The 55,819-nt window shown below is 70.8% G+C and carries 56 protein-coding genes and 1 riboswitch (2 of these 57 running past the window's edge); of the genes, 24 read left to right on the forward strand and 32 right to left on the reverse strand.

Annotated features, from left to right (window positions below):
• The 5 genes from thiO to OHU35_RS11445 form a co-directional block, all read left to right on the forward strand.
• On the forward strand, positions 1–154 hold the end of the coding sequence (thiO, locus tag OHU35_RS11425; protein WP_405505261.1) for a glycine oxidase ThiO. 1,016 nt of this gene lie to the left of the window's left edge; the window shows 154 of its 1,170 coding nt (coding positions 1,017–1,170); the start codon falls outside the window, past its left edge; it ends in the stop codon at positions 152–154.
• Positions 151–351: a sulfur carrier protein ThiS gene (gene thiS, locus OHU35_RS11430; protein ID WP_359895457.1), complete on the forward strand. Its 201-nt coding sequence runs from the start codon at positions 151–153 to the stop codon at positions 349–351. The genes thiO and thiS overlap by 4 nt, the downstream gene beginning before the upstream one ends.
• A 2-nt stretch (positions 352–353) precedes the next feature.
• Positions 354–1,151: a thiazole synthase gene (locus OHU35_RS11435; protein ID WP_189729130.1), complete on the forward strand. Its 798-nt coding sequence runs from the start codon at positions 354–356 to the stop codon at positions 1,149–1,151.
• A gap of 136 nt (positions 1,152–1,287) precedes the next feature.
• Positions 1,288–3,222: a Stk1 family PASTA domain-containing Ser/Thr kinase gene (gene pknB, locus OHU35_RS11440; protein ID WP_189729132.1), complete on the forward strand. Its 1,935-nt coding sequence runs from the start codon at positions 1,288–1,290 to the stop codon at positions 3,220–3,222.
• Between the two features lie 59 nt (positions 3,223–3,281).
• Positions 3,282–4,160: a deoxyribonuclease IV gene (locus OHU35_RS11445; RefSeq protein WP_189729134.1), complete on the forward strand. Its 879-nt coding sequence runs from the start codon at positions 3,282–3,284 to the stop codon at positions 4,158–4,160.
• A gap of 10 nt (positions 4,161–4,170) precedes the next feature.
• On the opposite strand, the gene OHU35_RS11450 is transcribed toward OHU35_RS11445, so the two are convergent.
• Positions 4,171–4,821 carry a sulfite oxidase-like oxidoreductase gene (locus OHU35_RS11450; protein ID WP_189729136.1) on the reverse strand — a complete coding sequence of 217 codons (651 nt, stop codon included), beginning with the start codon at positions 4,819–4,821 and terminating at the stop codon, positions 4,171–4,173.
• A gap of 175 nt (positions 4,822–4,996) precedes the next feature.
• Here OHU35_RS11450 and bfr point away from each other — a divergent pair, with 175 nt between their 5' ends.
• Entirely contained in the window at positions 4,997–5,473 is a 477-nt protein-coding gene (bfr, locus tag OHU35_RS11455) for a bacterioferritin (RefSeq protein ID WP_184596489.1), read from the forward strand.
• An 11-nt stretch (positions 5,474–5,484) separates the two neighbouring features.
• Here the strand turns inward: bfr and OHU35_RS11460 are convergent, their stop codons facing one another.
• Both OHU35_RS11460 and OHU35_RS11465 read right to left on the reverse strand, forming a co-directional pair.
• On the reverse strand, positions 5,485–5,718 hold the full coding sequence (locus OHU35_RS11460; protein ID WP_189729137.1) for a bacterioferritin-associated ferredoxin: 234 nt from the start codon (positions 5,716–5,718) through the stop codon (positions 5,485–5,487).
• A 148-nt stretch (positions 5,719–5,866) separates the two neighbouring features.
• On the reverse strand, positions 5,867–7,219 hold the full coding sequence (locus OHU35_RS11465) for a class II 3-deoxy-7-phosphoheptulonate synthase (RefSeq protein WP_184596483.1): 1,353 nt from the start codon (positions 7,217–7,219) through the stop codon (positions 5,867–5,869).
• 96 nt (positions 7,220–7,315) lie between these two features.
• Here OHU35_RS11465 and OHU35_RS11470 point away from each other — a divergent pair, with 96 nt between their 5' ends.
• Both OHU35_RS11470 and OHU35_RS11475 read left to right on the forward strand, forming a co-directional pair.
• On the forward strand, positions 7,316–7,372 hold the full coding sequence (locus OHU35_RS11470) for a trp operon leader peptide (RefSeq protein ID WP_082319877.1): 57 nt from the start codon (positions 7,316–7,318) through the stop codon (positions 7,370–7,372).
• 114 nt (positions 7,373–7,486) lie between these two features.
• Positions 7,487–9,343 carry an anthranilate synthase family protein gene (locus tag OHU35_RS11475; RefSeq protein WP_405505262.1) on the forward strand — a complete coding sequence of 619 codons (1,857 nt, stop codon included), beginning with the start codon at positions 7,487–7,489 and terminating at the stop codon, positions 9,341–9,343.
• Between the two features lie 39 nt (positions 9,344–9,382).
• Here OHU35_RS11475 and OHU35_RS11480 read toward each other — a convergent pair whose 3' ends face one another.
• From OHU35_RS11480 to OHU35_RS11495, 4 genes are read right to left on the reverse strand one after another with little or no spacing between them, the layout of a single operon-like run.
• On the reverse strand, positions 9,383–10,411 hold the full coding sequence (locus OHU35_RS11480; RefSeq protein ID WP_189729141.1) for a 6-phosphofructokinase: 1,029 nt from the start codon (positions 10,409–10,411) through the stop codon (positions 9,383–9,385).
• A 53-nt stretch (positions 10,412–10,464) separates the two neighbouring features.
• Positions 10,465–11,154 carry a response regulator transcription factor gene (locus OHU35_RS11485; RefSeq protein ID WP_189729143.1) on the reverse strand — a complete coding sequence of 230 codons (690 nt, stop codon included), beginning with the start codon at positions 11,152–11,154 and terminating at the stop codon, positions 10,465–10,467.
• Positions 11,151–12,377, reverse strand: coding sequence for a MacS family sensor histidine kinase (gene macS / locus OHU35_RS11490; RefSeq protein ID WP_189729145.1), 1,227 nt, complete (start codon positions 12,375–12,377; stop codon positions 11,151–11,153). The genes OHU35_RS11485 and macS overlap by 4 nt, the downstream gene beginning before the upstream one ends.
• A gap of 28 nt (positions 12,378–12,405) precedes the next feature.
• Positions 12,406–13,227, reverse strand: coding sequence for a lysophospholipid acyltransferase family protein (locus tag OHU35_RS11495; RefSeq protein ID WP_405505263.1), 822 nt, complete (start codon positions 13,225–13,227; stop codon positions 12,406–12,408).
• A 202-nt stretch (positions 13,228–13,429) separates the two neighbouring features.
• On the opposite strand from OHU35_RS11495, the gene OHU35_RS11500 reads away from it, so the two are divergent.
• On the forward strand, positions 13,430–14,227 hold the full coding sequence (locus tag OHU35_RS11500) for a carboxylesterase (RefSeq protein WP_189729149.1): 798 nt from the start codon (positions 13,430–13,432) through the stop codon (positions 14,225–14,227).
• Complete coding sequence (locus tag OHU35_RS11505; RefSeq protein ID WP_359895461.1) at positions 14,220–14,843, forward strand: hypothetical protein; 624 nt, start codon at positions 14,220–14,222, stop codon at positions 14,841–14,843. Before OHU35_RS11500 ends, OHU35_RS11505 begins: the two co-directional genes overlap by 8 nt.
• On the opposite strand, the gene OHU35_RS11510 is transcribed toward OHU35_RS11505, so the two are convergent.
• The 6 genes from OHU35_RS11510 to OHU35_RS11535 all read right to left on the reverse strand — a co-directional run bounded on the left by OHU35_RS11510 (position 14,840) and on the right by OHU35_RS11535 (position 19,865).
• Positions 14,840–15,586 (reverse strand): endonuclease/exonuclease/phosphatase family protein, encoded by a 747-nt coding sequence (locus OHU35_RS11510; protein WP_189729153.1) that lies wholly within the window; start codon positions 15,584–15,586, stop codon positions 14,840–14,842. The genes OHU35_RS11505 and OHU35_RS11510 overlap by 4 nt on opposite strands.
• Before the next feature lie 136 nt (positions 15,587–15,722).
• Positions 15,723–16,676 (reverse strand): ROK family glucokinase, encoded by a 954-nt coding sequence (locus tag OHU35_RS11515; protein WP_215121994.1) that lies wholly within the window; start codon positions 16,674–16,676, stop codon positions 15,723–15,725.
• Positions 16,677–16,747: 71 nt separating this feature from the next.
• A complete protein-coding gene (locus tag OHU35_RS11520; protein ID WP_405505264.1) occupies positions 16,748–17,248 on the reverse strand; it encodes a DUF5304 domain-containing protein in 501 nt (166 codons plus the stop codon).
• Positions 17,249–17,305: 57 nt separating this feature from the next.
• Positions 17,306–18,475: an ArsA family ATPase gene (locus OHU35_RS11525; RefSeq protein WP_189729157.1), complete on the reverse strand. Its 1,170-nt coding sequence runs from the start codon at positions 18,473–18,475 to the stop codon at positions 17,306–17,308.
• Between the two features lie 85 nt (positions 18,476–18,560).
• A complete protein-coding gene (locus OHU35_RS11530) occupies positions 18,561–18,998 on the reverse strand; it encodes an SRPBCC family protein (RefSeq protein ID WP_189729159.1) in 438 nt (145 codons plus the stop codon).
• A gap of 111 nt (positions 18,999–19,109) precedes the next feature.
• The gene (locus OHU35_RS11535; protein WP_189729217.1) at positions 19,110–19,865 is read right to left on the reverse strand and encodes a metallophosphoesterase; all 756 of its coding nucleotides are present in this window, start codon (positions 19,863–19,865) and stop codon (positions 19,110–19,112) included.
• 339 nt (positions 19,866–20,204) lie between these two features.
• Between OHU35_RS11535 and OHU35_RS11540 the strand changes: the two genes are divergently transcribed.
• Positions 20,205–22,001, forward strand: coding sequence for a long-chain fatty acid--CoA ligase (locus OHU35_RS11540; protein ID WP_189729161.1), 1,797 nt, complete (start codon positions 20,205–20,207; stop codon positions 21,999–22,001).
• A 13-nt stretch (positions 22,002–22,014) separates the two neighbouring features.
• Here the strand turns inward: OHU35_RS11540 and OHU35_RS11545 are convergent, their stop codons facing one another.
• Complete coding sequence (locus OHU35_RS11545) at positions 22,015–23,601, reverse strand: GMC oxidoreductase (RefSeq protein WP_405505265.1); 1,587 nt, start codon at positions 23,599–23,601, stop codon at positions 22,015–22,017.
• Between the two features lie 169 nt (positions 23,602–23,770).
• On the reverse strand, positions 23,771–24,913 hold the full coding sequence (locus tag OHU35_RS11550; protein WP_189729165.1) for a glycosyltransferase family 4 protein: 1,143 nt from the start codon (positions 24,911–24,913) through the stop codon (positions 23,771–23,773).
• 119 nt (positions 24,914–25,032) lie between these two features.
• Between OHU35_RS11550 and OHU35_RS11555 the strand changes: the two genes are divergently transcribed.
• Positions 25,033–26,268, forward strand: coding sequence for a glycosyltransferase 87 family protein (locus tag OHU35_RS11555; protein WP_405505266.1), 1,236 nt, complete (start codon positions 25,033–25,035; stop codon positions 26,266–26,268).
• Here OHU35_RS11555 and OHU35_RS11560 read toward each other — a convergent pair.
• Positions 26,229–27,551, reverse strand: a complete 1,323-nt coding sequence (locus OHU35_RS11560; protein ID WP_405509207.1) for an MATE family efflux transporter — start codon at positions 27,549–27,551, stop codon at positions 26,229–26,231. The genes OHU35_RS11555 and OHU35_RS11560 overlap by 40 nt on opposite strands.
• 137 nt (positions 27,552–27,688) lie before the next feature.
• Between OHU35_RS11560 and OHU35_RS11565 the strand changes: the two genes are divergently transcribed.
• Positions 27,689–28,219, forward strand: a complete 531-nt coding sequence (locus OHU35_RS11565) for a PadR family transcriptional regulator (protein WP_189729169.1) — start codon at positions 27,689–27,691, stop codon at positions 28,217–28,219.
• Here the strand turns inward: OHU35_RS11565 and OHU35_RS11570 are convergent.
• From OHU35_RS11570 to OHU35_RS11590, 5 genes are all read right to left on the reverse strand, one after another.
• Entirely contained in the window at positions 28,207–29,391 is a 1,185-nt protein-coding gene (locus OHU35_RS11570) for a hypothetical protein (RefSeq protein WP_189729171.1), read from the reverse strand. The genes OHU35_RS11565 and OHU35_RS11570 overlap by 13 nt on opposite strands.
• A gap of 33 nt (positions 29,392–29,424) precedes the next feature.
• A complete protein-coding gene (locus OHU35_RS11575) occupies positions 29,425–30,438 on the reverse strand; it encodes an NlpC/P60 family protein (RefSeq protein WP_359895465.1) in 1,014 nt (337 codons plus the stop codon).
• A gap of 202 nt (positions 30,439–30,640) precedes the next feature.
• Complete coding sequence (locus tag OHU35_RS11580; RefSeq protein ID WP_189729175.1) at positions 30,641–31,681, reverse strand: C40 family peptidase; 1,041 nt, start codon at positions 31,679–31,681, stop codon at positions 30,641–30,643.
• Between the two features lie 248 nt (positions 31,682–31,929).
• Positions 31,930–33,279 (reverse strand): NYN domain-containing protein, encoded by a 1,350-nt coding sequence (locus OHU35_RS11585; protein ID WP_189729177.1) that lies wholly within the window; start codon positions 33,277–33,279, stop codon positions 31,930–31,932.
• A 37-nt stretch (positions 33,280–33,316) separates the two neighbouring features.
• A complete protein-coding gene (locus tag OHU35_RS11590; RefSeq protein WP_184596435.1) occupies positions 33,317–33,556 on the reverse strand; it encodes a hypothetical protein in 240 nt (79 codons plus the stop codon).
• Between the two features lie 159 nt (positions 33,557–33,715).
• Between OHU35_RS11590 and OHU35_RS11595 the strand changes: the two genes are divergently transcribed.
• The 7 genes from OHU35_RS11595 (at position 33,716) to OHU35_RS11625 (ending at position 40,028) form a co-directional block, all read left to right on the forward strand.
• Positions 33,716–34,468 carry a rhomboid family intramembrane serine protease gene (locus OHU35_RS11595; protein WP_189729179.1) on the forward strand — a complete coding sequence of 251 codons (753 nt, stop codon included), beginning with the start codon at positions 33,716–33,718 and terminating at the stop codon, positions 34,466–34,468.
• Positions 34,465–34,746: an Lrp/AsnC family transcriptional regulator gene (locus tag OHU35_RS11600; protein ID WP_097216160.1), complete on the forward strand. Its 282-nt coding sequence runs from the start codon at positions 34,465–34,467 to the stop codon at positions 34,744–34,746. Before OHU35_RS11595 ends, OHU35_RS11600 begins: the two co-directional genes overlap by 4 nt.
• A 103-nt stretch (positions 34,747–34,849) precedes the next feature.
• The gene (locus OHU35_RS11605; RefSeq protein WP_189729181.1) at positions 34,850–35,176 is read left to right on the forward strand and encodes a small secreted hydrophilic protein; all 327 of its coding nucleotides are present in this window, start codon (positions 34,850–34,852) and stop codon (positions 35,174–35,176) included.
• Entirely contained in the window at positions 35,106–36,617 is a 1,512-nt protein-coding gene (locus OHU35_RS11610) for an ATP-binding protein (protein WP_189729183.1), read from the forward strand. Before OHU35_RS11605 ends, OHU35_RS11610 begins: the two co-directional genes overlap by 71 nt.
• Complete coding sequence (locus OHU35_RS11615; protein ID WP_062926395.1) at positions 36,614–37,273, forward strand: response regulator transcription factor; 660 nt, start codon at positions 36,614–36,616, stop codon at positions 37,271–37,273. The genes OHU35_RS11610 and OHU35_RS11615 overlap by 4 nt, the downstream gene beginning before the upstream one ends.
• A 136-nt stretch (positions 37,274–37,409) precedes the next feature.
• Positions 37,410–38,825 carry an SLC13 family permease gene (locus tag OHU35_RS11620; protein ID WP_189729185.1) on the forward strand — a complete coding sequence of 472 codons (1,416 nt, stop codon included), beginning with the start codon at positions 37,410–37,412 and terminating at the stop codon, positions 38,823–38,825.
• Positions 38,826–38,834: 9 nt separating this feature from the next.
• Positions 38,835–40,028 (forward strand): glycerate kinase, encoded by a 1,194-nt coding sequence (locus tag OHU35_RS11625; RefSeq protein WP_189729187.1) that lies wholly within the window; start codon positions 38,835–38,837, stop codon positions 40,026–40,028.
• Here the strand turns inward: OHU35_RS11625 and OHU35_RS11630 are convergent.
• The 6 genes from OHU35_RS11630 to OHU35_RS11655 form a co-directional block, all read right to left on the reverse strand.
• Positions 39,983–41,350: an aminotransferase class V-fold PLP-dependent enzyme gene (locus OHU35_RS11630; protein ID WP_189729189.1), complete on the reverse strand. Its 1,368-nt coding sequence runs from the start codon at positions 41,348–41,350 to the stop codon at positions 39,983–39,985. The two genes, OHU35_RS11625 and OHU35_RS11630, sit on opposite strands and share 46 nt — an antisense overlap.
• Before the next feature lie 134 nt (positions 41,351–41,484).
• A riboswitch (SAM riboswitch) is annotated at positions 41,485–41,601 on the reverse strand.
• A gap of 74 nt (positions 41,602–41,675) precedes the next feature.
• On the reverse strand, positions 41,676–42,740 hold the full coding sequence (gene trpD, locus OHU35_RS11635) for an anthranilate phosphoribosyltransferase (protein ID WP_189729191.1): 1,065 nt from the start codon (positions 42,738–42,740) through the stop codon (positions 41,676–41,678).
• Positions 42,741–42,865: 125 nt separating this feature from the next.
• Positions 42,866–44,488, reverse strand: a complete 1,623-nt coding sequence (locus OHU35_RS11640; protein ID WP_189729193.1) for a cytochrome bc complex cytochrome b subunit — start codon at positions 44,486–44,488, stop codon at positions 42,866–42,868.
• A complete protein-coding gene (locus OHU35_RS11645) occupies positions 44,485–45,555 on the reverse strand; it encodes a ubiquinol-cytochrome c reductase iron-sulfur subunit (RefSeq protein ID WP_189729195.1) in 1,071 nt (356 codons plus the stop codon). The genes OHU35_RS11640 and OHU35_RS11645 overlap by 4 nt, the downstream gene beginning before the upstream one ends.
• Positions 45,552–46,364, reverse strand: coding sequence for a c-type cytochrome (locus tag OHU35_RS11650; protein WP_184596416.1), 813 nt, complete (start codon positions 46,362–46,364; stop codon positions 45,552–45,554). Before OHU35_RS11650 ends, OHU35_RS11645 begins: the two co-directional genes overlap by 4 nt.
• A gap of 81 nt (positions 46,365–46,445) precedes the next feature.
• Positions 46,446–47,066 (reverse strand): heme-copper oxidase subunit III, encoded by a 621-nt coding sequence (locus tag OHU35_RS11655; RefSeq protein WP_184596414.1) that lies wholly within the window; start codon positions 47,064–47,066, stop codon positions 46,446–46,448.
• Between the two features lie 145 nt (positions 47,067–47,211).
• Between OHU35_RS11655 and OHU35_RS11660 the strand changes: the two genes are divergently transcribed.
• Positions 47,212–47,613 (forward strand): response regulator transcription factor, encoded by a 402-nt coding sequence (locus OHU35_RS11660; protein WP_189729197.1) that lies wholly within the window; start codon positions 47,212–47,214, stop codon positions 47,611–47,613.
• Between the two features lie 93 nt (positions 47,614–47,706).
• Here OHU35_RS11660 and OHU35_RS11665 read toward each other — a convergent pair whose 3' ends face one another.
• The 4 genes from OHU35_RS11665 to coxB all read right to left on the reverse strand — a co-directional run bounded on the left by OHU35_RS11665 (position 47,707) and on the right by coxB (position 52,192).
• Positions 47,707–48,966, reverse strand: a complete 1,260-nt coding sequence (locus tag OHU35_RS11665; protein ID WP_189729199.1) for an Ig-like domain-containing protein — start codon at positions 48,964–48,966, stop codon at positions 47,707–47,709.
• Positions 48,967–49,098: 132 nt separating this feature from the next.
• Positions 49,099–49,497 carry a cytochrome c oxidase subunit 4 gene (locus tag OHU35_RS11670; RefSeq protein WP_189729201.1) on the reverse strand — a complete coding sequence of 133 codons (399 nt, stop codon included), beginning with the start codon at positions 49,495–49,497 and terminating at the stop codon, positions 49,099–49,101.
• Positions 49,494–51,230 (reverse strand): cytochrome c oxidase subunit I, encoded by a 1,737-nt coding sequence (ctaD, locus tag OHU35_RS11675; RefSeq protein WP_359895470.1) that lies wholly within the window; start codon positions 51,228–51,230, stop codon positions 49,494–49,496. Before ctaD ends, OHU35_RS11670 begins: the two co-directional genes overlap by 4 nt.
• On the reverse strand, positions 51,227–52,192 hold the full coding sequence (coxB, locus tag OHU35_RS11680) for a cytochrome c oxidase subunit II (protein WP_189724600.1): 966 nt from the start codon (positions 52,190–52,192) through the stop codon (positions 51,227–51,229). Before coxB ends, ctaD begins: the two co-directional genes overlap by 4 nt.
• 266 nt (positions 52,193–52,458) lie before the next feature.
• Here coxB and OHU35_RS11685 point away from each other — a divergent pair, with 266 nt between their 5' ends.
• Complete coding sequence (locus OHU35_RS11685) at positions 52,459–53,838, forward strand: cysteine desulfurase/sulfurtransferase TusA family protein (RefSeq protein ID WP_189724601.1); 1,380 nt, start codon at positions 52,459–52,461, stop codon at positions 53,836–53,838.
• Positions 53,839–53,909: 71 nt separating this feature from the next.
• On the opposite strand, the gene OHU35_RS11690 is transcribed toward OHU35_RS11685, so the two are convergent.
• Complete coding sequence (locus OHU35_RS11690) at positions 53,910–54,884, reverse strand: carbohydrate kinase family protein (RefSeq protein ID WP_189724602.1); 975 nt, start codon at positions 54,882–54,884, stop codon at positions 53,910–53,912.
• Between the two features lie 132 nt (positions 54,885–55,016).
• On the opposite strand from OHU35_RS11690, the gene OHU35_RS11695 reads away from it, so the two are divergent.
• A complete protein-coding gene (locus OHU35_RS11695; protein ID WP_189724603.1) occupies positions 55,017–55,226 on the forward strand; it encodes a hypothetical protein in 210 nt (69 codons plus the stop codon).
• Positions 55,227–55,371: 145 nt separating this feature from the next.
• Positions 55,372–55,819, forward strand: partial view of a hypothetical protein gene (locus OHU35_RS11700; RefSeq protein WP_233878785.1) — the start only. It continues 1,532 nt past the right edge of the window; the window shows 448 of its 1,980 coding nt (coding positions 1–448); it begins with the start codon at positions 55,372–55,374; its stop codon lies beyond the right edge, outside the window.

Below are 55,819 nucleotides of genomic sequence, written 5' to 3' on the forward strand. Positions count from 1 at the left end.
CACCGGGCACTACCGCAACGGTGTCCTGCTCACGCCGGTGACCGGCGACGCCATGGCGCACGTCCTGGCGACGGGCGAACTCCCCGAGGAGGCCCGCCCCTTCACCCCGAAGCGCTTCAGCACCGTCACCGCACTCACGGAGCAGCCCGTATGAACATCTCCGTCAACGGGGAGCCCCGGGACATCCGGCCCGGCACGGCTCTCGACACCGTCGTGAGGTCGCTCACCACCTCGCCCTCCGGGGTGGCCGCGGCCCTCAACGAAACCGTCGTCCCGCGCGCGCAGTGGCCGTCCACGTCCCTCTCCGACGGGGACCGCGTGGAAGTCCTCACCGCCGTCCAAGGAGGCTGACCATGGCCGACGATCCTTTTGTCCTCGGTGGTACGTCCTTCACGTCCCGCCTGATCATGGGTACGGGCGGGGCGCCCAGCCTCGACGTGCTGGAGCGCTCACTGATCGCGTCCGGGACGGAGCTGACGACGGTCGCGATGCGCCGCGTGAACCCCTCGGTGCACGGTTCGGTGCTGTCCGTCCTGGACCGGCTCGGCATCCGGGTGCTGCCCAACACGGCGGGCTGTTTCACGGCCGGCGAGGCCGTCCTCACGGCCCGTCTCGCCCGCGAGGCCCTCGGCACCGACCTGGTCAAGCTGGAGGTCATCGCCGACGAGCGCACACTGCTGCCGGATCCGATCGAGACGCTGGAGGCGGCCGAGACGCTGGTCGACGACGGGTTCACGGTGCTGCCGTACACCAATGACGACCCCGTGCTGGCGCGCAAGCTGGAGGACGCCGGCTGCGCGGCGATCATGCCGCTCGGCTCGCCCATCGGTTCCGGGCTGGGCATCCGCAACCCGCACAACTTCCAGCTGATCGTCGAGCACGCGCGCGTGCCGGTGATCCTGGACGCCGGCGCCGGTACGGCGTCCGACGCGGCGCTGGCGATGGAGCTGGGCTGCGCGGGTGTGATGCTCGCCTCGGCGGTGACACGGGCGCAGGAGCCGGTGCTGATGGCTTCCGCCATGAGGAACGGGGTGGAAGCTGGGCGGTTGGCGTATCGAGCCGGGCGTATTCCTCGGCGGCACTTCGCGCAGGCGTCTTCGCCGGGTGAGGGGATGGCTGTGCTCGATCCGGAGCGGCCCGCTTTTCAGTGAGCCGGCGTGTGTGCCGGGGCCGGGTGCGTCCGCAGCCCGGCGCAGCGGGGGGACACACGTCACAGGTCGGCTGCAGTCCCGCCCCGAAAACAGCCGAGGCGGCGGGCTGTCGGTCGTGGCTCGTACACTCGCCTGCGTGGACACGACCCTTCAGGACCCCTTGGTCGGGCAGGTGCTCGACGGCCGATACCGCATCGACGCGCGGATCGCCGTCGGCGGGATGGCCACGGTCTACCGGGCCGTGGACACCCGGCTCGACCGGGTCCTCGCGCTCAAGGTGATGCACCCCTCGCTCGCGGTCGACGCCTCGTTCGTCGACCGGTTCATCCGCGAGGCGAAGTCCGTCGCCCGACTGGCCCATCCGAACGTGGTGCAGGTCTTCGACCAGGGCACCGACGGCAGTTACGTCTATCTCGCCATGGAGTACGTCGCGGGCTGCACCCTGCGGGACGTGCTGCGCGAGCGCGGGGCCCTGCAGCCGCGCGCCGCCCTGGACATCCTGGAGCCGGTGCTGGCCGCGCTGGGCGCCGCCCACCGCGCCGGCTTCGTGCACCGGGACATGAAGCCCGAGAACGTCCTGATAGGGGACGACGGCCGGGTGAAGGTCGCCGACTTCGGACTCGTCCGTGCCGTGGACACGGTGACGAACACCACAGGGACCGTGCTCGGCACGGTCGCGTACCTCGCGCCCGAGCAGATAGAGAACGGCACCGCGGACCCCCGCGTCGACGTGTACGCGTGCGGCGTGATGCTGTACGAGATGCTGACCGGCGACAAGCCGCACGACGGGGACTCCCCGGCCGTGATCCTGTACAAGCACCTGCACGAGGACGTCCCGCCGCCGTCGGCCGCCGTGCCCGGTCTGGCCTACGAGCTGGACGAGATGGTGGCCTCGGCGACCGCCCGCACCCCTGACATCCGCCCGTACGACGCGGTGGCGCTGCTCGCGGTGGTCCGCGACGGGCGGGCCGGGCTGAGTGCGGAACAGCTGGACGTGGTGCCGCCGCAGGCGCTCACCGCCGAGCACGACGGCGCCGACGACCGTACGAGCGTGATCCCGCGCGCGCTGGCCTCGCTGCGCCCGCTGCCGGTCAACGAGGACGACGAGACCTCCGAGGCGGCGCTCAACCGCACCAGCCGTTTCCAGTCCCCGCCGCCCCCGCCGTCCCGGCGCCGCTCGGGGTCCCGGCGCGGCCCGCTGGCGATCGTCGTCGCCGTGCTGCTCGTGCTGGGCCTCGGCGCCGGCATCTGGTACATCAACTCGGGCCAGTTCACCGAGGTCCCCCCGCTGCTGGCGAAGACCCAGACCCAGGCCGAGAGCCGGCTGGAGGACGCCGGGCTGGATCTCGGCAAGGTCGAGCACGCCTACAGCGACACCGTGGAGCGGGGCCAGATCATCAGCTCCGACCCGAAGCCCGGGACGCGCATCCGCGGCAACGACTCGGTGAGCATCACCGTCTCCGACGGCCCCGAGACGGTGCGGGTGCCCGCCCTGGAGGGCCAGAAGCTGGCCAAGGCACGGTCCCAGCTGAAGGACGACGGCCTTGAGCCGGGCATGGTCACCCGCGAGTTCAGCGAGGACGTACCGCGCGGCTCGGTGATCTCCGCGCGGCCCGCCGACGGCACGAAGGTGCGCGCGGGCACGGCCGTCGCACTCGTGGTCAGCAAGGGCAGCCCCATCGACATCCCCGACGTCACCGGCGCGGACGAAGCCGACGCCCGGGCGCAGCTGCAGGACGCCGGGCTCAAGGTGAAGATCGCCACCGAGCGGGTCAACTCCTCCGAGTTCGACAAGGGCCAGGTCGCCCAGCAGACCCCGAAGGCCGGCGGCCGGGCGGCCGAGGGCGACACGGTGACGCTGACGCTGTCCAAGGGCCCCGAGATGATCGAGGTCCCGGACGTGGTCGGCGACAGCGTCGACGAGGCCACGCAAGCGCTGGAGGGCGCCGGGTTCCAGGTCGACGAGGACCGCGGACTGCTCGGCCTGTTCGGCGACGAGGTCAAGGGGCAGTCCGTCGAGGGTGGCCAGACCGCGCCCAAGGGTTCGACGATCACCATCAAGATCAGGTGACGAGCACGGGCCGGGAGCCCGTGGACGGGGCAGGGCCGGACGCATGACACCCTGAACGGGTGAACAATCAGCTGTCCGGCCCCTCCCGCAACCCCGTGGGCGGCCACGTCCCCGTGGCCGGTGGGCTGCACTCCGTCGGCCTGTCGTACGCCCGTGATCTCAAGGCGGAGACCGTCCAGGTCTTCGTCGCCAACCCGCGCGGCTGGGCCACACCGGCAGGGAATCCCAAGCAGGACGAGGCGTTCCGCGCGGCGTGCGAGGCCGAGTCGATCCCGGCGTACGTCCACGCCCCCTACCTGATCAACTTCGGCTCGCACACCGAGGCGACCGTGGAGCGGTCGGTGGAGTCGCTGCGGCACTCGCTGCGGCGCGGGCGGGAGATCGGGGCGCTGGGCGTGGTCGTGCACACGGGCAGCGCGACGGGCGGCCGGGAGCGGTCCGTGGCGCTGAAGCAGGTGCGGGAACATCTGCTGCCGCTGCTCGACGAGCTGACCCACGACGACGACCCGTACCTGCTGCTGGAGTCCACCGCAGGACAGGGCGCCTCGCTGTGCTCGCGGACCTGGGACTTCGGCCCGTACTTCGAGGCGCTGGACGCCCACCCGATGCTCGGCGTGTGCCTGGACACCTGCCACATCTTCGCCGCCGGGCACGACCTGACCGGCCCCAGCGGCATGCACCAGACGCTGGACCTGCTGGTGGACACGGTCGGCGAGGGCCGGCTGAAGCTGATCCACGCCAACGACTCCAAGGACGTGGTGGGCGCGCACAAGGACCGGCACGAGAACATCGGCGTGGGCCACATCGGCGAGGACCCCTTCCGGGCCCTGATGACGCACCCCGCGACCGAGGGCGTGCCGCTGATCATCGAGACGCCGGGCGGCAAGGAGGGGCACGCGGCGGACGTGGAGCGGCTGAAGAAGCTGCGCGACTGCTGACGGCCTCGGATCAGAGGTCGGGGCCGTCCCCGGGCTCCTCCTGGTACGAGTAGCGCTGCTCCTGCCACGGGTCGCCGAGGTTGTGGTAGCCGCGCTCCTCCCAGAAACCGCGCCGGTCGGCTGTCATGTACTCCACGCCGCGCACCCACTTGGGGCCCTTCCAGGCGTACAGGTGGGGCACGATCAGGCGCAGCGGGAAGCCGTGCTCGGCGGTGAGGAGTTCGCCGTCCTTGTGGGTGGCGAACAGGGCCTGCTCGGAGGCGAAGTCGGACAGCCGGAGGTTGGAGCTGAATCCGTACTCGGCCCACACCATCACATGGGTGACGTCGTCCGCGGGCGGAGCGATGTCGAGGAGGGTGCGCGCGGGGACCCCGCCCCACTCGGCGCCCAGCATGCTGAACTTCGTGACGCAGTGCAGATCGGCCACGACGGTGGTGTACGGCAGGGCCGTGAACTCCTCGTGGGTCCAGCAGTGCTTGCCGCCGCCGGAGGTGGCGCCGAAGACCCTGAACTCCCAGCGCTCGGGCCGGAACTTGGGGACGGGCCCGTAGTGCGTGACCGGCCAGCCGCGCTGCAATCGCTGTCCCGGCGGAAGTCCGGGCGGCGTCGCTCCTGCTGAATCGCGCCCTTCTCCCGATTCACGTCCCACCGGCTGACCCATGTGTCCATCCTGACAGACCTCGGGTCATGCCCCTGACCCGGGCCATTCCAAAACGGGGCATTCAGAACTAAGCATGCCCTTACTTACTAAGTGAAGACTTACTGGACGATCTTCTTCCGCGGTGGAATCATGCGGCGCAACCTGCCAGTTCTTACGCGTGGAAGGAGCCTCTGCGATGCAGGGCGACCCCGAGGTCCTCGAATTCCTGAACGAGCAGTTGACCGGCGAGCTGACGGCGATCAACCAGTACTGGCTGCACTACCGGATCCAGGACAACAAAGGCTGGACGAAGCTCGCCAAGTACACGCGTGAAGAGTCCATCGATGAGATGAAGCACGCGGACAAGATCACCGAGCGCATCCTCATGCTGGACGGCCTGCCCAACTACCAGCGGCTCTTCCATGTCCGGGTGGGCCAGACGGTCACCGAGATGTTCCAGGCCGACCGGCAGGTCGAGGTCGAGGCGATCGACCGCCTCAAGCGCGGTATCGAGGTGATGCGCACCAAGGGCGACATCACGTCCGCGAACCTCTTCGAGTCGATCCTCGAGGACGAGGAGCACCACATCGACTACCTGGACACGCAGCTCGAGCTCATCGAGCAGCTCGGCGAGGCGCTGTACATCGCGCAGCAGATCGAGCAGCCGAGCTAGGCCGTGTCCGCCTAGGCGGCGTCTTCCAGTTCCGAGAGCACCGTCTCGCCCCGGTCGGCCAGGTCACGGCGAGGGCACGCGCCCCTGCCGAGGAGCGCCTGGATACGGCGTACACACGACCCGCAGTCCGTGCCCGCCTTGCAGGCGGAGGCTATCTGGCGGGGGGTGCAGGCACCGCTGTCCGCGTGCTGTTTGACCTGCTGCTCGGTGATCCCGAAGCAACTGCAGATGTACACGCGGCTCACCTCCCGGCAGGGTTCGTTTCTCGGCGCCGTCCCGTTGATCGGTGAGGCTAACCTAACCTTACCCGCCGGGTCGGAGCCACAAAAGTGGAGAGGGGCGCGGATCGTGTGATCCGCGCCCCAGTCCATGTCCGGGTAACAGGCGATCCCGTTACTGGTCCCTGTACATCTCGGCCACGAGGAACGCCAGGTCGAGCGACTGGCTGCGGTTGAGCCGCGGGTCGCAGGCCGTCTCGTAGCGCTGGTGCAGATCGTCGACGAAGATCTCGTCGCCGCCGCCCACGCACTCGGTGACGTCGTCGCCGGTCAGCTCCACGTGGATGCCGCCCGGGTGGGTGCCGAGCGCCTTGTGGACCTCGAAGAAGCCCTTGACCTCGTCGAGCACGTCGTCGAAGCGGCGGGTCTTGTGCCCGGAGGCCGCCTCGAAGGTGTTGCCGTGCATCGGGTCGGTCACCCAGGCCACGGTGGCGCCCGAGGCGGTGACCTTCTCGACCAGCTCCGGGAGCTTGTCCCGGACCTTGTCGGCGCCCATGCGGACGATGAAGGTCAGCCGGCCCGGCTCACGCTCCGGGTCGAGGCGCTCGATGTACTGCAGCGCGTCCTCGGCCGTGGTCGTCGGACCCAGCTTGATGCCGATCGGGTTGCGGATCTTCGAGGCGAACTCGATGTGCGCGTGGTCCAGCTGCCGGGTGCGCTCGCCGATCCACACCATGTGCCCGGAGACGTCGTACAGCTGCCCGGTGCGGGAGTCGACCCGGGTCAGGGCGGACTCGTAGTCGAGCAGCAGCGCCTCGTGCGAGGCGTAGAACTCGACCGTCTTGAACTCCTCCGGGTCGGCCCCGCAGGCGTGCATGAAGTTCAGCGCTTGGTCGATCTCGCGGGCGAGCTGCTCGTAGCGCTGCCCCGAGGGGGACGACTTCACGAAGTCCTGGTTCCAGGCGTGCACCTGGCGCAGGTCGGCGTAGCCGCCGGTGGTGAAGGCGCGCACCAGGTTCAGCGTGGAGGCGGACGCGTGGTACATCCGCTTCAGGCGCTCGGGGTCCGGGATACGGGCGGCCTCGTTGAAGTCGAAGCCGTTGACCGAGTCGCCGCGGTACGTCGGCAGGGTCACGCCGTCGCGGGTCTCGGTGCCCTTGGAGCGCGGCTTGGAGTACTGGCCGGCGATGCGGCCGACCTTCACCACGGGCACGGACGCGGCGTACGTCAGCACGGCGCCCATCTGGAGCAGCGTCTTCAGCTTGTTGCGGATGTGGTCCGCGGACACGGCGTCGAAGGCCTCGGCGCAGTCGCCGCCCTGGAGAAGGAACGCCTCTCCCTTGGCGACGGCCGCCATCCGGGCGCGCAGCTGATCGCACTCGCCCGCGAAGACGAGCGGCGGATACGACTCGAGGTCCGCAACGACTGCGCGCAGAGCCTCGGTGTCGGGGTACTCGGGCTGCTGCGCCGCGGGCAGGTCTCGCCAGGTGTTGCCAGCACTCGCGCTGGTCTTAGCGTTCACGGTCACGACCTCAACATTACGGGGTCGTGTCGGGCGTCCTGACCCATGCCCAGCAATTGAGACACCGAGTACACCCCTCGGACGTGAGGTAAGGTGCCTCGCATGTTCGCGCATTCGATCCAGACCTGGTGGTGGACCGCTCATCCGGCGGCCCACTGACTGCGCGTACGACTGACTTCGCGAAGGCCGCCCGAGGGGCGGCCTTCGGTGTTTCCCGGGGTCGCTCCTCTCCCACTGATTCCCACCGGATCCTCGGAGAAGGAGCACGGACCCATGAACCTGCTCGGCTTGCCGGACGACTCCCGCCCGTTCGCCCTGCTGCGCCGCCGCACCCCGGGCCAGGACCACGACCGGGTCGAGGTCCTGATCGGCCCGGTCGCCACGTACGACCGTCTCGCCGACCTCCCCGAGGAGGGCCTGGCGCTCGTCCCCTTCCGGCAGATCCGCGAGCGCGGCTTCGACGTCCGCGACGACGGCACGCCCCTGGCGGTGCTGACGCCCGAGGAGTCGTACGAGATCCCGCTGGCCGACGCCCTGGAACAGCTCCCGGGGCATGACGTGCGGGTCGAGGGCGGCGGCTTCGACGTCGGTGACGAGGAGTACGCGGAGATCGTCGGGCGGGTGCTGCGGGAGGAGATCGGGCGGGGCGAGGGCGCCAACTTCGTGATCCGGCGGACGTACGAGGGCGAGATCCCCGGATTCGGCCGGGCCGACGCGCTGGCGCTGTTCCGGCGGCTGCTGGAGGGCGAGCGGGGCGCGTACTGGACGTTCGTCGTGCACACCGGGGACCGGACGCTGGTCGGGGCGAGCCCGGAGGTGCACGTCCGGATGTCCGGCGGCACGGTCGTCATGAACCCGATCAGCGGCACGTACCGCTACCCCGCCGAGGGGCCCACGCCCGAGCACCTGCTCGGCTTCCTCGCCGACGGCAAGGAGATCGAGGAACTGTCGATGGTCGTCGACGAGGAGCTCAAGATGATGTGCACCGTCGGCGACATGGGCGGGGTCGTGGTCGGGCCGCGGCTGAAGGAGATGGCGCACCTCGCGCACACCGAGTACGAGCTGCGCGGGAAGTCCTCGCTGGATGTGCGGGAGGTGCTGAAGGAGACCATGTTCGCGGCGACCGTCACCGGCTCGCCCGTGCAGAACGCCTGCCGGGTCATCGAGCGGCACGAGGTCGGCGGGCGCGGCTACTACGCCGGTGCGCTGGCCCTCCTCGGCCAGGACTCCGGCGGCGCCCAGACCCTCGACTCCCCCATCCTCATCCGTACCGCCGACATCGACGCGGACGGCGGGCTGCGGGTGCCGGTGGGCGCCACGCTCGTGCGCGGGTCCGACCCCGAGAGCGAGGTCGCGGAGACGCACGCGAAGGCGGCGGGCGTGCTGGCGGCCCTGGGCGTACGGCCGGGCAGGCCGCGTGCGGAGTCCGTGCGGCCGAAGCTCGCCGACGATCCACGCGTGCGTGCCGCGCTCGACGGACGCCGGGCGTCGCTGGCGCCGTTCTGGCTGCGGATGCAGGAGCGGTCCGAGGGGCTCGCCGGACACGCCCTGGTCGTCGACGGCGAGGACACCTTCACGGCGATGCTCGCGCATGTGCTGCGCTCGAGCGGCCTGGAGGTGACCGTCCGGCGGTACGACGAGGAGGGGCTGCGGGAGGCGGTGCTCGCGCACGAGGGACCCGTCGTGCTCGGGCCGGGCCCGGGGGACCCCGCCGATCTCACCGACCCCAAGATGCGGATCCTGCGGAACCTCACCGCCGAGGTCATCCGCAGTCACCCGCACGGCGTGCTCGGCATCTGCCTCGGGCACGAGCTGATCGCGGCCGAACTGGGGCTGGAGATCGTACGCAAGGAAGTGCCGTACCAGGGCGCGCAGACGACGATCGAGCTGTTCGGGCGGCCGGAGACGGTCGGCTTCTACAACAGCTTCGTGGCGCGCTGCGACGAAGACGCCCACCAGGAGCTGGCCGCCCACGGCGTCGAGGTCAGCCGGGCCCCGAACGGCGAGGTGCACGCGATGCGCGGGCCCGGGTTCGCCGGTGTGCAGTTCCATCCGGAGTCGGTCCTGACGCTGAACGGCGCGGCGGTCGTGCGGGAGCTGGTGGGGCAGTTGCGCAACACGACCGTGTAGCCGTCCGGGGGCCGGCGCCCCCGGACGTCCGTTTCCCGGTCAGCCGAAGAAGACGCCGACCTCCTCGTACAGCGTGGGGTCCACCGTCTTCAGGCGGGCCGTCGCGTCGGCGATCGGGACCCGGACGATGTCCGTGCCGCGCAGGGCGACCATCGTGCCGAAGTCGCCGTCGCGGACGCAGTCGATGGCGTGCAGGCCGAAGCGGGTGGCGAGCCAGCGGTCGAAGGCGCTGGGGGTGCCGCCGCGCTGGACGTGGCCCAGGACCGTGGTGCGGGCCTCCTTGCCCGTGCGCTTCTCGATCTGGTTGGCCAGCCACTCGCCGACGCCGGAGAGGCGGACGTGCCCGAAGGAGTCCAGCGACTGGTCCTTGAGGACCATGTCGCCGTCCTTCGGCATCGCCCCTTCCGCGACGACCACGATCGGCGCGTACGACGCCTTGAAGCGGGACGTCACCCAGGCGCAGACCTGCTCGACGTCGAAGCGCTGCTCGGGGATGAGGATGACGTTCGCGCCGCCGGCCAGGCCCGAGTGGAGGGCGATCCAGCCTGCGTGCCGGCCCATCACCTCGACGACCAGGACCCGCATGTGGGACTCGGCGGTGGTGTGCAGCCGGTCGATCGCCTCGGTCGCGATGCCGACCGCGGTGTCGAAGCCGAACGTGTAGTCGGTCGCGGACAGGTCGTTGTCGATGGTCTTCGGGACGCCGACGCAGGGCACGTCGTACTCGTCGGACAGCCGGGCGGCCACGCCCAGGGTGTCCTCGCCGCCGATGGCGATGAGCGCCTCGACCTCCATCGCGGCGAGGTTCTCCTTGATACGGCGGATGCCGTTCTCCTCCTTCAGCGGGTTGGTCCGCGAGGAGCCGAGGATGGTGCCGCCACGGGGCAGGATGCCGCGCACGGCGGGGATGTCGAGACGGACGGTGTCGCCTTCCAGGGGTCCTCGCCAGCCGTCCCGGAAGCCGGTGAAGTCGTAGCCGTACTCCTGCACGCCCTTGCGGACGATGGCCCGGATGACGGCGTTGAGGCCGGGGCAGTCGCCGCCTCCGGTCAGTACTCCGACGCGCATGGAACAGTCCCTTCGCCGCAGGTGCCTGACGAAGGGTCAGTGTGACGTGCGCCTCACTCGTCGTCGAGGCCGCGCTCTATCGCGTACCTGACCAGCTCCACGCGGTTGTGCAGCTGGAGCTTGCCGAGGGTGTTCTGGACGTGGTTCTGCACCGTGCGGTGGGAGATGACCAGGCGTTCGGCGATCTGCTTGTAGCTCAGGCCCTTGGCGACCAGACGCAGCACCTCGGTCTCGCGGTCGGTGAGCCGGGGCGCCTTCGGTTCGTCGGTGTCGGGAGCGGGGGCGGGTTCGGAGGCCAGGCGGCGGTACTCGCCGAGGACCAGCCCGGCGAGGCCGGGGGTGAAGACCGGGTCGCCCACGGCCGTGCGGCGCACCGCGTCCTGGAGTTCCCCGGTGGAGGCCGACTTCAGCAGGTAGCCGGTCGCGCCGGACTTCACGGCCTCCAGGACGTCGGCGTGCTCACCGCTGGCGGACAGCACGAGGACGCGCAGCGCGGGGTCGGCGGCGACGACCTCCTTGCAGACCTGGACGCCGGGCTTGGCGGGCAGGTTCAGGTCCAGCACGAGGACATCGGGTGCGGCGGCCTTGGCGCGGCGCACGGCCTGGTCGCCGTCGCTCGCGGTGGCGACCACCTCGAAGCCCGACTCGGCCAGGTCACGGGCGACGGCGTCGCGCCACATGGGGTGGTCGTCGACCACCATGACCTTGATCGGGTCCCGCCGGTCCGCACTGCTCTCCGTCATCGCTGCTCCGCCTTCCCCCGTGCGTCCGTCACGTCCTTCGGTACCTTCAGCTCGACCTCCGTGCCCTGGCCCGGCACCGAGATCAGTTCGGCGCTGCCGCCGAGGTCGCGCAGCCGGCCGCGGATCGACAGGGCGACGCCGAGCCGCCCCTCGCCCTCGGCCTGGGCGAGCCGCCCCTGCGGGATGCCCGGGCCGTCGTCCCGGACGGTGACGATCACCTCGTCCGGCTCGTCCTCGACCAGGATCCACGCGCGCGCCTGCTCCCCGGCGTGCCTGCGGACATTGTCCAGGGCGGCCCCGACGGCCGCGGCCACCTCGCGGGCGGCGACCGGGGCCAGCGGAACGGGCGCGCCGGGCTCGGCGAGGCTGACCTTGGCCCCGGCGTACGGCGCGAGCAGGGCGCGCAGGTCGACGGGTCCGCTCTGCCGCGGCTCCTCCTCGACGGACCGGACGACCGCTCCCTCGGCGGCGTCCTCCGAGACCCGGGAGACGGGCACGAGCCCGCCGGAGACCAGGGTGCGCAGCGCGACCTCCTGCTCGCCGGCCATCCGGCCCAGCTCGGCCGCCTCGCCGCCGATCACCGCCCCGCGCCGCTGCACCATCGCCAGCACCTGGAGCACGCTGTCGTGGATGTCGCGGGCGAGCCGTTCCCGCTCCCTGGTGGCGGCCTCGATCTCCAGCGCGCGGGCGAGGGTGCGCTCGGAGGCGCGGGCGACCTCGACGACGTAGCCGATGGCGATGGAGGCGATGCAGACGAGGATGACGTTGTGGACGGTGTCGCGGGCCGGGGTGCCGCGTTCGACCAGGTTGGCGACGGCCACGAGGCCGGAGGCGAGGGCCGCCCAGCGCCAGCCGCCCTTGACGGCGAAGGCGAGGACGGCTCCGGCCGTCCAGATCGACGGCAGGGTCGGACCGCCGGCCTGGACCCGCTCGTGGGCGTCGGCGACGGGTGTGAGCAGGATGCCGGCGATCGCGATGGTGAGGTCGGCGGCGAGGAACCGCTTGGTGCAGCCGGCGGCGTTCGCGACCCGGGGCAGGGTGGCCAGGGTCCACACGCCCAGCACGGCGTAGTAGGCGACGGCGACCCAGGGGCGGGCGAACTCCTCGTAGGCGGTGGCGAACAGGCCGACCGCGTACAGCATCGTGAGCACCCGGTAGCCGGACAGCGCACGCCACAGCGGTTGCTCGACCGACATCCTCATGACTCGCTCGCGCTTGGCCATCTCCCCGCCCCCCGGCTTCGAGCCCCGGCTAGGGCTCGGTCCGCCGCTGCTCCGTCTGGTCCTTCTCGGCCTGTTCCTTCTCGGCCTGCTCCCGCTCGGCCTTCTCCTTCGCGGCCTGCTCCTTCTCCGCCCGCGCGAGTGCGGCCTTCGCCGCCTTCTCGGCTTCCCTCTCCGCCTTCGCCGCGTCCGCGAGCTGCCGCTTCATGGCCGTCGCGTACATGTCGACGTACTCCTGGCCGGAGAGCTTCATGATCTCGTACATGACCTCGTCGGTCACCGCGCGCAGCACGAAACGGTCGTGCTCCATGCCCTGGTAGCGGCTGAAGTCCAGGGGCTTGCCGATCCGGATGCCCGGACGCATCAGCTTCGGCATGACCTTGCCGGGCGGCTGGATCTTCTCCGTGTCGATCATGGCGACGGGGAGGACGGGGGCGCCGGTGGCGAGGGCCACGCGCGCGAGGCCGCCCGGCTTGCCGCGGTAGAGCCGGCCGTCGGGCGAGCGCGTCCCCTCCGGGTAGATACCGAACAGCTCGCCGCGCTCCAGCACCTCTATGCCGCTCTTGATCGCGGCCTCACCCGCGCCGCGCGCACCGGAGCGGTCCACGGGCAGCTGGCCGACGCCCTTGAAGAAGGCGGCCGTCAGCCGGCCCTTCACCCCGGGCGTGGTGAAGTACTCGGCCTTCGCGATGAACGTGACCTTGCGGTCCAGGACCGCGGGCAGGAAGAACGAGTCCGAGAAGGACAGGTGGTTGCTCGCCAGGATCGCGGCGCCCTCTGCGGGAACGTTCTCCAGGCCTTCCACCCAGGGCCTGAAGGCGACCTTCAGCGGTCCCCCAACAGCGACCTTCATCGCGCCGTACAACAACCGAGTGCCTCCTGTATGTGTCGCTCAGACCTTAACCCGGAGCGCCGTCAAAGGCGCCGACGGCCCTGGTCGGTGTCAGTGCGGTCGCGTACGGTGAAGGTCCCGCGAACGACGTGCGACCCCTTCCATGACGTTCCGTGACATTCCGTGATCGTGTCAGTCCCTTCTCACGACCAGGAGGCCGAAGGTGCCGGTCCTTTCCGGAGCCGAGCCGTTTCGCCACGAGGGCGGGGAGGTCGCCGTCCTCCTCTGCCACGGTTTCACCGGATCACCGCAGTCGCTGCGCCCCTGGGCGGAGCACCTCGCCGAGCGCGGCCTGACCGTCTCCCTGCCGCTGCTGCCCGGGCACGGCACCCGCTGGGAGGACCTGCGGATCACCGGCTGGCAGGACTGGTACGCGGAGGTGGACCGCGAGCTGCGCCTCCTGTGCGAGCGCCGTGAGCAGGTGTTCGTGGCCGGTCTGTCCATGGGCGGCGCCCTGGCCCTGCGCCTCGCCGCGAAGCACGGCGACGCCGTCAGCGGAGTGGTGGTCGTCAACCCCGCGAACAAGGTGCACGGACTGGCCGCGCACGCCCTGCCGGTGGTCCGCCACTTCGTCCGTTCGACGAAGGGAATCGCCAGCGACATCGCGAAGCCGGACAGCAGGGAGCTGGGCTACGACCGGGTGCCGCTGCACGCGGCGCACTCCCTGCGCCAGTTCTTCCAGACCGCGGACCGCGAGCTGCCGCAGGTCACCCAGCCGGTGCTGCTGCTGCGCAGCCCGCAGGACCATGTCGTGCCGCCGGCCGACTCGGCCCGAATTCTCAGCCGCATCTCGTCGACCGATGTGAAAGAGGTCGTCCTGGAACAGAGCTACCACGTCGCCACGTTGGACCATGACGCGGACCGGATCTTCGAGGAGAGCGTCGAGTTCATCGGCCGGCTCGCGTCCGGCTTCGACACGGAGCCCGGTCTCGGCAAGGAAGGGACGACCGCAGGTGGCTGAGCACGACTCGGACCGCGAGGACCGCGAGCCGGACGAGCAGGGCGTCCCGTTCGACGAGGAGGCCGCCTGGGCCGCGATCGTCGCCGCGTACGGCGAGGAGCCGCCGGACCCGCCGGGCGCCAAGCCGTTCAAGTCGATCGAGGACCTGGCACTGCTCGAGACTCCGACCAACGACGACCGGGTGGACACGGCCGGGGCGTCCGGGGAGGCGGCGAAGCCCGCCGAGCCCGAGGAGGCCGCGAAGCCCGGGGACAAGCCGGCCGCCCCGGCCACGCCGCTGGGCGGCTCCGTCTCCTTCGCGCCCGGCGTCGGCCCGCGCGACTACTCCGCGCCCGAGCCCGCCGAGGAGGACTTCGACGAGGACGACGAGGGCCACTTCGTGCCGCCGGAGCCGCCCCCGCTGCCTGCGGCCGACGTCACCGCGAAGTTCGCCTGGCTGGGCGTGCTCGGCGGGCCGGTCCTGCTGCTGCTGGCCGTGGTGCTCGGCTGGGAGATGACGTGGTGGCTGGCCACGGCGGGGATCGGCGGGTTCCTCGGCGGGTTCGCGACGCTGGTGATGCGGATGCGGACGGATGACGAGGACGACGAGGACCCGGGGCGCGGGGCGGTCGTCTAACCGGCTGGAACCTTGAGGGCGGCCAGGACCGGGAGATGGTCCGTGGCCGCCCTCAGGTCTGTGCCGGTCACCCCGGGGTGACCGGCCGGCACGCCGCAGCCCAGCACCTCGATGCCCTTGGTCGCGAAGATCGCGTCGATGCGCTGGTAGGGGTCGGCGGGGGTCCAGGTGTGCTCGCCGCCCCAGGGCGCGGCGGCCCAGCAGTCGGTGAGACCGTCGGTCAGCCGGCGGAAGGTGCGGCCGTCCGGGCGTTCGTTCAGGTCACCGCCTGCGATCGCGTGCTCCACGCCCATCCCGGCGAGCCGGTCGAGGAGCATGCCGCCCTGCTCGTAGCGCTCGTCCTTCTGCAGCGAGAGATGACAGCTCAGGACGCCGAGCCGGGTGCCGGCGAACCGGACGACGGCGGTGGCGAAGCCGCGGCGGTGCAGGCCGGGGGTGAGGGGCAGGAGGACGTCCTCCGTGCGTTCGATCGTCGCCCGGAGCGAGCAGAGGATCGCCGGTCCCGCGGCTGTGGCGCCGCCGGTGAGGATGACGAGGTCGGCCGCGCGGGCCAGGCGGGCGAGTTTCTTGCGCCAGCGGAAGAAACGGGGGGCTTCCTGGACGAGGACCAGGTCGGGTGCGCAGCTCTTGATGACACGGGCCAGGGCGTCTGTGTCGTCGCGCATCGAGCGGATGTTGTAGCTGAGGACCCTGATGACTGCGGAACCGTCGGGTTCTGTACGCGAGTTGGGGAGCAGGGGCATGTGAGCAATTTACGCCCAATAGCTCGGGGCGCGAGGATTGTGCGCGAGTGCCGGTGGTTCGTGGCTCGTCGCGCCCGCGCGGCGGAGCCGCACGTGTTACAGCCCCGCGCCCCTTGGGGCACACCCCTGAAGCCGTTTACATGATCGGGTCGGGTTCCCTGGCCAGGTCCGCCGCGCCCACCAGGCCTGCCTTGTTGCCCAGTTCCGCGGCTCTTACCTCCGCCACCGGGCGCCAGTTGCCGCCGACCAGCCAGCGCTTGTAGGACTTGCGGATCGGGCCGAGGACCAGTTCGCCCTCGTCCGAGAGGCCGCCGCCCACGATGAACGCGGAGGGGTCGAAGAGGGAGGCGAGGTCGGCGAGGCCCGCGCCGACCCAGCGGGCCAGCTCGCGGTAGGAGTCGACGGCCACGCGGTCGCCCTGGCGGGCGGCCATGGAGATGTGCTTGCCCTCGATGCCCTCGGGCGTGCCGTTGCCGAGTCCGAGCAGGATCTCGGCGTTCTCCGGGGTGGCGTTGGCGCGCTGCTTGGCGTACCGGACGAGCGCGCGCCCCGAGGCGTACTGCTCCCAGCAGCCCTGCGAGCCGCAGCCGCACAGCAGGCCGTCCGGCACCATGCGGATGTGGCCGAACTCGGCGGCCACGCCGAAGTGCCCGCGGCGCAGCTTGTTGCCGATGATGATGCCGCCGCCGAGGCCGGTGCCCAGGGTGATGCAGATGACGTTGCGGTGGCCCTTGCCCCCGCCGAACTTGTACTCGCCCCACGCCGCGGCGTTCGCGTCGTTCTCGACGACCACCGGAAGGCCCACACGGGCCTCGACCTTCTCCTTGAGCGGCTCGTTGCGCCAGTGGATGTTGGGCGCGAAGTAGACCTCGGAGCGCTGCCGGTTCACATAACCGGCGGCGCCGATGCCCACGCCGACGATGTCGTGCCCGACGCGGGCGCCTTCCACCGCCGAGGCGATGGCGTCCACGATGCCCTCGGCCGTGCCCGGGGTCGGCACCTTGTGGGTCGAGAGGATGTTGCCTTCCTCATCGACCACGCCGGCCGCGATCTTCGTGCCGCCGATGTCGACGCCGATGGTGAGTCCCATGAATCCCTCAGTTTCGGTCGAGCCCCGCTACGGGCAACGGTACCCGAGAGGCCGGGGGCTCGGCCGGGGGCTCAGTCCAGGTCGATGCGTTCCCCGGGGCCGTCGTCGTCGCCCGGGTCACGGCGTTCGTCCAGGTCACGGGGATCGGTGTCGTCGTCGCGGCCGGTCCAGCGCCGCTCCTGGGCCTGCACGGCGGAGCGGTAGGCGGCGAGCAGTTCGTTCCCGGCCGCCGCCAGGTGGTCGAAGACGTCCGGATTGCGCTCGATGACGGGTTCCACGGCGTCCTTGGCCTGCTGGACGACCTGCCGCACGACCTGCTGGGCCGCGGGCCCCGCGACCGCGCCGAACAGCGGGGACTCGAGGCCGGACAGCTTGTCCGCGACGGCGTCGACGAGCTTCTTCAGTTCCTCGGCCGCGGAGCCCGGGGGCGGGCCGTACTCGGCGCGGCGGCGGGCCTTCTCCGCCTCGAGGTCCTCGGCGCACGCGGTCGCCCAGGCGTCGGCGTCGGTCGCCCGTACCTCGTCCACGGCCTCTTCGCGGGCGGCGTCGGACGGGGGGAGCTCTTCGCTCATGACGGACTCCTGACTACGGTTCGTCTCTACGACGTTACCCGAACGGGCGTACCGCGCTCACCGTGCCTGCGGCCACAGTTTCGGATCGGGTGCGAAGCGGATGCGCAGCTCGCCCTCACGCAGGGCGGCCCCGTCGACGGTGCAGCGGCGCAGCGCGGAGGGCAGCGGGACGATACGGCGGAACCGCCCCGCCGTGACGACCAGTTCGTCGCCGCGCCGGACGAGGTCCAGTTCCTCGCGTATGGCTCCGGGCAGCGGGATGTGCCAGACGAGCACACCGTCCTCGCCGAGCCGGTCGGTCACGGGCCATTCGACCGGGGAGCCTGCGTGCTCGGCGCCGGGCACCGCGAGGGCGGTGAGGTCGTCGGCGCCGCGCGGGTCGCGTCCGAGGTGGGCGACGGTGCGCACGTCGTACGCCTCCCGCCACTCCTCCAGGGTCTTGCGCTGCTGGGCGACCGGCCCGGCGAGCCAGGTGTCCGGGGACGCCTCGGGCAGGACGCGGTTGGCGACCACGACGTCGGTGCGCAGACCGCGCAGGGCGAGGCCGGGGGCGGCGGAACGGACGGCGTCGGCACCGGCCGGGCCGGGCTCAGCGACCAGCCGTACGACGGTGTCGCGGTCGGCGACGACCGCCTCCACGGCCGCCAGCTCCAGATCCCAGCGGCCGGCTGTCTCGTACAGCCACTCGGCGGGCATGGGGACTCCGGCGAGCCGTCCCAGGACGGGGCGCAGGGCGCGGGCGGCCTGCCGTTCGGGCGGCAGCAGACGGCGCAGGTAGCGGCGCAGTTCCTCGGGCAGGGCGAGGAGGGCGAGGGCCTGCGGCGTCGGCGGCAGGTCGACGACGAGCAGGTCGTACGAATCCGACAGGGCCGCGTCGCGCAGGGCGCGCAGCAGGGCGAGTTCCTCCGCGCCGGGCAGCGGGGTGAGTTCCTCGGGGTCCAGCCGTGAGGCGCCCAGGAGATCCAGGGCGGAGGAGGCACGGTCCTGAAGGGCGGTGAGGTCCTCACGGAATTCCTGGGCGGGGTCGGGCCGCCAAGCCGTCAGACGGGGTGCGACGTCGACCGGCTCGGGCCCCGTGCCGGTCCCCAGCGCGGCACCGAGGGTGTCGGTGCGGTCGGCACTGAGGACGAGAGTGCGGGTGCCCGCGCGGGCGGCGGTGACCGCGGTGGCAGCGGCGAGCGTGGTACGCCCGCTACCGCCGGGGCCCATGATCAGGATGGTGCGCATGGGGATGAACGGTAACCGAGACGCCCCCTCAAGGGGCGCGGGGAACTGCGCGGGCAACCACGACGCACCCGCACCCGGCCAACCGCTACGCCGACTCGACGCGCTTCTTCAACCCGGCCAACGCCCGGTCGATGATGACCTTCTCGGCCTTGCGCTTGATCATGCCGAGCATCGGGATCTTGACGTCCACGGTCAGCACGTACGTGACCTCCGTACCCCCCGCCCCGGCGGGCTTGAGGAGGTACGAGCCGTCCAGGGACCGCAGCATCTGGGACTTCACCAGCGTCCAGGACACCTCGTTCTCGCCGGTCCAGGTGTACCCGAGCACCTGGTCGTCCTTGATCGCACCCGCGTCCATGACGAGGCGGACCTGTTCGGCGCGGCCCTGCTCGTCGGTCTTGAGGACCTCCGCCTCCTTCACCTCGCCGGTCCAGTCCGGGTAGCGGGCGAAGTCGGAGATGACCGCCATGACGTCGGCCGGGGCGGCATCGATCGTGATGCTCGAGCTGGTGTGTTCCGCCATCGCCGTGGCTCCTCCAGATACGGGCCGGTAAGACGTCGTCGTGCGCACGTGTGTGCAGCGTGAAGGCTACCGCGCACGGGGCCCGCCGATCTCACCCGACCTGGGACGGCCTCACCATTCCAGCGCCCAGGGCGTCCCGGTCCCCGCGAAGTGGCCCACGTTCACGCACTCGGTGGCCCCGATCCGCATCCGCCGCGTCAGCGGCTGGTGCACGTGCCCGAACAGGGCGTACCGGGGCCGGGTGCGGTGAATGGCGTCCAGCAGGGCGCGGCTGCCCCGCTCGAAGCGGCGGGCGACGGTGTCGTAGACCAGCTCGGGAACCTCGGGCGGGATGTGCGTGCAGAGCACGTCGACCTCGCCCACGGCCTCGATCTTCGCCGCGTACTCCTCGTCGCTGATCTCGTACGGCGTCCGCATCGGGGTGCGCAGTCCGCCGCCCACGAAGCCGAAGACCCGGCCGCCGATCTCCACGCGCTCGCCGTCGAGGACGGTCGTGCCGGGCCCGGCGTACTCCGGCCACAGCGGCGGCATGTCGACGTTGCCGTAGGTCGCGTACGTAGGGGTGGGGAACGCGGCGAACATCTCGGCGTACTGCTTGCGCACCGCCTGCTCGATCACCGAGGCCCGGTCCGCTCCGACCCCGGCCCACAGCCGGGCCCCGAGCTCCCGCGCCTCCTCGAAGCGGCGGGCGGTGCGCAGCGCCACGAGGCGGTCGGCGTTCTCGACGCCGAACAGGTCGGGGAAGATGCCGCGCGAGTGATCGGCGTAGTCGAGGAAGAGGACGAGATCGCCCAGGCAGATCAGGGCGTCGGCGCCCTCGCCGGCCCTGGCCAGGTCACGGGCGTTGCCGTGCACGTCGCTCACCACGTGCACGCGCGTCCTGTGGTTTCGGGCTGGTGTGGGTGCCATGGCGATCAAGAGTAGGCCGAGCGCTGTCCTTGTGAACAGTGGCGGTCCTACCTGCGGTTACTGGTCAGTCAGTTAGTACGTGGACTACTGTGCGCGAAGGAATACCCAACTGTGTGACGCAGCGAACATCTCGACAGGACCCCCTGTCGCAGAAGCCATACCGGCGGGTAACGTCCGGGCCGTCCAGTCGTGCTCTGCATTTCAACAAATGAATGCCTGAGCACCTGCCCGAGCCTTGGACCGCACCGTCGCAGCACACAACGTCGTGGCGCCGGCGCCCTATGAGGAGCAGCAGTCTTGCGCGAGTTCAGCCTTCCGGCTTTGTACGAGGTCCCTGCGGACGGAAATCTCACCGACATCGTCCGCAGAAACGCCGCGCAGCACCCGGACGTCGCCGTCATCGCCCGCAAGATCGGCGGTACCTGGCAGGACGTCACGGCCACCGCCTTCCTCGCCGAGGTGCACACGGCCGCGAAGGGGCTGATCGCCGCCGGTGTCCAGCCGGGCGACCGGGTGGGCCTGATGTCCCGCACGCGCTACGAGTGGACGCTGCTGGACTTCGCGATCTGGAGTGCGGGCGCGGTGACCGTGCCGGTGTACGAGACCAGTTCGCCGGAGCAGGTGCAGTGGATCCTCGGTGACTCGGGCGCCACCGCGTGCGTCGTGGAGACGGACGCGCACACGGCCGCCGTCGAGTCGGTGCGCGACCGGCTGCCGGCGCTGAAGCACGTGTGGCAGATCGAGGGCGGTGGTCTCGACGAACTGGGCCGGCTCGGGCAGGACGTCACCGACCGGACGGTCGAGGAGCGCGGTTCGATCGCCAAGGCCGACGACCCGGCGACCATCGTCTACACCTCGGGCACCACCGGCCGCCCCAAGGGCTGTGTGCTCACCCACCGCAGCTTCTTCGCCGAGTGCGGCAACATCGTGGAGCGGCTGCGCCCGCTGTTCCGCACGGGCGAGTGCTCGGTGCTCCTCTTCCTGCCGCTCGCGCACGTCTTCGGACGGCTGGTGCAGATCGCGCCGATGATGGCGCCGATCAAGCTCGGCTGCGTCCCGGACATCAAGAACCTCACCGACGAGCTGGCCTCGTTCCGCCCGACGCTGATCCTCGGGGTGCCGCGCGTCTTCGAGAAGGTCTACAACTCGGCGCGCGCCAAGGCGCAGGCCGACGGCAAGGGCAAGATCTTCGACAAGGCCGCCGACACCGCGATCGCCTACAGCAAGGCGCTGGACACGCCCTCGGGCCCGTCCTTCGGCCTGAAGATCAAGCACAAGACGTTCGACAAGCTCGTCTACAGCAAGCTCCGCGCGGTCCTCGGCGGCCGGGGCGAGTACGCCATCTCCGGCGGTGCCCCGCTGGGCGAGCGCCTGGGCCACTTCTTCCGCGGCATCGGCTTCACGGTCCTGGAGGGCTACGGCCTGACCGAGTCCTGCGCGGCCACGGCGTTCAACCCCTGGGACCGGCAGAAGATCGGCACGGTCGGTCAGCCGCTGCCCGGCTCGGTGGTCCGGATCGCCGACGACGGCGAGGTGCTGCTGCACGGCGAGCACCTGTTCAAGGAGTACTGGAACAACCCCGGCGCGACCGGTGAGGCGCTGGCCGACGGCTGGTTCCACACCGGTGACATCGGCACCCTCGACGAGGACGGCTACCTCAAGATCACCGGCCGCAAGAAGGAGATCATCGTCACCGCGGGCGGCAAGAACGTCGCCCCGGCCGTGATCGAGGACCGCATCCGGGCGCACGCGCTGGTGGCGGAGTGCATGGTGGTGGGCGACGGGCGGCCGTTCGTGGGCGCGCTGGTCACCATCGACGAGGAGTTCCTGGGCCGTTGGTGCGCGGACCACGGCAAGCCGGCGGGTTCCACCGCGGCGTCGCTGTGCGAGGACCCTGACCTGCTGGCCGCGATCCAGGCGGCGATCGACGACGGCAACGCCGCGGTGTCGAAGGCGGAATCGGTGCGGAAGTTCCGCATTCTGTCCTCCCAGTTCACGGAGGATTCGGGCCACCTGACCCCCTCACTGAAGCTGAAGCGGAACGTGGTGGCGAAGGACTACGCGCACGAGGTCGAGGCGATCTACGCCAAGTAGTGCGCGAGCGGCGTCATGGCGCGGTGTCCTCGGCGAGGACCCGCGCCATCGTGCGTTCGGCGAGGGCGGTGATGGTCACGAAGGGGTTGACCCCGAGGGACCCGGGCACGAGCGAGCCGTCGGTGACGTACAGCTTGGAGCAGCCCTTCACCCGCCCGTAGTCGTCCGTGGCCTTCCCGAGCACGCAGCCGCCCAGCGGGTGGTACGTGAAGTCGTCGGCGAAGACCTTGCTGGAGGAGCCGAACAGGTCGTAGCGGTAGATCGTCGCGTTGGCCGCGTTGATCCGGTCGAACAGCTTCTTGGCCATGGCGACGGAGGCCGCGCTGTGGGCGCTCGTCCAGCCGAGCCGCAGTTCGCCCGAGGTGGTGTCGTAGGAGAAGGACGCCCGCTCCGGGTTCCCGGTGATGGCCAGGTAGAGGCTCACCCAGTGCTCCAGGCCGGTCGGCAGCGGGGCGATCTCGGCGAACACGGGGTTCGAGGTGTTCGCCCAGTCGTCGATGCCCATGACCGGCATGGTCGACTGGTTCGCGCCGACCGTGTCCCACAGGTGGTTGGCCCGGCCGAGCATCACATTGCCGTTGGTGCCCCAGCCGGCGCCGACACCGGCGTCGAGGCCGGGCAGGGCGCCCGTCTCCCGGGCGCGCAGGAGCAGTTCGGTGGTGCCGAGGCTGCCGCCGCCGAGGAAGAGGTACGTGCAGCCGTACTCCTTGGTCTCCACGACCCGGCCGGTCTCGTCGATGCGGTCGGCGGTCAGGACGTAGGTCCCGTCCGGCGCCCGGCTGATCGCGCGCACTTTCTCCAGGGTGTGGAGGGTGACGTTGCCGGTGCCGAGCGCACCGGCGAGGTAGGTCTTGTCGAGGCTGCGCTTGCCGTGGTTGTTGCCGTAGATGACCTCGCCGCCGAGGGCGGACTTCGGGGCCGTGCCGGCCGCCTCGCGCTGCATGTGGCCGAAGTCGTAGACGCTGGGCACGAAGGTGGTGCGCAGACCGGCCCGCTCGGCGTGCCGGCGGGAGACGCGGGTGAAGCGGTACCACTCCGTCGACTCGAACCAGGCGGGGTCGACGGTGTTGACGCCGAGGGCGGCGCGGGCGCGCGGGAAGTACGTGCCGTACATCTCGTCGGCGTCGACGGTGGGGAACTGCCGCTCGAAGTAGGACCTGGGCGGCGTGACCGCCATGCCGCCGTTGACGAGTGAGCCGCCGCCGACGCCCCGGCCGACGTAGACGGACATCTGCGCGAAGTGCACCCGGTCCAGGGCGCCCGGGTAGCGGCCGATGTCCTGGTTGACGACGTCGAGCCAGAGGAAGGTGCCCAGGGGTGCCTCGGTGCGGGTGCGGAACCACATGGAGCGCTGGTCCGGGGTGCGGGTGGAGCAGAAGATCTTGCCGTCGGGGCCGGGGGTGTTCCAGAGCCGGCCCATTTCCAGGACGAGGGTGCGGATGCCGGCCTGGCCGAGGCGGAGGGCGGCCACGGCGCCGCCGTAGCCGGAACCGACCACGATCGCCGGGGCGTTGTCGACCGCGTCGGGCTCGGCGGCGTGGGCCGAGCGGAGGCCGATGCGGCTGAAGCCGAGGGCGGCCGCGGTCTGCAGCGCCGCCATTCCCAGGATCTGACGTCTTGTCAGCTGACGTTGCATCAGGTTTGCTGTCATGTGCGCAGCATGGGCGGATTATTGGGTTCCGCCTAGTGGGGTGCCGCGTTTTGCTTGTGGGCGGGTGCGGGTTGCCCGTGGTTGATCGCGCAGTTCCCCGCGCCCCTGGGAAGCACGACTACAGCAAGTTCTTCAGGTGCTCAGCCAGCAAGTCCCAGCGCCACTTCTCCTCGACCCACGCCCTGCCCCGCTCCCCCATTCGGTGGCGCAGTTCGGGGTCTGCGAGGAGGGTGATGATGCGGTCGGCCGCGTCCAGCGGGGAGCCGCCCCGGACGACCCAGCCCGTCTCGCCGTCGAGGACCGCGTCCGGCGCGCCGCCGGAGTCGCCGGCGACGACGGGCAGCCCGGTCGCCGAGGCCTCCAGGTAGACGATCCCGAGGCCCTCGACGTCGAGGCCGCCGCGCCGGGTCCGGCAGGGCATCGCGAAGACGTCCCCGGCGCCGTAGTGGGCGGGCAGCTCCGACCAGGGCACGGCACCGGTGAAACGTACGGAGGCGGCGACGCCGGTCTCCTGGGCGAGCCCGCGCAGATCCCTCTCGTACGGGCCGCCCCCGACGATCAGCAGTACGGCGTCCGGCTCGGCGGCCAGGATCCGGGGCATGGCCCTGATCAGCGTGTCCTGCCCCTTGCGCCGTACCAGCCGGGACACGCACACGATCACCGGCCGGTCCGTCAGCCCGAGCCGCGCCCGGATCTCGTCGCCGCCCGAGTCCGGATGGAAGGTCTTCTCGTCGACCCCGGGCGGCAGCTGCGCCATCCGCGCGGCCGCCTGCGAGCTCAGCGCGCCGGCGATCCGCGAGCGCGTGTACTCGCCGAGGTAGGTGATCGTGTCCGTGGAGTCCCCGATCCGGCGCAGCAACTGCCGGGCCGCGGGCAGCTGGGCCCAGCCGGCCTCGTGCCCGTGCGTGGTGGCCACCAGCCGCTCGGCGCCCGCGTCGCGCAGCGCCGGTGCCATCAGGCCGAGCGGCGCCGCCGCCCCGAACCACACCGAGGTGCAGCCGTGCTCCCGCAGCAGCCCGACGGCCCGCCGGGTGACGGCGGGCGTCGGCAGCAGCATGGTCGTACGGTCCCGTACGACGGTGAAGGGCTGCTCGGCGTCGAAGGCGGCGGTCGCCTCGACGCCCTCCCTGCTCCGCTTCCACGTCGACGCGTAGACGACCAGCTGCTGCGGATCCAGCCGCAGCGCCATGTTGTGCAGAAACGCCTGGATGCCGCCGGGCCGGGGCGGGAAGTCGTTGGTCACGATCAGGGTCTTGCGCACGCCGCCGACCCTACCGAACCCGACCCTCACAGCCGTGCGGGGCAGCTCTTATGGCACGCTCACAGCTGTCCGGGACATCATGACCCCATCGACGAAGCACGCGGACGGGCAGGGATCAGGTGAAGACGACGGGCGCGAGGCGGTCCCTGGCATGGCTGCCGGTGGTCTGGTGTCTCACGAGGCTGGCGCTGCTGCTGTTCGTGATGAAGGTGTACGTCTTCCCGGGCCCGGACGTGACGAGCGACGTGCACGTGATCTACCAGGGCTGGTACGACGTTCTGCGCACCGGAACGTTCCCTCAGAACGACGTCACCTGGCAGTACCCGCCCGCCGCCGCCCTGGCGATCCTCTCCCCCGCGCTGCTGCCCTTCCTGCACTACGCGACCGCGTTCTTCGTCCTGGTCTGCGTCACCGACCTGGCCGTCCTGGCCCTGCTGGCGTACGCGGGACGGCGGCCCGGCCGGACCCTGCGCGGCGCCTGGGTCTGGGTGGCGGGCGTGCCGCTGCTGGGTCCGACGGTGTACGCGCGCTACGACGTGATGGTCACGGCCGTGGCGGTGGCCGCGCTGCTCGCCGGGGCCCGGCACCCGAAGGCGATGGGGGCGCTGGCGGCCTTCGGCGCGCTGCTGAAGGTCTGGCCGGCGATGCTCCTGCTGGCCGCCCGCCGACGGAGCGCCTGGGGGTCGGCCCTGGTGACCGGCATCGCGGTGACGGGCGCCTTCGCCCTGGTCATGCCGGGCGGGTTCGCCTTCCTCACCTTCCAGCGCGACCGGGGCACCGAGGTGGAGTCGCTCGGCGCGCTCGTCTTCCATGTCGCCCGGCACTTCGGCTGGCACGGCACGGTACTGCTGAACTACGGCTCGATCGAGTTCCTCGGGCCGTATGTGAGCGAGGTGAGCACGGGCGCGCTCTTCCTGACGGGTGCGGCCTTCGGCTGGCTGGTGCTGTGGCGGCTGCTGGCCCGGCGCTTCGAGGAGCACACGCTCGCCGACGCGGCCTTCGTGGCGGTGCTGATGTTCACGACCACCAGCCGGGTGATCAGCCCGCAGTACATGGTGTGGCTGGTCGGGCTGGCCGCGGTGTGCCTCTGCTTCCCCGGGAGCCGGATGCGGCTGCCGGTCGGCCTCGTCCTGGTGGCGTGCTTCATGACGGTGCTGGAGTTCCCGCTCTACTTCGCCAACGTGGTGGCCAGCGACGGCCTCGGCCTCACCCTGCTGTTCCTGCGCAACGGCCTCCTGGTGGTCGCCACCCTCCTCGCGGCCCGCGCCCTGTGGAAGGCGACGGTGCCGCGCACGGTCCCCGCCCCCCTGCCGTCTCAGCCGGCCCGCGCCGGCGAGACCCCCGTCTCCTCCTGAGCCGGGGCCCGCCGGAACAGCACGCCCGCCAGCGCACACTGCACCGCGGTCGCGAGCGCCAGCGCGAGACACACGCCCGGCAGCCCGAGCCCCGTCAGGCCCCACGCGAGCACCAACTGCACCGCGGTCCCGAGCACGGTCACCCGCAGCAGCACCGAGGCGCCCCCGCTGCCCTCGAAGACCCCGCCGAGCGCGATGAGACAGGCCATCAGCAGCAGGTAGGGCCCGACGCAGCGCAGAAACAGCACACCCTCGCCCGCGACCCCGGGCCCGGCCCCGAAGGCGGCCATGAGCCACGGGGCGCCGGCGGCCAGCAGTACGGCCGCAGTGAGGCCGAGGGCGCCGGAGACGAGCACGGCCTGCCGCCCGATCGCCCGCCGCTCGTCCTCCCCCGCGCCTCGGGTGTGCGCGGTGTGGATGGCGGCGGCCTGGCGGACGGCGTAGAAGGCCATGGTCGCCACGTACATGACCTTGTAGGCGATCGCGTACGCGGCCACCGCCGTCACCCCGAGCCGCGCCACGATCGCGACCAGGACCAGGGCGCCCGTCTGCCGCACGGTGAAGTCGGCGGACATGGGCAGGCCGGTCGTCAGCGTCCGGCGCAGGGAGACGGCCAGGGACTCGCCCGCCTCCGCCTCGCGTGCCGTGCGCAGCAGCGCGTTGCGCCGCACCGCGACGAGACCCGCCCCGAGCGCCACGGACCGGGACAGCACCGTGGCGGCGGCGGCGCCCTGGACGCCGTAGAGGTGGATGAAGAGCGGGTCGAGGGCCAGGATCAGGCCGTTGGAGAGCAGGGCGAGCCGCAGCGGGGTTCTGGTGTCGCCGGTGCCTTTGAGGAGGCCGTCGACGAGTTGCTGGGCGAAGAAGACGGCCATGCCCGGCAGGGAGAGCGTGAAGTAGGCGACGGCGAGCGGGAGGGCGGCGCTGTCGGCCCCGCCCAGCACCAGCCGGGCCAGCGGTTCGCGTCCCAGCAGACCACCCGCCACGACCAGTGGCGTCACGAGCGCCCACAGCGCCCATCCGCCGCGCACGGCCGCCCGTACGGCCACGGGGTCGCGGGCACCCCGGGCGTGGGCGACCAGCACGGTCGTACCGGAGCCGAAGACCAGGGCGATGCCGAGCAGCACGTTCTCCGTGTTGGTCGCCACGGCCACGGCGGCCACGGCCGGGCCGCCCAGCCGCGCGACCCAGACGGTGTTGATGATCCCCGCGGCGACGGAGGCGAGGAGCGAGAGGTAGACGGGGCCGGCGAGCAGGAGGAGCTGCCTGCGATGAGCGTTCACCATGACTGTCCCCCTGAACCCGAGCCCTCATGACCCTCGATACGAGCTACCTCTGTAAGAGCTATCTCGATTCGAGGTAACTCGTTAAGAGGTAGCATGCCTCACACGTCACCCGCAAGGAGGACCGAAGGAGGACCATGCTGGAGCTGTCGATCCTCGGCTTCCTGGCCGAGGAGCCCCTGCACGGCTATGAGCTCAAGGAGCGCATCAAGGCGCTGACCGGCCATGTCCGGCCGGTGAGCGACGGCGCCCTCTACCCGGCGATCACACGCCTGGTCGGGGCGGGCCTGCTCGACCAGCACACCGAGCCGGGCGCGAGCGCGGCCCCGCGCCGGATCCTCGCCCTCACCGACCGGGGCCGCGAGGAACTGCTGGAGCGGCTGCGCCGGCCGAAGCAGACCGAGATCACCGACCACGTCCGTTTCAACACGGTCCTGGCGTTCCTGCGCCACCTGCCCGACCGGCGCGAGCAGGCCGCGGTGCTGCGCCGCCGGCTGGACTTCCTGGAGACCCCGACGAGCTTCTTCTACGCGTCCGGCAAGCCGGTCCGTGCCGAGGAGGCGGACGACGTGTTCCGCCAGGGCATGCTCCGGGTCGCGCGCGCGACGGGCGAGGCGGAACGGGCCTGGCTGCGGGAGACCGTCGCGCTGCTCGATCAGCCGAGCTGAGCCCGCAGATACTCCTGCCACTCCTGCGTGAAGGCCTCCGGTGTCGTCCCCAGCACCTCCCGCATCGCCTCCGCCACCGCCCCGGCCCGCTTCCGGTGCTCCCCGACAGCCCGGTAGAACTCGCCCAGCCGGGACTCGCCCCAGCGGTCGGCGATCAGCCGGCACGCCGTCCAGCCGCTCTCGTAGGCCCGGGCCAGGCGGCTCGCGTCGCCGGTGAAGCCGAAGTCCTCGTCCTCCGGCAGCGCCTGCGGGAGCTGCCCCTGGCTCACCGCCCGGGACAGCTCCGGCGCGGCCTCGGAGGGGATGCGGCCGGTGGCGCGGTAGCCGACCCAGTCGGCGTACCCCTCGGACAGCCAGAGGGGTGTGGCGGCACCGGTGTGGGCGCGGGTGGCGACATGGGTGGTCTCGTGGGTGACGACGACCTGCTCGCCGAGGCCGCCGAGGAGCGCGAAGGCGTCCGGGTTGACGATGATCCGGTCCGCCGGTGCCCGGGCCGGAGCGCCCGTCTCCCCGGTGGTGACCGCCGCGATCCCCCGATAGGAGGAGGCGGGCGAGCCGAGCAGCCCCGCCATCCCCTCCAGGGACTTCGGCACGAGCACGACGACGTGCCGGGACCAGTCCGTGCCCCACGCCTCGGACACGGCGGGCACCGCTCGGTCGGCCAGGTCCGCGAAGTCGCGCAGCGACCGGCCGGACTGCCCGACGCCGAGGACGAGGCTGCGGGCGCCCCGGACGGCCTGCACCGCCCCCTGGTCCCACAGTTGCTGCGCTGACTTCCTCGCGGGCCGGTCGGCGTCCACGGACCACCGCCCGTCCGCGTCCCGGCTCAGCCGCAGGGTGCGGCCCGCGGTCACCGGCGCCCGGTCGTACCCGGCGACGCGGTAGCGCAGTTCGGCGTCGGCGGTGGCGGTGTCACCGGTGCGGCGCAGCTCGGTCACGCGGTACGACCAGGCGGCCAGGGGCACCGCGCGCAGGCGGGCGAAATCCACCCCCGTGCCCGTCCGTTCGTAGGCCCGCGCGTCGCGGTCGAGGACGGCCGCGGCCCGCCGGTCCAGGAGCCGCTGGACGTCGGCCGTGGCACTGTCGGCGGCGGACCGCCCGCCGCACCCGACCAGGGCGACGAGCAGCACGACGAGCGCCACCACCGCGGACCCCGACCTTCGACCAGCCACGTTCCCGATCGTACGGGCGCCGGGCCGCGCCGGTCAGACCCTGGTGACCGAGGAGACGGGCATCATCCCGACCGGGTCGTAGCGCACGGGTGCGCCGGGGTAGGGCGCGTGGATGACCTGGCCGTTGCCCATGTACATCCCGACATGGCTGGCGTCGTCCCGGTAGACGACCAGGTCACCGGGGCGCGCCTCGGACAGCGGGACCTGCCGGCCGGCGTACCGCTGGGCCTGTGAGGTGCGCGGCAGGGACACGCCGGCCTGCGCGTACGACCACTGCGTCAGGCCCGAACAGTCGAAGCCGGAGGGGCCGTTGGCGCCCCAGACGTAGGGCCTGCCGACCACGCTGCGGGCGGCGGCGACGGCGGCCGCCCCGCGTCCCGAGGCCGGGGTGGCGTTCCCGAGGTAGGGCAGGTCGCCGCGGCCGGAGCGGGAGGCCCGCTCGTAGGCGGCGCGCTCGGCCTCCGGCAGGGAGTTGAGCAGCCGCCGGGCCGTGGCGAGCTTCCGCTCGACGGACTTCTTGTGGACGGCGACCGTCTTGCGGCTCTTCTCCAGTTCGCGGAGCTTCCCGGCGGCCTCCTCGCGGTCCTGGGCGAGTTCGCGCATGGCGTCCTGGAGGTCCTTCAGCTCACCGGCCTGGTGGGCGGTGACGCGGTCCAGCCGGGCGGCCCTGTCGAGGTAGTCCTCCGGGTCGTCGGAGAACAGCAGGGCGAGGGACGGGTCGAGTCCCCCCGAGCGGTACTGGGCGCCGGCCAGCGAACCGAGCGCATCCCGCATGGAGTTGATGCGCTGCTGCTGCCGGGCGATCCGGTCCCGGGCGGTACCGGCCTCCTCGCGCAGCTCGTCGGCGCGCTCGTCGGCCTTGTTGTAGGCCTCGGTGGCCTTCTCGGCCTGCTCGTAGAGGCGGTCCACCTCGGCCCGGGTGTCGTCGTACGGTGCGGACGCGGCCGGTACCGCGCACAGGGCGGTGGCCGCGACGGACAGGAAACCGACCGCGGCACCGGCGCCCCGGTCGAACCCGGACGGTGCAAGTCGGCGATGGGACCCCACGGGAAGCCGCTCTCCTTCCGCTGACGGACTTGGAAACGCGGCAGACAGTAGCCCCGGGACGGGAGGCAGCCAACGACCATCCGTGGGTACGCGGCACGACGCCCCGCCGCTGACGCAGGTCACCGGCGGGGCGTGGGCTTACTCGAGACTGTGGTGATTCCCCCGAACGGCGGACACGGTGTCCTCGGGAGGGGGCCGTTCGTCAGACGCGGACGCCGAACATGAACGGGCCGCCGATGGTGTCCATCGACTCGTAGCGGACGACCGTTCCGGTGCGCGGGGCGTGGATGATCTGCCCGTTGCCGGCGTAGAGGCCGACGTGGTGCAGGTCGTTGAAGAAGAAGACCAGGTCGCCGACCTTGAGCTGGCTGACCGAGGAGATCCTGGTGCCGATCTGGGACTGCGCCTCGGAGGTACGCGGGATCTGGATGCCGGCCGCCGCGTAGGCCCGGGAGGTGAGGCCGGAGCAGTCGTAGGAGCTCGTGCCGGTGGCGCCGTAGACGTAGGGCTTGCCGAGCTGGCTCTGGGCGAAGGCGTAGGCCGCGGCGGCCCGGCCCGAGCCGGGCGGGACGTTGCCGGTGAGGGCGTCGCGCTCGCTGTCCCGGCTGGCGCGGTCCTGCTGGGCGGCGAGCGCCTGCTTCTCGGCGGCGGTGAGGCTGTTGAGCAGCTTCTGCGCGGAGCCGAGCTTGCCCTGGACTTCCTTCTTCTTCTTGCCGAGTTCGGTGCGGGTGGAGGCGAGGTCCTTGAGCTTCTCGGAGGCCTCGGCGCGCTCCTGGGCGAGTTCGCGCTGCTTCTCCTGGACCTTCTTCAGCGCCTCGACCTGCTGGCTGCTCAACTGGTCGAGCGTGGAGGCCTTGTCGAGGTAGTCGTCCGGGTTCGAGGAGAGGAAGAGCTGGACCGAGGGGTCGATGGAGCCGGTGCGGTACTGCGACGCGGCCGCGAGGCCCAGGCTGTCGCGCAGCTCGTTGAGCTCCTCCTGGCCGCGGGCGACGTTGTCCTGGATGGTGGAGATCTCCTTCTGGAGCTTCTCCTGCTTCTCCTTGGCCCCGTTGTACTTCTCGGTGGCCTGCTCCGCCTCTTCGTAGAGCTTGTCGACCTTCGCCTTGACCTCGTCCTTGCTCGGCTTCTCGCTGGGGGCCGCGTTGGCGGCCTGCGAGCTGAAAGCGACGGCAGCGGCGGCGGCGGTGGTCAGCACGGTCACACGTGCGCGGCTCGGCTGCTTCGGACGACGGTGGGACGCCACGGGTGAAAAGCTCCTTCTGCCCCCTCCGCCGTCTCTCCCGATGAGCGATCACCCGAGCGGAGGTTTCGGAGCCTGACCCTAGTGACCTTCCTGTGATCAGTTCAAATCCTCAGATGAAAAATTGCGTCACAGTGAGCCAACTTTTCCCCTGGACTCACAGGCGGTGAGACTCACTTGACTTAACGTGGCCCACAGGTCTCACCAATTCGGGCATCACGCCCGGACGTTACGCATCGCCCTTACGGCGCCTAGGCCCGCGAAAGGCGCTTGAGGAGCATCGCCGAGGCCACGGGCCGGGCGCCGGCCCGGGCCACCCCGTCGGCGACCTCCCGGTCGGTGGACGCCACGATGACCGGCCTTCCGGGTGGTTCGGCGCGCACAAGTTGACGGATGAGCTCGTCGGCGGTGACGCCCGGCTTCGAGAACAGCACCCGTACCCCGCGCGGCGGCGCCAGCAGGACCGGCGCGGCCAGTTCGGCCCCGTCGAAGACGCACGTCACCTCGGCGCCGCTCTGCGCCGCCAGTTGCGAGAGCTGCCCCAGCAGCCTGAGGCGCTGCTTCTCCAGCGGCATCTGCGGATAGCCGGTCTTGGTGACGTTGTAGCCGTCGACGACCAGATGGGCCTGCGGCAGCGCCAGCAGCTGGTCGAGGACCTGCGGATCGTCCTCGGAGAGCGCGCGGGCGGCGATGTCCTTCGGGCTCATCCGGCCCGGTTCGACGGCGTCCACGGTCTCGGCGGGCCGCACCGACACCGGCGGCAGGGCCAGTTCACGCCGGAGCCCCTGGGTGGCGTCCAGCAGGGTGTCCAGCAGCAGCCGCACCCGCATGTCCTCGACGCTGCGGCCCTCGCGGGCCGCCCGGCGCGTGGCCTCCAGGGCCGCCTCGGTCTCCCCCAGCCGGGCCTTGAGCCGCCGGGTCTCGCTCTCGGCGGCGGACACCTGGGCGTGCCCCTCGGCGCGGACGGCCTCCATCTCGCCGTGCGCCTTGCGCAGGGCGGCCTCGCCGCGCTTGACGTCACTGAGGGCGGCGCGGAGCTTGCGGTGCAGCGACTCGGATTCCCTCTTGGCCGATTCCAGCTCCGTGCGCAGCCGCTCGGTCTCGGCCCTGGTGTGGTCACGGGCCCGGGCCAGCTCGGCGCGCAGCCGCTCCAGCTCGGCCCGGCTCTCCTCGTCGGCGCGCTCGGCGTCGGCCCGCTGGGCCTCCTCGCCGGCGGCGGTCACCAGCTTCACCCAGTCGGTCGGCCGCAGTACGTAGGCCGCGGCCGCCACGTCGAGCGGGTCCGCGGCCGGGGGCGGGGAGCCTGAGTCGAGGGCGCCGGCGAGTTCCGGCTGGGCCTCTCTGAGCTTCTCCCCGATGCGCTGCCGGAAGAGCGGGTCGGTCTCCAGCGCGGAGGCCATGGCGTTGCCGGCGAACTTGGCCCTGCGGTTCGGGGCGAACCGGGCGTACTGCCTGAGCTGTGCGGGCAGCTCGCCGACCGTCAGCGATCCAAAGCCGTCGGAGACGATCTGGACGACCTTGCGTCGCACGCCGTCGGGCAGCGGACGGTCGAGCACCTCGGCGGCGCCGTCGCCCGGCCCCCCGCCTGTGGTCTCCGCCATCCGTCACACCCCAATGCCTGTGCGGGGCCCGCTCCCGTCAGGAGCCGGCGCCCGGCCTGTCCACGAGTTCCACCTGGTCCACCGCGTTGCACCAGCGGCAGCGCACCGACTCGATGGTCTCACTGAGCACCTCGCGCTCCTCGACCTTCGCCTCTCCGGCAAGGTCGAGGTGGACGTACTCGACGACCTTCGACGAGCGGGTCACGTCGAAGCGCGTGAGGTTGCCGCAGAGGGTGCAGCGCCACCGCGTCTCGGCGGTCGGCAGGGGAACCGTCATCGTGGCCTGTTCTCTTTCCTTCTAGTGTCCGTGACGCCACCGGCTTCCCCGGTGCGTGTGGCTCGTAACCCTACGGCCTGCTGGGTCCTCGTCGCCTGCGTGTCCACGGCGGCGAGGCGGTCTGTGCGGTTGCGTCCGGTTACGTCATGCTCTGTATCCATGATCAGCAAGTGGAGCGCGTCGATCGGCCGGGTGAGCGGATCGATCAGGGGGTCGTCGTCGCCGGTGACGTACGCACTGATCGCCCTGTGCTGCACGGTCTTCCTGGCCGGGCCCGCCTCGGGCATCGGCCCGGCGTACGGCTCGGGCGACGATCTGCTCGCCGCGCAGCGGGCCTACTTCCGGCACTGGGGCGTGATCCCCGCAGAACTGTTCGAGGGATCCCCCGGGTCGGCGCTCACCCCGGCGACAGCGCTCTTCGTCCACGGCACCTGGGTGCACCTGCTCGGCAACATGCTCTTCCTCTACGTCTTCGGGGCGATGACCGAGGAACGGATGGGGCGGGTGCAGTTCACCCTGTTCTACGTCGGCTGCGGCTACCTGGCCCTGCTCGGGTACGCCGTCGCCAACGCGGACTCCGAGCAGCCCCTGGTCGGTGCCTCCGGGGCGATCTCGGCGGTCCTCGGCGCGTTCCTGTACCTGTTCCCCCGTGCCCGGGTGACCAGTCTCCTGCCGTTCCTCTTCTTCCTGCCGGTGCGCTTCCCGGCCTGGGTCGTGCTGCCGTTCTGGGCGGCACTGCAGTGGCTGGCGGCGGGGCGGGCCTCGGACGGGCCCGGGGTGGCCTACCTCGCCCACCTGATCGGCTTCGGTCTGGGCTTCTGCTACGCCTCGGTCCGCTACGGCCGTCCCACCGGCCCCACTAGAGTGAAGACCGCCCCTGCTCCGGCCCCCGAGGGAGAGAACCAGCCGTGATCACCGCGATCGTCCTCATCAAGACCAGCGTGGACCGGATCCCCGAGATCGCGGAGTCGATCGCGGCGCTGGACAGCGTCAGCGAGGTCTTCTCCGTCACCGGCACCTACGACCTCATCGCTATGGTCCGGGTGAAGCAGCACGAGGACCTCGCCGAGGTCATCCCCGGCCGGATCAGCAAGATCCCCGGCGTGGAGGGCACGGACACGCACGTGGCGTTCCGTACGTACTCGCAGCACGACCTGGAGGCGGCGTTCTCCATCGGGCTGGACAACTGAGGACCGGTTCCGGACACGGCACGCCGGACCCGGGATTCCGGATGAAGAGTTCTTCATCCGCGCTTCATCCCGCTCCCCGGGTTCCGTCCGCAGGATCGGGCACATGGTTTTCTCTCGCCGGATGGCGGCCCTGTCCGCCGTCGTGCTGATCCCGCTGGGCATCGCCGCGACCAGCTACGCCCTCGCGGACAGTCCCCAGTCGCCCAAGGTCCCCTCCCAGCAGGTGGAGCTGGACAACCGCTCGCCCACGCCCACCTCCACGCTCACGCCCGCCTCGAAGCCCACGCCGCCCGCCGCCACGCCGGGCGACGAGGTCGTCTCGCGGCCCCCGGTGACCGACAGCTCAGCGAGTGACGACGATGACGACGACCGCGGCCAGGGCAACGGAGACGACGGACCGGGCGACGACGGACCCGGCTCCGACAACTGACCCCGGCCGGCGGCGCGTCTCCGCCCGGGTCCGCATCCTGCTCTGGCTGCTGCTCGTGATGGCGGTCGCGCTCGCCTCGGTGGCCATGACCACCCGCTCCTTCCTGCTGCGGGACGTCGACAACCGGATCAACCGCCTGCTCACCCAGGAGACCGGCGAGTTCGCCAACTTCGAGGAACGGGGCGGGGATCCGCAGACCGGCCGCCCGTTCACCGACGCGAACCGGCTGCTGACGGTGTTCCTGGAACGGCAGTACCCCGACGCGGACGAGGAGCTGATCGGCCTGGTCGGCCGGGCGGGGAGCGGCCCCCGGCAGATCCGCCAGCAGCACGACCTGCCCGTCGCCCTGCCCCTGCACCGGGATCCCGGCGCCAAGCGCGCCGTCTTCGACTCGCCCGACTCCTCCGGGGTGCTCCGGCGGCCTCAGGGCGAGATCCGCTGGGCCAAGGTCACCGTGGCCCGGCAGGGCCGGGCGCCGGACGCCGCGTTCGTCGTCGCCTTCCACCCGGAACGCGAGCGGGCCCGGGTGAACGACATGTTCCGCACGCTGCTCGTCATCTCCGGGGTCGCCCTGCTGCTGACCGTCGGCATCGCCTGGGCGGTCGCCGGGCGGATCCTCAAACCGGTGCGGGTGGTGCGCACCGCGGCGGCCCAGCTCACCGAGCAGGGCCTCACCCGGCGGATCCCGGTGCACGGCAACGACGACATAGCCGCTCTCGCCGAGACGTTCAACGGCATGCTCGACCGGCTGGAGCGGGCCTTCGCCGCCCAGCGCGAGTTCGTCGACGACGCGGGGCACGAACTGCGTACGCCCATCACCATCGTGCGCGGCCATCTGGAGCTGATGGGCGACGACCCGGCCGAACGCGAGGAGACGGTCCGGCTGGTCACCGACGAGCTGGACCGGATGAGCCGCATCGTCGAGGACCTGCTGCTGCTCGCCAAGGCCGAACGCCCCGACTTCGTCACCCCAGAGCCGGTCCAGGTCGCCGAACTCACCGCCGACGTCTACGTCAAGGCCCGCACCCTGGGCGAACGCGACTGGCGGCTCGACGGGGTCGCCGACCTGGAGGCCGAGCTGGATCCGCAGCGGATCACCCAGGCGATGGTGCAGCTCGCGCAGAACGCCGTGCAGCACACCACGACCGGCCAGACCATCCGCATCGGCTCCCGCACCGACGGCCCGGACCTGGAGCTGTACGTCGCCGACTCCGGGCCCGGTGTGCAGCCCCAGGACGCCGAGGTGATCTTCGAACGCTTCCGGCGCGGCACGGCCCGCCGCGGCACCCGGGGCTCCGGCGCCGGACTCGGGCTGTCCATCGTCAAGGCGATCGCCGAGGGCCACCGGGGCCGGGTGCGGCTCTACGGCACGCCCGGTGGCGGCGCCGGCTTCGCCCTCGTTCTGCACGCACCCCGGGCACCGGAAGGGGACTCCCCGTGAACCGCATCCTCATCGTCGAGGACGAGGAGCGCATCGCCTCCTTCGTGGAGAAGGGCCTGCGCTCCAACGGCTTCACCACGACCGTCGTCACCGACGGCGACGCGGGCTACGAGTACGCCCTGACCGGCGGCTTCGACCTCGTCGTCCTGGACATCGGGCTGCCCGGCCGGGACGGCTTCACGATCCTGCGCGAGCTGCGCGAGGCGCGGGTGTCGGTGCCGGTGATCGTGCTGACCGCGCGGGACTCCGTACGGGACACGGTGGCCGGCCTGGAGGGCGGCGCCGACGACTGGATGACCAAGCCGTTCCGCTTCGAGGAGCTGCTCGCCCGGGTACGGCTGAGGCTCCGTACGGCGGCGCGGGCGCCGGAGGTGACGGTGCTTCGGTCGGGCTCCCTGAGCCTCGATCTCCGTACCAGGCGTGCGCGGTCCGGGGAGCGGACGGTTGACCTGACGGCTCGTGAGTTCGTGTTGCTGGAGCTGTTCCTGCGGCATCCGGGGCAGGTGCTGTCCCGGGAGCAGATCCTGTCGCATGTGTGGGGATACGACTTCGATCCGGGGTCCAACATCGTGGACGTGTACGTGCGGACGCTGCGGAAGAAGCTGGGGGCGGAGCGGGTGGAGACGGTGCGGGGGATGGGGTACCGGTTGCCGTAGTGCCGCGTGGGCGCCGTTGCCGGGTGCGGGTTCGCCGTGGTTGTTCGCGCGGTTCCCCGCGCCCCTGAGGGACATGTGAAAACTCCTTCATGCAAGGCTCATGGAGGGCTCACCGCTCTCGCCGACCGTTTGTGGCGTGACCCTGAATCCGCGCTCCACCACCGTCCTGTGCGTGGCGCTGTCGTTGTGCGCGCTGCTCGCGATACCCACGAACTTCCCGGGACTCGGCGGCGACGCCCGTTTCACGCTCGCCGTGTTCGTGTTCGCGACCTGTGCCTGGATCGGGACGTCGATCGACGACACCTACATCGCGCTGGGCGCCGGGCTCGCGCTCACGGTGACCGGGGTGATCAGCAGCGACACCCTGTTCGGCACGCTCGGCGACGCCACGGTGTGGCTGCTGATCTGCGCGTTCGTGCTGGCGGCCGCGGTGAGCCGGACCGGGCTCGCGGGCCGGGCGGCGGTGTTCCTGGTCAGCGGGGCACGCACCGTACGGCAGCTCGTGCACCTGACGACGGCCGCCCTGGTCGTCACGGCGTTCGCGGTGCCCGCCACCTCGGGCCGGGCCGCGCTCGCGCTGCCGGTGTTCCTGGCCCTCGCGAAGGTCCTCGCCGACCGGAAGCGACTGGTCGTGATGCTGGCGCTGCTGTTTCCGACCGTGATCCTTCTGTCGGCGGTGGCGACTCTGATCGGTGCGGGTGCGCATCTGATCACCGTGTCGGTGCTGTGGGAGACGACCGGGCAGCACATCGGCTTCACGGAGTGGCTGCTGCTGGGTCTGCCGCTGGCCGTGGCCTCGTCCCATCTGGCCGCCGAGCTGGTGATGCTGACGACGACCCGGCGGGCCGACCGCCGCGGCCCGGTCAGCATCACCCCGGAGCAGATCCAGGAGCACAGCGAGCAGTCGGTGACCGGCCCCTGGAGCCAGGCCGAGAAGCGCTGCACCCTGCTCCTCGCCACGGTGGTGCTGCTGTGGTGCAGTGAGCCGCTGCACCGGGTGCCGCCCGCCCTGGTCGCGCTGATCGGCGCCGTCATCGCCTCCTCCCCCGCTCTCGGCACCGTCCGTCTGAAGGACGCGCTGAAGACCGTCCCCTGGTCGCTGCTGCTGTTCATGGCGGCGACGATGGCGATGGGCGTCGCGCTCGCCGACTCGGGAGCGGCGAAGTGGCTGGTCTCGGGGCTGCCGACGGGCCAGCACCCGGTGATGTTCCTGGCGATCGTGATCGCCGTCAGTACGGCGGCCCATCTGGTCCTGCAGTCCCGCTCGGCCCGTTCGTCGGTCCTGGTCCCGCTGGTCGTGGCCGCCGCGGTCGGCGTCGGCGTCAACCCGGTCGCGGCCGCGCTCGCCTCCACCGCCGCCGCGGGCTTCTGCCACACCCTGCCCGCCTCGGCCAAGCCGGTCACGCTCTTCGCGCAGATCCCCGGCACGCCCACCTACACCCCGCGCGACCTGCTGCGGCTGTCCGCGTTCCTGGCCCCGCTGACCGCCGCGCTCGTCCTGCTCTTCGCCGTCGCGGTGTGGCCGCTGCTCGGCGTGTCCGTCACCCGTTAAGGAGCCCTCATGCTGACCCGTGTCGTCGTAGCCCCCAGCGGTTTCAAGGAGTCCCTGTCTGCCGAGGCGGCGGCCGACGCCATCGCCGCGGGTGTCCGCCGTGTCCTGCCCGACGCCGAGATCGACCTGGTTCCGCTGGTGGACGGCGGCGAGGGCACGGCCGTCGCCCTGGCCGCCGCGACCGGCGGCCGGCTCGTCACCGTGCCCGCCACCGGCCCCGTCGGGGAGACCATCGGCGCCCACTTCGCCCTGCTGGGCTCAGGTGACACGGCGGTGGTGGAGATGGCGGCGGTCGCGGGCCTCTCCCTCGTCCCGCGCGACCTGCGCGACCCGGGCGCCACCACCACGTACGGTGTCGGCGAACTGATCCGCTCCGCGCTCGACCGGGGCGTCGGGCGGATCCTCGTCGGCTGCGGCGACTCGGGCACCTCGGACGGCGGCGCGGGCGCGCTCCAGGCGCTCGGGGCCCGGCTCCTGGACGAGGAGGGCCGGGAACTTCCGTACGGAGGAGCCGCGTTGGCGCGTCTGCACCGCATCGATCCGCGGGGCCTGGACACCCGCCTCGCGGACGTGGAGCTCCTCGTCGCCTGCAACCCCTACAACGTGCTGTGCGGCGAGCGGGGCGTCGCCCGGGTCTTCGGCCCGCAGAAGGGCGCGACGCCCGCCCAGGTCGAGGAACTGTCGGCCGGCCTGGAGAACTGGGCGTTCGTCCTCACCCGCGATGTCGCCGTCCCGGACACGAACCTCCGCCACGGTCCCGGAACCGGGGCCTCCGGCGGCCTGGGAGCCGGCCTCGCCGCCCTGGGCGCCCGGCTCCTCCCCCGCTTCGACGTGCTGCTGGACCATCTCGACCTGGACGCCCGGCTGGCCCGCGCCGACCTGGTCGTCACCGCCGAGGGCGCCCTGGACCACCAGACACCGCGCTGCAAGGTCCCGGCCGAGGTGGCCCGCCGGGCCAAGCTCCACGGCCGCCCGGTGCTGGCCCTGGCGGGCACGCTCGGCGAGGGCGCGCACGAGGTGCCGGGCGTGGACGCGTTCAGCGGCATCCTGCCGGCTCCTATGGCCCTGGCGGAGGCCCTGGTGCGGGCCTCCGAGCTCCTCACGGACGCGACCGAACGCGCCCTGGGAATGATCCTGCTGGGCGCCCGGCTACCGGCTCACGCGGAGGTGTCCGGGACGCAACGGCCGTCCTCCGTGCGGTAGTTCCACCGCGCGCCGTCCTGGACCAGCTCCTTGACGGCGTCGACGAACCGCTCGACGTGCTCGTCGGGCGTGCCCGCGCCGAAGCTCACCCGGATGGCGTTGAGGGACTTCTCTCCGGGAGCCGCCTCCGGTGCCCCGCACTCGCCCTGGGTCTGCGGGTCGCTGCCCAGCAGCGTCCGCAGGAGGGGGTGGGCGCAGAACAGCCCGTCCCGCACCCCGATGCCGTACTCGGCGGAGAGGGCGGCGGCGAAGTGGGAGCTGTTCCAGCCCTCGACGACGAAGGAGATGACGCCGACGCGCGGGGCGTCGTCACCGAAGAGGGAGAGGATCCGGACCTCCGGCACCTCGGCGAGGCCCGTACGCACCTTCTCGATCAGGTACTGCTCGCGCGCGACCAGGTTGTCGAACCCGGCCTCGGTGAGCGCCGCGCAGGCGGAGGCGATGGAGTAGGCGCCGATGACGTTCGGGGAGCCGGCCTCGTGACGGGCGGCACTGTCGTGCCACTCCACGTCGACGCCGCCGTCCGTACGCCGCGCCACCTTCCGCGAGGCACCGCCGCCCGCGAGGTAGGGGTCCGCCTCACGCAGCCAGTCGGCCCGGCCGGCCAGGACACCGGAGCCGAAGGGCGCGTACAGCTTGTGCCCGGAGAAGGCGACCCAGTCGACGTCGAGGTCCGCGACGGACACCGGGTGGTGCGGGGCCAGCTGGGCGGCGTCCAGCACGATCCGGGCGCCATGGGCGTGCGCGGCCGCCGCGAGCTCCCGTACGGGCCACAGCTCGCCGGTGACGTTCGAGGCACCGGTGACGCAGACGAGGGCCGGCCCGTAAGGCTCCCGGTCGGCGAGGGCGCGCTCCAGGGTCTCGACGGCCTGCCGCGGGCTGCTCGGGGCGTCGAGGTAGGTGACGCGCGCGTTCCGCCACGGCAGCAGGGAGGCGTGGTGCTCGGTCTCGAAGACGAAGACCTGGCAGTCGGCCGGGAGCGCGGCGGCGAGGAGGTTCAGGGAGTCGGTGGTGGACCGGGTGAACACCACCTGGTCGCCGTCCCGGCAGTCGAGGAACTCCGCGACGGTCCGCCGGGCGTTCTCGAAGAGGTCGGTCGACAGCTGGGACAGGTACCCGGCACCGCGGTGGACGCTGCCGTAGTACGGCGCGTAGGCGGCGACGTCGTCCCAGACGCGCTGGAGCGCCGGGGCGCTGGCGGCGTAGTCGAGCGCGGCGTAGGTGACCTCGCCCCCGGTCACGAGCGGCACGGTGACATCCCGGCCCAGAACGGGCAGCGAGGCACAAACGGACTGGTCGGCGGCAACAGCGGAGACGGACATGGGTGAACTCCCGTGAAGGCAGGTGGAATCCGCCCGCGAGCACATAGGGCTACAAGCGGGGGTGAAAGTGGAGAGGGATGCGGAGGCGGGGCTCTGCGGCCCTATCGCATTCGCTGGTTCACGAGAAACTCCTCGTCACGCGCTTGCCACAGACCTCGCTGCCTGCGGCCTGGTCTTCACCCGGGGCACCCCGCCACGGACGGAGGGTTGCCGGACAGTCGGCCGGGGCCTCATGACTGTCACTCATGACCTGGTCAGGAAAGTACGCGAAAAGATCGGCGTCCCGCAACCCGAGTCCGGATCGCGGGACGCCGTACGGGATCCGCTAGATGTTGCTCGCGGCCACCCAGCGCTCCAGGGTCCGCTTCGCCGCCCCCGAGTCGATCGACTCCGCCGCCTTCGCCATCCCGGCACGGATCTGGTCGGCCAGGGGTGCCGCCGTGGGCTCCAGCGCCACCAGCGCGGCCGCCGAGTTCAGCAGGACCGCGTCGCGGACCGGCCCGGTCTCGCCCTCCAGCAGGCGGCGGGCGACCTCGGCGTTGTAGGAGGCGTCCGCGCCGCGCAGGGCCTCCACGGGGACCAGTTCGAGGCCCACGTCGCGCGGGTCGAAGGCCTCCTCTCGCACCGTGCCGTCCCGGACGATCCACACCCGGGACGTGGCCGTGGTGGTCAGTTCGTCCAGGCCGTCGTCGCCCCGGAAGACCAGGGACGAGTTGCCGCGCTCGGCGAAGACGCCCGCGACGATCGGAGCCATGCGCGGGTCCGCCACACCGACGGCCTGGGACCGCACCCGGGCCGGGTTGGTCAGCGGGCCGAGCGCGTTGAACACCGTACGGATGCCCAGCTGGCCGCGTGCCGCGCCCGCGTGGCGCAGGGCCGGGTGGAACTTCACCGCGAAGCAGAAGGTGATCCCGGCCTCCTCGGCGACCTCCGCGACCCGGTGCAGCGGCAGCTCCAGATTGACCCCGAGCTTCTCCAGCACGTCGGAGGCCCCGGACGCCGAGGACGCGGCCCGGCTGCCGTGCTTGACGACCTTCGCGCCCGTGCCGGCGACGACGATCGAGGACATCGTGGAGATGTTGACCGTCTTGGCGCCGTCACCGCCCGTGCCGACGATGTCGACCGTCGCCCCGGGCACCTCGATCACGTTCGCGTGCTCGTACATCGTCCGGACGAGGCCTTTGATCTCCTCGACGGTCTCGCCCTTGGCCCGCAGGGCCACCACGAAGCCCGCGATCTGCGCCTCGGTCGCCTCGCCGCGCATGATCAGGTTCATCGCCCAGGCGGTGTCGTCCGCGCTCAGGTGCCTGCCGTCCAGCAGGCCGTTCAGCAGGGCGGGCCAGGAGCGGCCCGCCGCGGTGTCGCCTCCAGCGGGGGTCACAGCGCTCATCAGCCGCTCCTGGGTCGTCGTACGTCACGTAAAAGCAGTGGTCCCACCCTATCCAGCCCCGGGCACCACGAAGGGCCCCGTCCGAACACCGGACGAGGCCCTTCTGTGGCGTGGCGAAGCAGCGATCAGTGGTGGCCGTGGCCGCTCGTGATCTCCCGGTACTCCTCGGCGGTGGGCTTGGGGATCTGGGCCCCCTCGCCGTAGTAGGACTCGCTGAGCTTGGCGCGCAGCTTCTCGGAGCCCTTCACCTTGCGCTCGACACCGTTCTCGTCGGTCGTCGGACCGATCTCGGCCGGCTGGTACTGCTCGTGCGCGGTGAGCGTGTACATCTGCTCCTGGCTGAGCGGCTCGTGCACCTCGATGAACTCACCGTGCGGCAGGCGCTTGATGATGCCCGACTCGCGGCCGTGCAGCACCTTCTCCTTGTCCCGGCGCTGCAGGCCGAGGCAGATGCGCTTGGTGACGATGAACGCGATGACCGGTCCGAGGAAGAACCCGATGCGGACGAACCAGGTGACCGTGTTGATCGACAGATGGAAGTGCGTGGCGACGATGTCGTTGCCACCGCCGATCAGCATGATGATGTAGCCGGTGACCCAGGCGACACCGACACCCGTGCGGGTCGGGGCGTTGCGCGGCCGGTCCAGGATGTGGTGCTCGCGCTTGTCCCCGGTGACCCACGACTCGATGAACGGGTAGAGGGCGATGATCCCGAGGAAGACACCGAAGAGCACCAGCGGGATGAACACGCCCAGGACGAGCGTGTGGCCCCAGAAGTTGACCTCCCAGCCCGGCATCGCACGGATCAGACCCTCGGCGAAGCCCATGTACCAGTCGGGCTGGGCACCGGTCGACACCTGGTCGGGACGGTAGGGGCCCAGAACCCAGATCGGGTTGATCGTCGCGATGCCGGCGAGGGCCGCGATGACACCGAAGACCAGGAAGAAGAAGCCTCCGGCCTTGGCCATGTAGACCGGCAGCAGCGGCATGCCGACGACGTTCTTGTTGGTCCGTCCGGGACCCGCGAACTGGGTGTGCTTGTGGTAGAAGACCAGGATCAGGTGGCCGACCACGAGCCCGAGCATGATGCCCGGCAGCAGCAGGATGTGGATCGAGTAGAACCGGGCGACGAAGTCGGTGCCCGGGAACTCCCCGCCGAACAGGAACATCGAGATGTACGTGCCCACGATCGGCACGGACAGGATCGCGCCCTGCGTGAAGCGGACACCGGTGCCGGACAGCAGGTCGTCCGGGAGCGAGTAGCCGGTGAAACCGGTGAACATGCCCAGGACGAACAGCAGGAAGCCGAACATCCAGTTGATCTCACGCGGCTTGCGGAACGCGCCGGTGAAGAAGACGCGCATCATGTGCACGAACATGCCGGCGAGGAAGATGATCGCCGCCCAGTGGTGGATCTGCCGGATCAGCAGACCGCCGCGGACGTCGAAGCTGATGTCCAGGGTGGAGGCGAACGCCTCCGACATCAGCTGCCCCTGGAGCGGGACGTAACTGCCGTGGTACTCCACCTCGTTCATCGACGGGTGGAAGAACAGCGTCAGATACACACCCGTGAGGATGATGATGATGAAGCTGTAGAGGCAGATCTCACCCAGCATGAAGGACCAGTGGTCCGGGAAGATCTTGCGCATGTTGGCCTTGGCCAGGGAGTAGATCCCGAGGCGGCCGTCGGCCCAGTCGGCGACCCGCTCACCCGCGGGCGCCTTGCGGCGTTCTTGTGCAGTGCTCATCCGCGCTCCCAGAAAGCAGGGCCGACGGGCTCTTCGAAGTCGCCGAGCGCCTCGAGGTAGCCCTCGTCGTTCACGCCGATGCGGAGCTGCGGCAGGGCGTGACCAGCGGGACCGAAGATCACTCGGGCACCGTCGGAGAGGTCGAAGGTGGACTGGTGGCAGGGGCAGAGCACGTGGTGCGTCTGCTGCTCGTACAGGGAGATCGGGCAACCGACGTGGGTGCAGATCTTCGAGTACGCGACGATGCCCTCGTGCGACCACTCGAGCTCGCGCTTGTCCTTGATGTTCTCCGGCTGGATCCGGACGATCATCAGGGCGGCCTTGGCGATCTCGTTCTGGAACTCGTGGTCGTGCTCCTCCAGGCCCTCGGGCTTGGCGAAGGTCAGCGAGCCGACCGCGACGTCGGACGGACGCAGCGGCTCGTTGGTGTTCATGTTGACGAGCAGCTTGCCCTTGGACCACAGCGTGTGGCGGAGCTTGGTGCCGGGCAGCGGGCCGAGGTCGCGCAGCAGCACGACACCGGAGAGCGGCACCAGCGTGAGCGCGCCGAGCATGGTGTTGCGGATCAGCTTGCGGCGGCCGAGCGCGGACTCCTTGGCGCCCTGCTTGAAGTCCGCGAAGACCTTCTCGCGGACCTCGGGCGTCGCCGCGATCGCGTGCCGCTCGTCGGCGACCTCCACGTCGGACATCAGGGTGCGCGCCCAGTGGACGGCGCCCGCGCCGATGCAGAACAGCGCGATGCCGAGCGTCATGCCCAGCGCGAAGTTCAGCGCGCTGATGTGACCCAGCGGGAAGATGAAGACCGACTTGTCGACCGGGATCGCCACGAACGCGGCGATGAAGGCGACGGTGGCCAGCATCGACACCGTGAACAGCAGGGCGACCGAACGCTCGGACCGCTTGGCGGCCCGCTCGTCGACGTCCTGGACCCGGTGCTCGTGGGGAGGCAGGCCCGGGTCGGCGAACGGGTGCTTGTCGTCCGGGACGCTGATCGCGTCGTGCCCGTGCTCGTCACGTCCCGCGTGCTCGGCGGGCAGGTTCTCTTCTGGAATGTCTTGGCTACTCATGACTTCTTGGCCTTTGCGGTCCGGGCGGCGACCCACACGGCGACGGCGATCAGTCCGCCGAGACCGAAGATCCAGCCGAACAGGCCCTCGCTGACCGGCCCGAGGCCGCCGAGCTCGAGGCCGCCGGGGCTCTCGGTCTTGTCGCTGTTGACCGCGTCGAGGTAAGCGATGATGTCCTTCTTGTTCTTCTCCGACAGCGTGGTGTCGGGGAAGGACGGCATGTTCTGCGGGCCGGTCTGCATGGCCTCGTAGAGGTGCTTCGCGGAGACGCCCTCGAGGGTCGGCGCGTACTTGCCGTGTGTCAGCGCACCGCCCTTGCCGGTGAAGTTGTGGCACTGCGCGCAGTTGGTGCGGAACAGCTCACCGCCCTTGGCGATGTCGGCACCCTCGGGGCCGTACTGCTCCTCCGTCGGGACGGACGGACCGGCACCCAGCGAGGCGATGTACGCCGCGAGCTGGTCGATCTCGGCCTGCGAGTAGATGTTCTTCTTCGCCGGGACCTGCGGGCCCTGCGAGGTGGCGGCCGGCATGCGGCCCGTGCCCACCTGGAAGTCGACGGCCGCGGCGCCCACACCCACCAGGCTCGGCCCGTCGGAGGTGCCCTGACCGCCGGTGCCGTGGCAACTGGCGCAACCGACCGAGTAGAGCTTCTTGCCCTCCTCGATGGTGAGGGACTGGGCGGTTTCGTCGGCCTTCGCCGGGCTCGTCGGTGCGAACACGGCATACAGCCCCCCGGTGCATGCCAGCGCGAGGAGTAGGACGACGAGCGCCGCCAGCGGGTGGCGTCGTCGTGCGGAGAGCTTTTTCACGGATTACCCCGGTGTCAGGATCTTCTGCGTCGATGCTTCTGGGATGCGTGCTTCGTCGAGCACGCGTGGATGCGGGCCCTGCTACTTGATCATGTAGATCGTGGCGAAGAGACCGATCCAGACGACATCGACGAAGTGCCAGTAGTAGGACACGACGATCGCGGCGGTCGCCTGCTCATGGGTGAACCTGCTGGCGGCGTAGGTCCGGCCGAGGACCAGCAGGAAGGCGATGAGACCGCCCGTCACGTGCAGGCCGTGGAAGCCGGTGGTCAGGTAGAACACCGAGCCGTAGGGGTCGGAGGACAGGGACAGGCCCGCGTCCTTGACCAGCTCCGTGTACTCGAAGACCTGACCGCCGATGAAGATCGCACCCATCACGAAGGTGACGATGAACCACATCCGGAGCTTCTTCACATCACCGCGCTCGGCGGCGAAGACGCCGAGCTGGCAGGTGAGCGAGGAGAGCACCAGGATGGTGGTGTTCGTCGCCGAGAACGGGAAGTTGAGATGGGCAGCCATCTCCTTCCAGTGATCGGGACCCGTCACCGATCGCAGGGTGAAGTACATCGCGAAGAGGGCCGCGAAGAACATCAGCTCGGAACTCAACCAGATGATGGTTCCGACGCTGGTGAGGTTCGGCCGGTTGACCGACGGGTGCGCGTGCCCGGTTTCTGCTGTCGTTGCTGTCGCCACGACCGACATTATGTCGGTCGCTTATCCCGCCCTCACTCCGGGGGGTGCCGTTCGGAGTGTCTCTGCCTGTCGTACCGGTGTTGACGTGGTGTTCAAGGGAGTAGCATCCCGCCCATCGGGCCTGTCCTTACGACGCTGACGTCACGGAGGAACAATGCAGCCGACCGCCACGGTGCTGGTCTACAGCGACGACTCCAACACCCGCGAGCAGGTGCGGCTCGCCACGGGACGGCGGCCGGCGCCGGACGTCCCTGTGGTGGAGTTCCTGGAGTGCGCGACTCCGGCCGCGGTGCTCAAGGAACTGGACCGGGGTGGGGTCGATGTCTGTGTGCTGGACGGTGAGGCCGTGCCGATGGGGGGCATGGGGCTCTGCCGGCAGATCAAGGACGAGGTGTTCGACTGCCCGCCGGTGCTGGTGCTGATCGGGCGGCCGCAGGACGCGTGGCTGGCGACCTGGAGTCGCGCGGAGTCGGCGGTGACCTTGCCGGTGGAGCCGGTGGAGTTCGCGGCGGCGCTGGCTGCTTTGCTGCGGGAGAAGAAGGCCTTGAACGCCTAGGGGCTCGGTTCGACCGGTTGTGTGGCGGGTGCGGGTGGGTTGTGGCTTGTCGCGCAGTTCCCCGCGCCCCTGGGGACGAGCCCCTGAGGGCGTTCAGACGCTCTGTGGGCGCAGTCGGGCCCTGTCGGCCGCTGCCGGGCCGTCTGGGGTGCCGCCCAGGAGGGCGCTGCCCGTGCGCCACTTCTGCCAGTCGAGGTTCCAGTCGCCGAAGCCGTTGCCGAAGGGGGCCATGGTGTCGCCGCCGGAGTTGATGACCTTGACGATGTCACCCTCGCGTACGGTGTCGTAGAACCACGCGGCGTTCTCGGTGCTCATGCCGGTGCAGCCGTGGCTGACGTTGGCGGCTCCCTGGGAGCCGACCGACCAGGGGGCGGCGTGGACGTACTCGCCGCTGTTGGTGACGCGGACGGAGTGGTGGACGATCAGGTCGTAGAAGTCCGAGGCGCCGATGCTGGCGCTGGTCATGCGGACGGTGCCCTCCTTGGCCAGGACGACCTTGACGCCGTTGCGGGTGTCGTAGCCGGGCATGCCCGTGGTCACCGGTATCTGGCGGATGATCTCGTCGTTCTTGTAGACCGTCATCTGGTGGGCCGAGGCGTCCGTGACGGCTATGAGCTTGTCGGCGGTGCTGATCGTCAGCGGCTTGGCCTTGCCGCCGCCCCACAGACGGTCGCCGATCTTGATGCCCTCGAGGTTGCTGCGGACCTGGACGGTGGCCTGTGCGGGCCAGTAGTCCTTCGGGCGGTAGTGGAGCTTCTTGTCGTCCACCCAGTGCCAGGCGCCGTCCACCGCGGGCATGGAGGAGACCTTGAGCGCGCGTTCGACGACGGCCCGCTGGGCCCTGTCCTTGACGGGCCGGCTCAGCTCGGCGGTGACGGGCTGGCCGACGCCGTAGGTGCCCTTCTTGGGGCCGAAGGCGACGTCCAGGCGCTTCTTGGTGGTGGGCTTGCCGGTGTCGAAGGTGAGGACCTTGCGGCCGGGCGCCCCGTCCTCGTCCTCGGTGCTCACACGGACCGTGTAGCCGGCGTTGGCGGCGAGCGGTGCGGTGCTGTGCCAGCGGCTGCCGTCGGCGGCCAGTTCGCCCGCCAGGTAGCGTCCGGCGGCGTCGTGGGCCGTGACGTCCGTGATGCGCCCGTCGGAGTCCTCGGCGACCACTTCCAGGGGCTTGTCCGGGTCGGCCTTCTCACGGCCCTCGGAGGGGCCGTTGAAGGAGATCTGGTCCGCCGCGTCGTAGGGGCGGTGGGAGAGCGGGTTGCCGTCCGAGCCGCAGGCAGTGACGCCCGCGCAGAGGGCTATCACCAGCAGCGTGCAACTGACGACGGTGCGGGGCCTGCATATCGCTGTGTGGCTCATGACCTCACGCTAGGAAGACCCGTCAACAGCGGCACGCCGAGAGACTCGTACGAGTGACGCAGATTGCGGCAAGAAGCAGGGGCCCGGACGCTCCTCTCGGAGTGTCCGGGCCCCTGAAGCGCTCGGCGCGTGTTACTGGGTGCGGTTCTCACCGCGGTAGTACTCGAAGACCCAGCCCCAGATGCCGATCAGGACGATCGGCAGCGAGAAGTACAGCAGCCACCAGCCGATGGCGACCGACAGGAAGGCCAGGGCGCCGCCGATGGCCAGGGAGAGCGGCTGCCAGCTGTGCGGGCTGAAGAACCCGACCTCGCCGGCGTCGTCCGCGACGTCCGCCTCCTTGTTGTCCTGCGCGCCCACGTCGACCCGCCTGGCCGTGAAGCCGAGGTAGAAGCCGATCATGATGCACAGGCCGAAGGTCAGGAAGAGGGCCGTGGTACCGGCCGGCTCCTTCGACCACACGCCATAGACGACCGCCATGACGAGGACGAAGAAGCTCAACCACATGAACATCTTGCCCTGGATCTTCACTTGCCGGCCTCCTTGCCGCCAGCGAGGGCCTTGTCTCCGTGGCCCGCGTTCTCGAGCTGGTCGAGAGCGGCGATCTCCGGGTGGTGCAGGTCGAACGCCGGGGATTCACTGCGGATCCGCGGCATGGTGATGAAGTTGTGGCGCGGCGGCGGGCAGGAGGTGGCCCACTCCAGGGAGCGGCCGTAGCCCCACGGGTCGTCGACCTCGACCGGCTTGCCGTACTTGGCCGTCTTCCACACGTTGTAGAAGAACGGCAGGATCGACATGCCGAGCAGGAACGAGCTGATCGTCGAGATCGTGTTGAGCGCGGTGAAGCCGTCGGCCGCGAGGTAGTCCGCGTAACGACGCGGCATGCCCTCGGCACCCAGCCAGTGCTGGACCAGGAACGTGCCGTGGAAGCCGATGAACAGCGTCCAGAAGGTGATCTTGCCGAGGCGCTCGTCCAGCATCTTGCCGGTCCACTTCGGCCACCAGAAGTGGAAGCCGGAGAACATCGCGAAGACCACGGTGCCGAAGACGACGTAGTGGAAGTGGGCCACCACGAAGTACGAGTCGGAGACGTGGAAGTCCATCGGCGGCGAGGCCAGGATGACACCGGTCAGACCACCGAAGGTGAAGGTGATCAGGAAGCCGGTCGCCCAGAGCATCGGTGTCTCGAAGGACAACGAGCCCTTCCACATGGTGCCGATCCAGTTGAAGAACTTCACACCGGTCGGGACCGCGATCAGGAAGGTCATGAAGGAGAAGAACGGCAGCAGCACACCGCCGGTGACGTACATGTGGTGCGCCCACACCGTCACGGACAGGCCCGCGATCGCGATCGTCGCCCCGATCAGACCCGTGTAACCGAACATCGGCTTACGGGAGAAGACCGGAATGACCTCACTGATGATGCCGAAGAACGGCAACGCGATGATGTACACCTCTGGATGCCCGAAGAACCAGAAGAGGTGCTGCCACAGCAACGCCCCGCCGTTGGCGGAGTCGAAGACATGGGCGCCGAACTTGCGGTCCGCCTCCAGGGCGAACAGCGCGGCCGCCAGGACCGGGAAGGCGAGCAGGACCAGCACACCGGTCAGCAGCACGTTCCACACGAAGATCGGCATGCGGAACATCGTCATGCCCGGAGCGCGCATGCAGATGATCGTGGTGATGAAGTTGACCGAGCCGAGGATGGTGCCGAAGCCGGAGAAGGCCAGACCCATGATCCACATGTCGGCGCCGATGCCCGGGCTGCGGACGGCGTCCGAGAGCGGGCTGTAGGCGAACCAGCCGAAGTCGGCCGCGCCCTGCGGGGTGAGGAAGCCACCGACCGCGATGAGCGAGCCGAACAGGTACAGCCAGTAGGCGAACATGTTCAGCCGCGGGAACGCCACGTCGGGCGCGCCGATCTGCAGCGGCATGATCCAGTTCGCGAAGCCGGCGAACAGCGGCGTCGCGAACATCAGCAGCATGATCGTGCCGTGCATCGTGAACGCCTGGTTGAACTGCTCGTTCGACATGATCTGCAGACCCGGCCGGGCCAGCTCGGCGCGCATGAACAGCGCCATCACGCCACCGATGACGAAGAAGGCGAACGATGTAATCAGGTACATCGTGCCGATCGTCTTGTGGTCCGTCGTCGTCAGCCACTTGACCACGACACTGCCGCGGTTCTGGCGCCTGACCGGCAACTCGTCCGCATAGTGGGACCCTGCTGCCGCGGCACCCTGGGGTTCGTTGAGGATGCTCACAGGTTGTTCGTCTCCCGGTTCTTCTCGTGGCTCGTCTGCGCGATGCCGGCAGGAACGTAACCGTTCTGCTGCTTGTCCACGAGGTCCTTGAGGTGCTGCTCGTAACGCTCGGGGGAGACGACCTTCACGTTGAACAGCATCCGAGAGTGGTCGACGCCGCAGAGCTCGGCGCACTTGCCCATGAAGGTGCCCTCCTTGTTGGGGGTCACCTCGAAGGCGTTGGTGTGGCCCGGGATGACGTCCTGCTTCATCAGGAACGGCACCACCCAGAAGGAGTGGATGACGTCACGCGAGGTGAGGACGAAGCGGACCGTCTTGCCCTTGGGCAGCCACAGGGTCGGGCCCGGGTTGCCCGTCTGCGGGTTCCGCGTACCGGGGGTGCCGCAGTCGTAGGCGCCGCCGGCGTTGGCCGGGAAGTCGTCCTTGAACCGGTCCGGAATCGCGTCCAGGTCCTTGGAGGTCTTGGCGTCACCGGTGGAACCCGCGACGGGCTCGATGTAGTTGAAGCACCAGCTCCACTGGAAGCCGACCACGTTGACCGTGACGTCGGGCTTCTTCTTGAGGCTGAGCAGCTCGGACTCGTCGCGGGCGGTGAAGTAGAACAGCACCGAGACGATGATGAGCGGGACCACGGTGTACAGCGCCTCGATGGGCATGTTGTACCGGGTCTGTGGGGGAACTTCGACCTTGGTGCGGCTGCGCCGGTGGAAGAATGCACTCCACAGGATCAGACCCCACACCAGCACGCCAACGGCGAGCGCAGCCGCCCAGGACCCCTGCCACAGGGAGAGGATCCGCGGAGCCTCTTCCGTGGTCGGGGTGGGCATACCAAGGCGGGGGAAGTCTTCCCAGTTGTACGAGCAACCGGTGGCTGTCGCCAAGACCAGGCCCGCGGTCAGTGCCTGCAGCAGCTTCCGCCGCATCGGGCGCCGCGGCGAGCGGTCGGAGCCGTTGGGACTCACGTAGCGCCTTCCCGAGAGTCTCGCCCGCGCGGATCGGCTGCGGCCTGGCCTTCTCGCTGGTCGGTCGCCGCCCTGCGTCGGGCAGGGGTTTGGATGTTTATGCGGACCAAACCCTAGCCGACGCCCTCCGGGGGTTCTCGAGGAGGGGTGCCTACTGAGTCGGGGTGTTCGCTTGTTTGGCGGGTGCGGCCTTCACTGTGGTCGCTCGCGCAGTTCCCCGCGCCCCTTTTGGGACGTCTCGGTGCTGGACGATCTAGCGTTGGCGTGTGGCCTACTTCGATGCTGCTTCCGCTGCTCCGCTTCATTCTGTTGCCCGGCAGGCTCTGCTGGCCTCCCTCGACGAAGGGTGGGCGGATCCCGCGCGGCTGTACAGGGAGGGGCGGCGGGCCCGGATGCTGCTGGACGCCGCTCGGGAGGCTGCTGCCGAGGCGGTGGGATGCCGGGCGGACGAACTGGTGTTCACCTCGTCCGGAACGCGTGCCGTGCATGCGGGGGTTGCGGGGGCGCTGGCCGGGCGGCGGCGGGCCGGGCGCCACCTGATCGTGTCAGCGGTCGAACATTCTTCGGTACTCCATTCGGCCGAGGTGCACGAGGCGGACGGCGGGTCCGTCACCCAGGTGCCGGTCGACCGGGGCGGGGCGGTGGATCCGGTGGCGTACGGCGATGCCCTGCGCGGGGACACGGCGCTGGCCTGTCTCCAGTCGGCCAATCACGAGGTGGGGACGGAGCAGCCCGTCGCGGCGGTGGCTGAGCTGTGCCGGGGCGCCGGGGTGCCGTTGCTGGTGGATGCCGCGCAGTCGCTCGGGTGGGGGCCGGTGGAAGGGGACTGGTCGTTGCTCGCGGCCAGTGCGCACAAGTGGGGCGGGCCGTCGGGGGTCGGGCTGCTGGTGGTGCGCAAGGGGGTGCGGTTCTCGGCGCAAGGGCCGGTGGACGAGCGGGAGTCGGGGCGGGCGGCCGGTTTCGAGAACATCCCGGCGATCGTGGCCGCGGCGGCGTCGCTGCGGGCCGTACGGGCGGAGGCGGCCGGGGAGGCCGCGCGGCTGCGTGAGCTGACGGAGCGGATCCGGGCTCGGGTGCCGGGGCTGGTGCCCGATGTCGAGGTGGTCGGGGATCCGGTGCGCCGGCTGCCCGGGATCGTCACCTTCTCCTGTCTCTATGTCGACGGAGAGGCGCTGCTGCACGAGCTGGACCGGGAGGGGTTCTCGGTCTCGTCCGGATCGTCCTGCACGAGCAGCACGCTGACGCCGAGCCATGTGCTGCGGGCGATGGGCGTGCTGAGCGAGGGCAATGTGCGGGTGTCGCTGCCGCTGGGAGCGGCGGAGGAGGACGTGGAGCGCTTCCTGGAGGTTCTGCCGAGGGCCGTGGCGGGCGTCCGGGAGAAGCTGGGGGCGCCGGTCTCCGAGGTGGTGGTGCGGGAGGCGGACGTCCTTGTCGTGGACTCTCTGGGCAAGAGGTGCCCGATTCCGGTCATCGAGCTCGCCAAGGTCATCGGCGATGTGCCGGTGGGGGGCCTGGTCCGGGTCCTGTCGGATGACGAGGCGGCCCGCTTGGACATCCCGGCGTGGTGCGAGATGCGGAACCAGGAGTACGTGGGCGAGGAACCGGCGGACAGAGGAACGGCGTACACGGTCCGCCGGGTGAGCTGAACGCCCTGCTCTTAGGGGCGCGGGGAACTGCGCGACCAGCCCCCACGCACCCGCAGGCGAACAGCCGGATCTCAGGCGAGGTGCGCCTGAACCTCCGTCGCCGCTTCATCCCCGTACGCCTTGGTGAACCGCTCCATGAAGTGCCCCCGCCGCAGCTGGTACTCCTGCGTCCCCACCGTCTCGATGACGAGAGTCGCCAGCATGCAGCCGACCTGCGCGGCCCGCTCCAGGGAGACACCCCAGGCGAGGCCCGACATGAAGCCCGCGCGGAAGGCGTCGCCGACGCCCGTGGGGTCGGCCTTGCGCTCCTCGTCCGGCGTGCCGACCTCGATCGGGTCCTCGCCGACCCGCTCGATACGGACGCCGCGCGCGCCGAGGGTGGTCACACGGTGGCCCACCCTGGACAGGATCTCCGCGTCGCTCCAGCCGGTCTTGGTCTCGATGAGGCCCTTCTCGTACTCGTTGGAGAAGAGGTACGTCGCCCCGTCCAGCAGGATGCGGATCTCCTCGCCGTCCATCCGGGCGATCTGCTGGGAGAAGTCGGCGGCGAACGGGATGGACCGGGAGCGGCACTCCTCGGTGTGGCGGAGCATCGCCTCCGGGTCGTCCGCGCCGATGGAGACCAGGTCGAGTCCGCCGACCCGGTCGGCGACGGTCTTCAGCTCGATGAGGCGGGCCTCGCTCATGGCGCCCGTATAGAAGGAGCCGATCTGGTTGTGGTCGGAGTCGGTGGTGCACACGAAGCGGGCGGTGTGCAGCGTGTCGGAGATGCGGACGGAGTCGGTGTCGACGCCGTGCCGGTCGAGCCAGGCGCGGTACTCGTCGAAGTCCGCGCCCGCGGCGCCGACCAGGATCGGCCGGGTGCCGAGCTGTCCCATGCCGAACGCGATGTTCGCGGCGACGCCGCCGCGGCGGACGTCGAGCTTGTCGACCAGGAACGACAGCGAGACCGTGTGCAGCTGGTCCGCTACGAGCTGGTCGGCGAAGCGACCGGGGAAGGTCATGAGGTGGTCGGTGGCGATGGAGCCGGTGACTGCGATGCGCACGGCGTGGATTCTCCTGAGGGAGGCGGGCCTTGACACTTCACGCTATCGGGTGGGCGGGGCAGCTCTGAAGGCAACGAAACTACCCGATAGTAGATCTTTCTCCGCGAGCTCGAGCGTGCCTACGGTGCCGCTATGACGAACCTCAAGGTCCAGGCACCCGTTCCGGTCGATCTCGAAGGCGATCTGGCGTCGTTGCCGGGTGACGGGGCGCGGATGGCTCCCCACTGGGCGGCTCCCGACCGGATCGCCTCCCGGCCGGTCTCCCCGGCCCTGATCCATGGTGTGACGGTACCCCCGGCGTCGGCCCGGCTGCTCGACGCCATGTCGGACTACGGGGACTGAACGGGCCCCTGCGGGAACCGTGTGCTCCCCCGCTGCGTCCCATCGCTGTCCCCCGTAAAGGGGAGGCGGGATACGACCCACCAGCGGCCCGTGTGTGACCGGTCCGGGTCCCATGGGACAGCTGTGCAGCCGAAGGAGCGATGCGGTGAACACCGAGCGACCCGACAACGACGACGACGCCAGGGAAGCGGGCGGCACCGGAGCCGCCGACCCTGCCCGGGACATCGGGGGCGTCTCCGACGGTGAACGGGGTTCGGCGGACGCGCGGGACGAGACGGAGACGGAGGCGGGTTCGGAGGACGCGGGGTCGGCGGACGCCGTGGACGGGGCGGAGGCCGCCGGGTCCACCGATTCCGGCGACGACGCCGAGGCCGGCCAGGGTTCCGAGACCCCGGCCGCCGAGTCCCGTGAGGCCGACACGCCCGAGGTCGCTGAGACGGAGCAGGCCCCTGAGGCCGGCCAGGCTCCTGAGGCCGGCCAGGCTCCTGAAACTCCTGAGACTCCTGAGGCCTCCGGCGCCCAGGAGGACCACGACACGGCGAAGGCCGCATCCGTCCCGGAACCCGAAGCCGGCACCGAGAGCACCGGCGTCG

This window comes from Streptomyces purpurascens, assembly GCF_045040895.1.
Lineage (GTDB): Bacteria > Actinomycetota > Actinomycetes > Streptomycetales > Streptomycetaceae > Streptomyces > Streptomyces purpurascens.

Coding starts and splice junctions, on each gene's coding strand:
- thiS (WP_359895457.1), top strand. CDS start 151: ATGAACATCTCCGTCAACGGGGAGCCCCGGGACATCCGGCCCGGCACG.
- OHU35_RS11435 (WP_189729130.1), top strand. CDS start 354: ATGGCCGACGATCCTTTTGTCCTCGGTGGTACGTCCTTCACGTCCCGC.
- OHU35_RS11450 (WP_189729136.1), bottom strand. CDS start 4,821: ATGGGTCAGCCGGTGGGACGTGAATCGGGAGAAGGGCGCGATTCAGCA.
- bfr (WP_184596489.1), top strand. CDS start 4,997: ATGCAGGGCGACCCCGAGGTCCTCGAATTCCTGAACGAGCAGTTGACC.
- OHU35_RS11475 (WP_405505262.1), top strand. CDS start 7,487: ATGAACCTGCTCGGCTTGCCGGACGACTCCCGCCCGTTCGCCCTGCTG.
- OHU35_RS11480 (WP_189729141.1), bottom strand. CDS start 10,411: ATGCGCGTCGGAGTACTGACCGGAGGCGGCGACTGCCCCGGCCTCAAC.
- OHU35_RS11485 (WP_189729143.1), bottom strand. CDS start 11,154: ATGACGGAGAGCAGTGCGGACCGGCGGGACCCGATCAAGGTCATGGTG.
- macS (WP_189729145.1), bottom strand. CDS start 12,377: ATGGCCAAGCGCGAGCGAGTCATGAGGATGTCGGTCGAGCAACCGCTG.
- OHU35_RS11495 (WP_405505263.1), bottom strand. CDS start 13,227: ATGAAGGTCGCTGTTGGGGGACCGCTGAAGGTCGCCTTCAGGCCCTGG.
- OHU35_RS11510 (WP_189729153.1), bottom strand. CDS start 15,586: ATGCCCCTGCTCCCCAACTCGCGTACAGAACCCGACGGTTCCGCAGTC.
- OHU35_RS11515 (WP_215121994.1), bottom strand. CDS start 16,676: ATGGGACTCACCATCGGCGTCGACATCGGCGGCACGAAGATCGCGGCC.
- OHU35_RS11520 (WP_405505264.1), bottom strand. CDS start 17,248: ATGAGCGAAGAGCTCCCCCCGTCCGACGCCGCCCGCGAAGAGGCCGTG.
- OHU35_RS11525 (WP_189729157.1), bottom strand. CDS start 18,475: ATGCGCACCATCCTGATCATGGGCCCCGGCGGTAGCGGGCGTACCACG.
- OHU35_RS11530 (WP_189729159.1), bottom strand. CDS start 18,998: ATGGCGGAACACACCAGCTCGAGCATCACGATCGATGCCGCCCCGGCC.
- OHU35_RS11545 (WP_405505265.1), bottom strand. CDS start 23,601: ATGGCGGCGCTGCAGACCGCGGCCGCCCTCGGCTTCAGCCGCATCGGC.
- OHU35_RS11565 (WP_189729169.1), top strand. CDS start 27,689: ATGCTGGAGCTGTCGATCCTCGGCTTCCTGGCCGAGGAGCCCCTGCAC.
- OHU35_RS11585 (WP_189729177.1), bottom strand. CDS start 33,279: ATGGCGGAGACCACAGGCGGGGGGCCGGGCGACGGCGCCGCCGAGGTG.
- OHU35_RS11590 (WP_184596435.1), bottom strand. CDS start 33,556: ATGACGGTTCCCCTGCCGACCGCCGAGACGCGGTGGCGCTGCACCCTC.
- OHU35_RS11595 (WP_189729179.1), top strand. CDS start 33,716: ATGATCAGCAAGTGGAGCGCGTCGATCGGCCGGGTGAGCGGATCGATC.
- OHU35_RS11605 (WP_189729181.1), top strand. CDS start 34,850: ATGGTTTTCTCTCGCCGGATGGCGGCCCTGTCCGCCGTCGTGCTGATC.
- OHU35_RS11610 (WP_189729183.1), top strand. CDS start 35,106: ATGACGACGACCGCGGCCAGGGCAACGGAGACGACGGACCGGGCGACG.
- OHU35_RS11625 (WP_189729187.1), top strand. CDS start 38,835: ATGCTGACCCGTGTCGTCGTAGCCCCCAGCGGTTTCAAGGAGTCCCTG.
- OHU35_RS11630 (WP_189729189.1), bottom strand. CDS start 41,350: ATGTCCGTCTCCGCTGTTGCCGCCGACCAGTCCGTTTGTGCCTCGCTG.
- trpD (WP_189729191.1), bottom strand. CDS start 42,740: ATGAGCGCTGTGACCCCCGCTGGAGGCGACACCGCGGCGGGCCGCTCC.
- OHU35_RS11640 (WP_189729193.1), bottom strand. CDS start 44,488: ATGAGCACTGCACAAGAACGCCGCAAGGCGCCCGCGGGTGAGCGGGTC.
- OHU35_RS11645 (WP_189729195.1), bottom strand. CDS start 45,555: ATGAGTAGCCAAGACATTCCAGAAGAGAACCTGCCCGCCGAGCACGCG.
- OHU35_RS11655 (WP_184596414.1), bottom strand. CDS start 47,066: ATGTCGGTCGTGGCGACAGCAACGACAGCAGAAACCGGGCACGCGCAC.
- OHU35_RS11660 (WP_189729197.1), top strand. CDS start 47,212: ATGCAGCCGACCGCCACGGTGCTGGTCTACAGCGACGACTCCAACACC.
- OHU35_RS11665 (WP_189729199.1), bottom strand. CDS start 48,966: ATGAGCCACACAGCGATATGCAGGCCCCGCACCGTCGTCAGTTGCACG.
- OHU35_RS11695 (WP_189724603.1), top strand. CDS start 55,017: ATGACGAACCTCAAGGTCCAGGCACCCGTTCCGGTCGATCTCGAAGGC.